Genomic DNA, 44,402 nt, shown 5'->3' on the forward strand with positions numbered 1-44,402 from the left:
GCTGGCCGCCCGCCGGACCCGAACTGACGGTCCGCCGGCTGCTCGCCGAGACCCCCGTCGTCCTGCTCGACGACCTCGCGCCCGCCGAACGCGCCCACCTGCTCGCCGCCGTCCCCGCCGAGACGGAACGATTCGCCGACGTGCTCGGCCTGACCGCCGAGATCCGCGCCGAGGGCATCGCCCTGCTCGACCCCGCCGACGAACTCACCGACCTCGCCCTGCCCGGCCCCGGCACCCTCGCCCAGGCCGCGCTGCTGCTCGCCGAACGCCTGGTCGAGGACCTCCGCCCGGTCGACACCGACACCGCCCCGCCCGCCGTGCTCATCCCCGACGCCCTGATCGACGGCACCCTCGGCGACATCACCGACGACTACGGCATGAGCGCCGGCTGGGACGCCGGCTACCTCGCCGACCTGGCCGCGTTCCGCCGCGACGCGCTCGACCTGCTGCACCGGATGGGCCTCGCCGCCCCCGCCGGCCGCAACTGGCTGCTCCGCGCACCCGCCGCGCGCTACGCCCCCCGCGCCGAACTCCAGCCCGCCCCGGCTCCGGCCGGCACTCCCGCCCCGCGACCGGCCCGGGCCAGCCCAGGGGCCGCGACCGGCAGGCGGCGCGAGGGCTCACGGGGTGAGCGGGCGGACCCGCTCGGCGACCGGCCGGAACTCCTGCACGGTGGCGTCGTACTGGACCCGCTGGCCCTGGTGCAGGAAGCGGTCGTCCTCCGGGGCGAGCACGGAGTCGTAGTAGACGGCGACATCGGGGCCGCCCGAGTCGGGGGCGATGTAGCCGTAGGCGTGATGGATGTCGAACCACCGCACGGTGCCGGTCTCCATGGCGGGACTCCCTTCCGGCCGGTCACCCTCAGTATCGGACGGCGCCCGGGGGCCCACCACTCGTTCGGAGCAGCGTCAGCGCTGCGCGGCGCTCACCGCCGGGCCCTGGTGGCGGACGGTCTCCACGGTCGCGCCCACGCCGAAGGAACCCAGGGCGACGGAGGCCGCGACGGCGGCGCAGGCGAGCAGTCGTCGGTGCCGCTTCGGCAGCGGGAAGCGCAGGTCCGGGACGACGACGGCGGCAGTGCGGGCGTTCATGACAGGGAGCCTGCCAGGGCGGCGTTACGCGGTCACGAAACGCGGGTGAAATCCCGACGGGATCTCGGCGTCGGAACCTCCACAGCCGCATCGCCGCAGGTCGGGGCGGTGGCCGCGGGCGGGCGGAGCAGGCCCGGGAGGAAGGACGCCAGCACCTGCTGGGCCGCGCCGTAGAAGAAGATCGGCAGCAGCACGGCGGGATGGCCGCCGAACTGGCTGCCGGCCAGCGCCGCCGCCGCGCTGGTGTTGTTCAGCCCCGAGGCGAGGGTGAGCGTGGTGCGGGCCGCCGGCGGGGCGGGGGAGCGGCGGGTGGCCAGCCAGCCGGCCAGGAACGGGCCCGCGCAGACCAGCCCCCCGCAGGCGGCGGCCACCGCGACCAGCCGCGGCTCCGGCCGCAGCTCGATCTCCCGGGCCACGCCCGCCGCGTTCAGCCAGGTCAGCGCGAGCGCGTTCAGCAGACCCGCCAGGCGCAGCCGGGGCAGCAGCGCCGCCCGCAGCCGGCCGTCGAACGGGCGGCGGGTGGCGCGGCGGGCCAGCAGGCCGGCCAGGCACGGCAGCACCACCCACAGCGCCATGAACCGGCAGGTGCCGTCGGAGCGGGCCAGCGCGTCCAGCGCCCGGCGCGGGCCGCCGCTCTCCGGCTCCTCGGCCAGGGCCAGGCCGAGCGGAGTGGTGAGCGGGCTGAGCAGCGTCGTGGTGAGCACCAGCCCCAGCCCGAGCGGGGCGTCGCCGCCCGCCCTGGCCCCCCAGGTCTGGGCGGCGCCCGCGACCGGCATCGCCGCCGTCAGCGCCAGCCCCACCACCAGCCAGGGCGCCTCCCGCCCGTCCGGCCAGCACCCGGCGGCCGCCCGCTCCGCGCCCAGCAGCACCACCGCCCGCAGCACCAGCGCGATGCCGAGCCCGGCCAGCAGCAGCCCGGGCCGCAGCAGCGCCCGCCCGACGTCCGCCGCGCGGGTCTCGAAGCCGCCGATGAACATCGCCGCCAGCAGCATCGCCACCGGCGCCGTCACCCCGCCCGCCCGGCAGTGCCGCACCACCCCCGCCAGCTCCGGCGACAGCGCGCCCAGCAGGCAGGCCGCCAGCGTGGCGGCGGCGAGACGACGGCGCAGCGCGCGGTCGACGGCGGTGCACAGCGGACGCATGAGGGGCGGGCCTTCGGGGCGGGGCGGCGGAGCTGACGGGGCGTCGGACCGGCCCCGGGGCGAGCGGCCGGCGGCGGGGCTCCCGGCGGCCGGGCGGATGACGGCCGCCCGGCCGCCGCTCGGCGTGGAGTCCGACGGGGGTCAGCCTGCCACCGCCCGGAGCAGATCCGGACCATTACGAACTCTTGGTAAAGGCAGGCGAGTTGCCGCCGGCCCAGACGCCGCACGGGCCCACGGGCAGGCACGCCCGGGACGGCGGCGGGGCCGGTTCACTCCTGCGGGCGAGACCGGCCGGGGTATTCCTCGCCGACGCTGGTGCCGACGGCGTCGCGCAGGCCGTGGGCGGGGTGCAGGCGCGGCGGGCCGGCCGCCGGGTCGGTGCGCAGTTCGCGCAGCAGCGACAGGCAGAGCGCGAGCATCACCACCACGAACGGCAGCGCCACCAGGATGGTCGCGTTCTGCAGGGCCGTCAGCCCGCCCGCGAGCAGCAGGGCCGCCGCCACCGCCGCCATCAGCGCGCCCCACAGCACCACCAGCCAGGTGCGCGGGTGCAGCGAGCCGCCCGAGGAGAGCGAACCGAGCACCAGCGAGGCCGAGTCGGCGGAGGTGATGAAGTACAGCATCACCAGCACCACCGCCACCACGCTGGTCACCGAGCCCAGCGGCAGCGCCTTGAGCATCTCGAACAGCCCGGCGTCCGCGCCCCGCGGGATGGTCGCCACCAGGTCGGCCGCGCCGGTGGACTGGAGCCGGATCGCCGAGGCGCCCATCACCACGAACCACACCGTGGTCGCGCCGCTCGGCACCAGCAGCACCCCGACCAGGAACTGACGCACCGTCCGGCCGCGGGAGATCCGGGCGATGAAGGTGCCGACGAACGGCGCCCAGGACAGCCACCACGCCCAGTAGAAGATCGTCCAGGAGCCCAGCCAGTCCTCGTTGGTGAACGCCCCGGTCTGGGTGGCCAGCACGGCCAGGTCCGACAGGTAGCCGCCGGCCGTGGACGGCAGCGCGTCCAGCACGAACACCGTCGGGCCGACCACGAACACGAACACCATCAGCGCCGCCGCCAGCAGCACGCTGGCGGTGGACAGCCATTTCACCCCCCGGTGCACGCCGGACATCGCGGACAGCACGAACGCCCCGCCGAGCGCCGCGATGACGACCAGTTCGACGCCCTGGGTGGCCCGGACGTCCGTCACGTAGCCCAGACCGCCGGCCACCTGGATCGCGCCCAGGCCCAGGCTGGTCGCCGAGCCGAACACGGTGGCGAACACCGCCAGCAGGTCGATCACCCGGCCCGCCCAGCCGTGCGCCCGGCGCTCGCCCAGCAGCGGCACGAACGCCTCCGACATCCGGTTGCCCCGGCCCTTGCGGAAGGTGGTGTACGCCAGCGCCAGGCCGCCGACCGCGTAGATCGCCCACGGGTGCAGCGTCCAGTGGAACAGCGAGAACTCCAGCGCCTGCTGCGCCGCCGCCGCGGTCTGCGGGGTCAGGTCCGAACCCGGCTGCGGCTGCGCGTACAGCTGCAGCGGCTCGCCGACGCCGTAGAACAGCAGGCCGATGCCCATGCCGGCGCTGAACATCATCGCCACCCAGGCCAGCGTGGAGAACTCCGGCTGCTCGCCGTCCCGGCCCAGCGGCACCCGGCCGAAGCGGCTCACCGCGATCACCACGGCCAGCACCAGGAACACGTCCGCCGCGACCACGAACAGCCAGCCGAAGGAGTGCAGCACCCAGGACAGCGCGGTGTCCGAGGTGCGGCTCAGCGAATCCTGGGCGAACACGCCCCAGGCGATCACCGCCAGCACCGCGGCCGCGCCGACCCCGAACACCACCCGGTCCAGCGGGTGGGCGCCCGGCGGCGAGGGCTGACGATCCGACAAAGGCTCCGTAGGTGTGGACATATCAGGCACTATGTCCACAAACGGCAGCCCCGAGGGGCGCGGCACGCCGAGAGCACCGCACCCCGGGGCCGCGACTCAGGCCGCCGGCACCGGCGGCGGCTCGTACGGGGCCAGCACCAGCCGGACCATCTCCTCCAGCCGGGTGCGGGCGTCGTCCAGCGTGGACCGGCCGGTCACCCAGGCCGTCAACTCGCCCTGCCAGGCGTGCCCCACCATGTGCCGCACCAGCTCCCCGGAGGCCGGCGCGACCTCCGGCAGCACCGCGCCCAGCGCCGCCCGGTCCGCCCGGGCCAGCCCCTGGAGCGCCTCACTGGCGAACGGGTCGGTGGACGTCGCCACCGCCACCCGCAGCCGGGCCAGTTCGGGCTGCCGCTGGTACGCCCGCATCCCCCGGCGCACGAACCGCACCGCCCGCTCGGTCGGCGAGGCGCTGCGCCCCGCCCCCACCTCGCCGACCAGGTCGGCGAGCAGCAGCCGGTGCCAGTCCGCCATCGCCGCGGCCAGCAGGTGGTCCTTGGAGGAGAAGTACCGGTAGGCGGTGCCGAGCGCCACGCCCGAACGCTCCGACACCTGTTTCATCTGGAGGCGTTCCACGCCGATCTCGGTCACCAGTGCCAGGGCGGCGGACAGGAGGGAGCCGCGGCGTTCGAGCTGACGGGGGGACATCGCCTCCACCGGACGAGGTGACAGGTCAACCTTGGTCACCCGATCCATGATACGGGGCGGCCCCTCGCCGCGGTATGACGCGACAGGTCACCGCTCAGTGACGGTGCCCGCCGGCCCGTGCCCTCAGGGCGAGTTCGGGGCCTTCGGCCGCAGCTCGCGCAGCAGCGTCTCCTGCACCGCGGACGCCACCAGCACCCCGTCCCGGTCGTAGAACTCGCCCATCGCCAGGCCCCGCCCGTCCGACGCCGAGGGGCTGCGCTGTGCGAACAGCAGCCACTCGTCGGCGCGGAACGGCCGGTGGAACCACATCGCGTGGTCCAGCGAGGCCAGCGCCACCCGCGGCTCCGCCACCCGGTGCACCCGGTGCGGCTGGAGGTGCAGCGCCGTGGTCGAGGCCAGCGTCAGGTCCGACAGGTAGGTGAGCGCGCACACCTGCAGCAGCGGATCGTCCCCCGGCAGCGGGGCGGCCGTCCGCAGCCAGACGAACTGCTGCGGCACGCCCGGCAGTTCGGGCGGCAGGCCGGGGGCGTCGGCCGGCACGAAACGCATCTCCAGGGCCCGGAAGATCGCCGAGCGCTCGTACTCCTCCGGCGCGTCCCGCTGCCACGCCCGGTACGGGTCCGGCAGCTCCTCCGGGCCGGGCACCGGCGGCATGGTGCGCTGGCGGTCGCCCGAGGACTCCGGGCGCTTGAACGAGGCCGACATGGTGAAGATCACCTCGCCGCGCTGAACGGCCGTCACCCGCCGGGTCGCGTACGAGGCCCCGTCCCGGGCCCGGTCCACCTGGTAGACGATCGGCCGGCGGGGATCGCCCGGCCGCAGGAAGTACCCGTGCAGGCTGTGCACCGCCCGCGCCGACTCCACCGTCCGGCCCGCCGCGGTCAGCGCCTGCGCCGCCACCTGCCCGCCGAACGCCCGCAGCGGCGCACCCGCGTGGCAGCACCCCCGGAACAGGTTCTCGTCCAGCTCCTCGATGCCGAGCAGTTCGGCGAAGGAGGGCACTCCAGGCACGGACGGCGAGGGGAGGGAGACAGCGGAATCGGTCACGCGGCTCATGCTAGAACACGTTCCAGCACGGCCCGGATGTGGAACCGGTCACGTGAGTCGACTGCTGCCGCCGGCGGGGGTCAGAACAGGGGGACCTCGCCGTCCGGGCCGGGGGACTGTTCGGGCTCGGCGGCCGGGGCGGGCTTCGCGGAACCGCGGCGGCCGGCGGCGGACCTGGTGGCCCGGGGCCTGCCCGTGGCGGCCGGGCCGGCGGCGGGCTCGGCGGGCGGGCCGGCCTGGCGGCGGCCAGCGGGGCGTCCGGGCGCGGGGCGCGGTGAGGGCGGCCGGGGAGTCGGGGACGCCGGGGGCGAGGCCGTCCGGGACGAGCAGGTCGGCGCCGGACGGGGCGGCGGCGACGGCGCGCCACCAGAGTTTGACCGGCGGCGGGTCGGCGGGCTCGAAGGGCTTGCCGGGGCGGGGCACGGCCACCGTGACGCCGGCCGCGTGCGCGGCGGCCACGGTGCGCTCGGCGGGCTCCTCCCACGGGTGCGGGGCGAGGTCGAAGGTGCCCCAGTGGATCGGCACCAGCAGCTTCCCGCCGAGGTCGCGGTGCGCCTGCACCGCCTCCTCCGGCGTCAGGTGGACCTCCGGCCAGTGCTCCGAGTACGCGCCGACCTGCATCAGGGTGGCGTCGAACGGCCCGAAGCGTTCGCCGATGTCGGCGAAGCCCGGGAACCAGCCGGTGTCGCCGCTGTGGAACAGCCGGTGCCGCTTGCCCTCCACCACCCACGAGGACCAGAGGAACTTGCCGCTGGGGCGCGGGCCGCGCGAGCAGTAGTGGCGGGCCGGGGTGGCCGTCAGCCGCAGGCCGTCCAGCTCGACCGACTCCCACCAGTCCAGGTCGACGATGCGGCGCGGCGAGACGCCCCAGTGCTCCAGGTGCGCGCCGATGCCGAGCGGCACCGCGAACACCGCGTCACCGGCGGCCAGCGCGCGGACGGTCGCCATGTCCAGGTGGTCGTAGTGGTCGTGCGAGATCACCACCACGTCCACCGGCCCGAGTTCGGACAGCGGCAGCGGCACCGGGTGCAGGCGCTTCGGGCCGATCCAGTCGAACGGCGAGACGCGCTCGCTCCACACCGGGTCGAACAGCACCCGCACGCCGTCCAGTTCGGCCAGCACGGTGGCGTGGCCCAGCCAGGTCAGCCGCAGCCCGGACGCGGGCGGCTCGGACAGGTCGGCCGGCAGCAGCCGGTGCACCGGCACCGCGGCGGAGGGGGAGCGGCGGCCCTGATCGGACGTCAGCCTGGTGCGCATCAGCGCCAGCGGGGTGTGCCCGTACGCCAGCCGGCGGGTCGGCACCGGGTTGCGGAACGAGCCGTCCACGAAGTGCGGCGAGTTGCGGACCCGGTGCAGGCGGCCGCCGCGCGGGTCGGCGCCGAACGCGTCGGTGCGCATCCGGTGCCAGCTCTCCCGCGGCAGCGTCCGGTACGAGCGCTTCGCGTCGCGCAGCGCGAGCCCGGCCTCGGCGGCCAGTTCACCGGCGCGGAACAGCCAGGAGACGGGGCGGGACAAGGCACCTCCACGGTAGAACACCCGAACGGCGGCGTGCCGCGGCGGCGGAACGCGGTTGCGCCCCGCACGGTCGGACGGCAGGCCGGACGGCGCCGCCCGGACGGCCGGGGGACCCCGGAGCGGACGACGCTTCTCGAACCAGGACATTACCTTTCCAAACGTGCGAAACCAGCCGATCGGGCCTTCGGCGCGCCGATCGGAGCAACGCGAACGGACCGCCCCGGGATGCGGGACGGTCCGTCGGAGGAGCGGAGGAAAGGCGCAGGTCACGCCGGGTAGAAGCGGGTGATGGTCTCCGCGACGCAGTGCGGCTTCGGGGAGGCCTCGCTGGAGATGGTGAACCGGACCACCGCCTGCACGCCGCCCGGCACCTCGTCCGCCGACACCAGTACCGCCGTCGCCCGGACCGCCGTGCCCACCGGCAGCGGGGCCGGGAAACGGACCTTGTCCGAGCCGTAGTTGAGGGCCATCGCGATGCCCTCCACGCCGTAGCACTCCTTCGCCAGCACCGGCAGCAGCGACAGCGTCAGGTAGCCGTGCGCGATCGTCCCGCCGAACGGCGAGTCCTTGGCGCGCTCCGGGTCGACGTGGATCCACTGGTGGTCGCCGGTCGCCTCCGCGAACAGGTTCACCCGCTCCTGGTCGACGGTGTGCCACTCGCTGGTGCCGAGTTCGGTGCCGACGGCGGCGGTCAGGTCGGCGAGCGAGGCGAAGGTCGTCACGGTGCGCTCCACGGGGTGCGACGGGGCAGGGACGGCCCGGGCGGGCCGCCCCGCAGAGTATGCCTACTCGCCGGTCACCTGTCAGTGGGGGAAGAGCGCGGTCAGAGCGCCGGGTCGGGCAGCAGCCGGCGGCCGGAGACCAGTTCCGGGGTGATCGCCACGTACTCCGGGCCCGGCTCGGGGATCCACGGGCGCAGGCCGTCCGACTCCAGCGAGGCGCGCTCGTCGGCGTCCCGCACCACCTCGGCGCGGCCGTGCACCAGCACGCTCCAGCCGCAGCGGCCCGCCGGGTCGAAGTCGTCCACCTGGAACGCCGCCACCGTCCCGTCCAGCGCCCGCGCCACCCGGGTGCCGGTGCGCAGCGCCAGGATCAGCCGGCCGTCCGCGGCCAGCCGGAAGGCCACCGGCAGCACCGCCGGCAGCGCGTGCTCGGTGTACACCACGCGCCCCAACGGCACGGCGCCGAGCAGGCGCAGGCACTCGGCCTCGCTGAGGGTCTCCACCCGGTCGTCACGGTCCATAGGGTCGATGCTGCCGCGCCCGCACCCCCGGGGAACAGGGCCCATGGTCCCTGAGCTGGGGCTCATCGGACCCAATTCGGCCCGCGCCGACACCGCTCGGCGATACCTTGGCCTCCGGCCGCCCCACGGGAGGCCGGACGCGGCACGGCAGGCGAGGGGGCGGTACAGGTGAGCGGTGGCATCGAACTGGTGGTGATCGGCGCGGACGGCGGCCCCGAACGCGGCCACGGCGGCTCGGCCCGCGCCGCCGACGGCGCCCGCACCCTGGCCGCCGCCCTCCCCGGCCGCACCTTCGACGCCGGCACCCGCGGCAGCAACGTCTCCGTGCCGCCCGCCGACGGCGACGCCAACACCCTGCTCACCGCGCTGCGCCAGGCCGCCCAGCGCCCGGCCCGCTGGCTGGTGGTGTGCCTGCTCGGCCAACTGGTCGCCGACCCGCGCGGCCGCCGGGTCGCGCTGGTCACCGCCGGCTCCACCCCGGAGAACGCCTACCGGCGCGGGCTCGCCTGGGACTGGATCACCAGCGCCATGGTGCACGGCGAGCAGGAGGAGACCCTGCTGATCGTCGACGCGGTCGCCGACCGCGACACCTGGGCGGCGCTGCTGCGCGAGGACGGCGCGGGCGAACTGCTCGGCCACTCCCGGGTGCCGCTGTGGGGCCGGATCGGCCGGTGGAGCGCCGGCCGGCGGGGGCGCGACGGCGTCCTGCCGGGCGCGGAGGGCTCGTTCAGCTGGGCGCTCGGCCGAGTGCTGGAGCACGGCGTGCCCGGCGCGCCCGCCGCGGTCGGCCCGCTCGACCTCCAGCCCGCCGTCGAGGCCCAACTCGGCTGGGGCGAACCGGCGTCGGCCGGCGAGGCCCGGTTGCTGGTGCCGCGTGACGGAGGACGACTCCTGATGCGCAATCGGGCGGCCGTGCGCGGGGCGCTCGCCGGACTGCCGCTTTCCGATGAACTTTTGGCTGTTCTGTGGCGAGAAAGCGCCCCAACGGATCCGCCTTCCGCGTAAGGTCAGGACGTCCCGGGTGTTGCCGTGCCGGGGCGGGCTGGCGAAGAATCGACCTTCGAACGACCCGGAATCACCACAGGGGACGGCAGACGAGATCCGCGGTCCGGACCCGCCACAGGTTCGGCCGCGACAAGGTGGGGCTATGCGGCAGCGCGGAATTCTGGTGCGCCCTGGGGCGGTTGGGATCAGCGGGCTGCTCCTGCCTTTCCTGCTCACGGTTCTGACGGCCTGTGGAAGCACCGAAAAGGGCTCCGCCGACCGCCTCGGCACCCCCGCCTCCGGCCTGCCCGGGCCACCTCCTCCGCCGGCCCGAGCACCGGCGCCGACCGCTCCGCCGTCCCCGACCAGGGTGCCCAGGGCATCGAGGCGCACAACGCGGTGACGGCCTATCAGTCCTGGTGGGACGTCCGCACCGAGGTGTTCGAGCGATCGAATTCGGACGGAACGGCGCTCGGCCAGTACGCCACCGGCCCGGCCCTCAGCGAGGCGCTGCTCTCGCTCGCGAAACTGCACGACGCCAAGCTCGTCATGACCGGCGCACCGAAGACCTCACCCGTCGTCAGAAACCTCGACCTGAAGGCGAACCCGCCCACCGCGACGATCGAGGACTGCCTCGACGTCACCGGCTGGCACCAGGCGGACGCCGCCACCAAGCAGGTCAAGGATCCGAAACCGCGGCTGTCGCGCTATCCGGCGACCGCCCAGCTGAAGAAATACGGAAACCGCTGGCTGATCGCCGACTTCACCCCCGAGGTGGCCAAGACATGCTGAACTCCGCCTGGCGCGCTGCCCTCTGTGTACTGACCGGAATCGGATTGACGGTCGCGGCCGTTCCCGCGGCGAGCGCCGACGACGTGACGGAGTGCGCCGACCACACCATCTGCACCGGCGTCCACGACCCCGGCAGCACCGGCGCGCCGACCGGCGGCGGCTCCGGCGGCGGCGACTCCGGCTCCGACACCTGCGCCTGGAACGGCGAGCAGGTGCCGTGCTGGCGCGACGACCTCGGCTGGTTCTCCGAGGGCTGCTACTACCGGCTCGCCGACCCGCAGCCGCTGGAGTCCGAGGACGTCTGGGACGGGAAGACCGCCAAGGACGGCGCGATCTACGACCGGGCCTGCCTCGGCAACGAGGCGCCCGGCTCGGTGTTCCTCGCCAAAGCCCCCGGCAGCCCGCCGCCCAAGACCCCCCGGCGGCGCGCCTTCGACGCCCTCGGCAAGATCAAGATCGGCCTGCGCACCCTGCACGTCGCCCCGAGCACCGACGCGGTGGTCGGCTCCCCGGTGTGGCTCTGGTTCGACCCCGCCGACTTCACCGGCCCGCTCAGCGGCCAGGTCAAGGCCCCCGACTACGACGTCACCACCACCGTGACGCTGAAGCAGGTCATCTGGCACCTCGACGACGGCCCGGCCGGCGGGAACCGCACCCGCGACGTGGTCTGCGAGGACGCCGGCACCCCGTTCACCCCCGGCGGCACGCCCAGTTGCAGCCACACCTTCACCGCCACCTCCGCGCAGATGGCCGACCACGCCTTCACCGTGCGGGTCAGCCTGCTGTGGCGGGTGACCGCCAGGACCTCGACCAACGTCGACATCGACATGGCGGACTTCACCTGGCGCACCGACCTCGCCGACCCGGTGCTGCGCATCCCGGTCAACGAGGTGCAGGTGCTGAACTGACCGGCGCCTTGGCGCCGAACCAGCATTGACGTCCCATCACGAGTGAGAGGCCGCGAAGCGGTGGAGAACCGAAGCATGCCGACCCCGCCGCGCCGCCTCGGCGTCCGCCGGCGCCGGCCCGCCGTGCTGGCGATGGCCGCCGCCCTGATCGCCGCCGGCGGCCTCGGCGGCGCGGTGCTGTACAACAGCAGCGGCCAGCGGATCGCCGTCCTGGCGCTGGCCCGCGACGTGCCGATGGGCCAGGTGCTCAGCTCCGACGACCTGGTGGTGGCGCACATCGCCGGCGACCCCGCCCTGCACCCGCTGGACGCCCGCGACCTCGAACACACCGTCGGACTGCGCGCCACCACCGACCTCAAGCGCGGCGCGCTGCTGGTCAAGTCCGACCTCACCAGCGACCCGGCCACCCAGCCCGGCCAGCAGATCGTCGGCGTCGCCGCCAAGCGCTCCCAACTGCCCGCCACCCGGCTCCAGCCCGGCCTCCAGGTGCTGATCGTCTACACCCCCGACAGCACCAAGGCCGACGGCGCCACCCGCACCCCCGACACCATGGCCGCCACCGTCTCCGGCGTCGGCCGCGCCGACACCGACGGCACCACCGTCATCGACGTCGCCGTCGGCCCCAACGACGGCCCCCGGCTGGCCGCCTGGGTCGCCGGCGGCAAGTTCCAGGTGATCCTCGCACCCCGAAACGCCGGGGGCTCCTGATGACCGTGGTGGCCGTGCTCGGCGGGCCGGGGCGCCCGGGGCCACCAGCAGTGCCCTCGCACTGCTGCTGTCCTGGCCGCTGCGCCCGGGCCGCCGCGTGCTGCTCGCCGAGTGCGACCCGGACGGCGGCGCGATCCTGGCCGGCGCCCTCGAAGGCCGCGTCGACGCGGTGTACGGACTGCGCAACCTGGCCGTCGCCGACCGGCGCGGACTGCTCGCCCAGACCCTCTGGGAGCAACTCCTCGACGTCTCCCCGCAGGGCACCGGCGAACGCCTGCTGCTGCCCGGCCTCACCGATCCCTCCCAGGCCCCCGGGCTCGCCTACACCTGGGAGCCGCTGGTGGAGGCGCTGCGCGCGCTCGAACCCGAGGGCTACGACGTGATCCTCGACCTCGGCCGCTCCGGCGCCAACGGCCCGATGGCCGTGCTCGCCCGGCGCGCCGACGTGGTCGCCGCGACCGTCCGCACCACGCTGCGCGGACTCTCCGCCGCCCGGCCCCGGCTGGCCGCGCTGCGCGAGGACCTCGACACCCACGGCACCGGCTCCGACAGCCTGCACCTGCTGCTGGTCGCCGAAGGCCCCTACCCCGACCACGAGGTGTCCCGGCAGTTCCAGCTGCCGCTGGTCGGCACCCTCGCGCACGCGCCGCGCACCGCCCGGGTGCTGTCCGACGGCGGCGACACCACCGACCGGCGGTTCATCCGCTCCGAACTGATGCGCACCGCCCGCACCACCGCCGACCGCATCCAGCACGTCGCCGAGGCCCGCCGCCGGCGGCTCGGCCCGCAGCCCCAGCAGGCGCCGCACCCCCAGCCGCAGCCGCTGCCGTACCAGGCGCCGGCCGCGCAGCCGCCCCTCCAGCCGCAGTACCCGCAGCCCCAGCCCCAGCCGCAGCCGTTGGCCCAGCCCCGGCCCGTCCAGCCGCAGCCGCTCCAGCCGCAGCCGTTCGGCCAGCCGCCCGCGGCCCCGCACCAGCCCGTCCAGCCCCAGCAGATGACGCACCCCCGGATGACGCACCCCCAGAACCCGCCGCCCGCCGCCCCGTTCGCCCCGCCGCCGCTCGTCCAGCCGCCGTTCGCGGCCGGACCGGTGCAGGGCGGCCGGCCCGCCCCGCCGCACCAGCAGCCCCGCAGGCCCACCAGCCGCCGCAGCCGGCCGGGCAGTTCACCGGCGAGTGGCCGATCCGGGTGGAGCCGCCGCAGATCTCGTACACCGCGCCGTACATCGCGCCGCCCGTGGTGCCGCAGCAGCCCGCGCCCGCGCCGTTCCCCGGCCAGGACGGCGGACCCGAGGACGGCCAGGGGGAGGTGCACCGTGCGCGCTAACCCCTACCAGGGGCCGCCGCCCCAGCACCCCGGACAGACCGTCAACGGACCCGCCGGGTACGGAGGTTCGGCCGACGCCGCCGGCCTGCCGTGGGCCCGGCCCGCGGTGCCCGCGCCGATGCCCGCCGGGCCCGTCCCGCCCCCCGGGCCGGTGGCCGGCGTGCCCGCGCTCGCCGCCGCCGGGGCGGTGCCCGCCGTCGACCCGCAGGTCGCCCGCGAGCTGAAGCGGCAGGTCGCCGCCGAACTGCACCAGCAGCTGTCCCGGCTGAACGAGGCCTCCGGCACCGAGGCCGACCGGGCCACCCGCCGCCAGCGCGGCCGCGCCCTGATCGAGGAGGCGGTCGCCCGCTGGTCCGACGCCTACGCGCAGACCCACGGCATCCCGCCCACCCGCGACCAGGACCGGGCGCTCTCCGAAGCCGTCTACGACCTGCTGTTCCGGGCCGGCCGGCTCCAGCCCTACCTGGACGACCCGGAGATCGAGAACATCCTGATCAACGGCTGCGACGACGTCTGGATCTCCCGCGTCCACCAGCCTCTGCGCCAGGTCCCGCCGGTCGCCGACACCGACGAGGAGCTGATCGAACTCCTCCAGGACCTGGCCCGCCAGCACGGCGGCGGCGAACGCAGCCTGTCCACCGCCAGCCCGATGCTCGCGCTGCGCCTGGAGGGCGGCATGCGCCTGCAGGCGATGACCGAGGTCACCCCGCGCCCCTACGTGGCGATCCGCCGCCACCGGGTGGCCAGCGCGACCCTGCGCGACCTGGTCCAGCTCGGCACCGTGGACACCACCCTGGCCGCGTTCCTGGCCGCCGCGATCCGGGCCCGGAAGAACGTGATGATCACCGGCACCCAGGGCGTCGGCAAGACCAGCCTGCTGCGCGCGATGGCCGCCGAGATCCCCCCGGACGAGCGGATCGGCACCCTGGAGTCCGAGTTCGAACTGTGGCTGCACACCCTCGGCCACCTCCGCCAGGTCGTCCCGATGGAGGCCCGCGAGGGCAACGGCGAACGCGTCGACGGCCGCCCCGCCGGCGAACTGACGATCGGTGAACTCATCCCCGCCGCCCTGCGCATGACGCTGTCCCGGATCATCGTCGGCGAGGTCCGCTCCGGCGAGGTGGTGCCGATGCTGCGCGTCATGACCAACGGCGAGGGCGGCTCCATGTGCACCCTGCACGCCCGCGGCCCGCACATGGTGGTCGACCGGATCGCCGAACTCTGCCTGGAGTACGGCTCCCACATGACCGACTCGCTGGCGTACCGGCTCACCGCCAACGCCATCGACTTCGTCGTGCACGTCACCATGGTCGACGAGACCGCCGTCGGCGGCCGCCGCCACCGGTTCGTCTCGCACGTGCTCGAAGTGGCCGGCCTCGGCGAGTCCGGGCGCCCCGCCATGAACACCGTCTTCGGGCCCCGCCCGGAACTCGGCGAGGTGCGGGCCGTCCCCGTCACCCCGCCGCACTGCCTGGACGACCTGCGCCGGGCCGGCTTCGACGCGGGCCTGCTCGCCTCCCCGTACGGGACCTGGGGCGCGCCGCTGAACCTGCGGATCGGGGGGATGCGCTGATGCTCCTTTACGTCCTGTGCGGACTCGCCACCGCCGCCGGACTGGTGGCCCTCGCCGCCGGCCTGCGCGGCCGGGCCGCCGACCCCGAGGAGCGGGCCAACCCGCTCGAAGGGCGGCTGCACACCCTCTGGTACGGCTCGCCCGGCACCGCCTCGCCCGGCATCGCCCGGCTGCGCCGCGTCCAGCTCGCCCTGGCGCTGCTCGGCGGCCCGGCCGGCTGGCTGTTCACCGGCATCCCGCTGGTCGCCCTGCTGGTGCCCGCCGCCGTGTTCGGCCTGCCCTGGCTGTTCGACGCCACCCGCTCCGACACCCGCCGGATCGAACGCCTGGAGGCACTCGCCGAGTGGACCCAGCGCCTCGCCGACGTGCTGCTGCTCGGCGTCGGCCTCAACCAGGCCATCGTCACCAGCCGCCGCACCGCGCCCGCCGCCCTGGAGACCGAGATCGCCGACCTCGCCGCCCGCCTGCAGGCCCGCTGGCGGCCCGAGGACGCGCTGCGCGCCTTCGCCGACCAACTCGCCGACTCCACCGCCGACAAGGTGCTCGCCGCGCTGCTGCTGCGGGCCGGCGACAGCGGCCCCGGCCTGGCCCGGGCGCTCGCCGACATGGCCGAGTCGGTCCGCGAGGAGGTCCGCCAGCGCCGCACCATCGAGGCCGACCGCGCCAAGCACCGCACCACGATCCGCTGGATGGTCGGCATCATCCTGCTGGTCGTCGTGGCCGGCTCCTTCAACTCCCGCTACACCGAGCCCTACACCACCGGCATCGGCCAACTCGTGCTCGGCGTCGTCGCGGTGGCGTTCGTCCTGGTGATCGCGTGGATGCGCTCGCTGGCCTCGTACACCCCGCTGCCCCGGATCCTCGAACAGGACCGGCGCTCCAAGGCCGGCCGGATGCCCGGACAGCGCACCGGCGACGCCGCCGAGACCGCCGGCGACGACACCGACCCGCTGGTCAAGGAGGCCCGATGATCTCCCCCTGGGCCGTGCTCGCGGGCGCCGCCGCGGCCGGCGGCCTCGCCCTGCTGCTCGCCGAACTCCGGCCCGCCCACCGGACCTGGGCCAGGCCCTGGACCGGCTGCACCGCACCCCGGAACCGCACCGGGGCGCCGACGACGACCCCGCCCACCCCTGGTACGACCGGGTCGGCGAACGCTCGCTGCGGCTGCCCGGCGTGCGCATCCCGCACCAGGAACTCGCCCTGATCGGCCGCAGCCCCGCCCGGTTCATGGCCCACAAGGTGCTGTTCGCCGTCCTCGGCCTCGCCCTGCCCGGCTACTTCGCCGCGCTCGCCGCCCTGTTCGGCGACGGCCTGCCGGTGGCCGTCCCGGTCCTGGTCGGGCCGCTGCTCGGCGCGCTGCTCTGGTTCGTCCCCGACGGCATCGTCGGCGGCGAGGCCAAGGAGGCGCGCACCGAGTACCTGCACGGCATCGCCGCCTACCTGGAACTCGTCGCCCTGGAACGCGCCGCCGACTGCGGGCCCGCCGAAGCGCTCCGCCGCGCCGCCTCGGCCGGCCGCGGCACCGTCTTCCGGCGGATCCGCGACGCCCTGGAGCGCGCCGCCACCGACCGGCTCCCGCCCTGGGACGGACTCGACGCCCTCGCCCAGGAGTTGGGCCTCACCCCGCTCCAGGACGTCGCCGACATCATGCGGATCTCCGGCGTCGACGGCGCCGCCGTGTACGACACGCTGCGGGCCCGCGCCAAGAGCCTGCGCGGCGAACTGCTCTCCGAGGAACTCGCCAAGGCCAACACCGACAGCGAACGGATGGTCGCCCCCGGCTCCGCCCTCACCCTGCTGATGACGGTGCTGATCGTCTTCCCCGCGCTGTACCAGATGCTGACCGTCCAATGACTCCACCGCAGGCACCCCGTCCCCCGCACACCACGCACCGGAGAGCACACCATGACCCGAATCCGCGCCCTGGCGACGGCAGTCCTGCTGCCGCTCCTGTTCCCCGTCCACCTGCTGCGCCCGGTCCTCGAGTTCCGCCTCGTCAAGCTGCGCGCGGCCCGCGCCTCCGGCGACCGCGGCGCGATCAGCATCGAACTGGCGCTCGCCGTCATCGTGCTGGTCGCCATCGCCGGCGCCGTGGTCTACGCGATCACCCAGCTCGGCACCAACGTCAAGAACAAGATCCCGCAGAACGTCCCGGACGGGGGCCAGGCGCCGTGACCGCCGCCCGCCCCGGCCGTCGCCCGGCCGCTCCTGACGCCCCGTCGGTTCCGCGGACGCACGCTCGACGCGGGAGCGATGGCGATCAGCCTCGCCATCGTCTTCCCCGCCGTGCTGTTCGTCATCCTCCTGGTCGTCCAGGCCGGCCTCTGGTGGTACGCCGACCAGGCCGCCCTGACCGCCGCACGGGAGGGCGTGGACGCCGGACGGGTCAACGGGGCGCGCGCGGACGACGGGCCGGGGCGGGCCCGGGACTTCACCGACCGGCTCGGCAACCTGGCCCGGCTGGAACGGATCGACGCCGACGGCGGCGACCCCGAGCTGTACCGGTTGTCCGTCACCGTCCACCCGGCGTCGGTGCTGCCGTTCTTCGACCGGCTGACGCTCACCAAGACCGCCAGCGCGCCCCGGGAGAAGTTCGTCCCGCAGGGGCAGCCGTGAACCTGCACGAGGACCGCGGGTCGTTCGCCATCGAGGCCGCCATCCTGGTGCCGGTGGTGCTGGCCTTCGCGCTGCTGGCGGTCGCCGCCGGGCGCGTCCAGACCACCGGCGCGGTCGTCGACTCCGCCGCCCGCTCCGGCGCGCGCGCCGCCTCGCTGGCGCGCACCCCGGAGGGCGCCCGGCAGGCGGCGGCGGACGCCGTGAGCCAAGCCCTCGACGACCGCGGCGTGCAATGCGCGACCGAGCCCGTCGGGGAGCCCGAATACGGCATCCTGAACACCGGCGACGGACAGCTCACCACGATCACCGTCCGGGTGTCCTGCACCGTCGCGTTCGGCGACCTGATGGAACTGGACGGACTGCCCGGCCACAAGACGCTGACCGGTACATTCACCTCCGTGGTGGACCGCTACCGGGGAAACTGACCCGACGTCACCACCGCGTGGGGGGAGGGAACGTGCACGAAGAACGCGTGAACCGCCGTGACCGGGGCAGCATTTCGGTCATGGTCGCCGTCACCGCCGTCAGCCTGGTGGCCGTGGTCGGACTGGTCCTCGACTGCGGCGGCCGGCTGCGTGCCGTCGAGCGCGCCGACGCGCTCGCCCAGGAAGCCGCCCGGGCCGGCGGCCAGCAACTCGACATCGACGCGCTCCGGGCCGGCCAGGGCTACCGCTTCGACCGGGCCGCCGCCGAACGCACCGCCACCGCCTACCTGCGCGGCCACGGCATCAAGGGCGCCATCGGTTTCCCCCGGCCGGAGGACCTGCAGACCTTCAGCGTCACCGTCGAAACGGACTACCCGACCGCGCTGCTCGGCCTGGTCGGCATCACCACACTCCCCGTGCAGGGCCACGGCAAGGCCACCCTGGTGCACGGCATCACGGAAGGGAAGACCGGCTGATGGCCGCGCGCGGAGCCGACGACCAGCACCGCAAGGGCCGCCAGGGGCGGCGACCGCACCACGGCGGCAAGCCGCCGGCCCACCTCGCCGGGGCCCGACGACGCGGCGCCGGCGGCTCGGTGCTCGCCGCCCTCGGCTCACTGCTGGCCCTCGCCCTGCTGCTGGCCGGCGTGCCCGCCCTGCTCGGCTACGGCACCGCCACCGTCGCCGCCATGGGCAACCCCTTCGGCCGCGGCCTGCTGGAGGCCCTCACCAGCCCCGACGACGGCAGCCTGTTCCTGTGGCTGCTGGTCGCCGTCGGCTGGCTCGGCTGGCTGTGCTTCCTGGTCTCCGTGCTGATCGAGATCCCCGCCCAGCTGCGCGGCCGGGTCGCCCGCCGGATCCCCGCCTTCGGCTGGAGCCAGCGGATCGCGGCCGGCCTGGTCGGCTCCGTCCTCGCCCTGCTCCCGGTGGCCGGCTCGGCCTTCGCCGCCACCCCCGAACTGCCCTCCCGCCCCGCCGCCGTCGCCCAGTTGACGGCCACTCCGGCGCTCGCCGCGCTGCCCGCCGCCGCCCCGGCCGCCGCCCCCGCCGCCGACCCGCAGCAGCCCGGCTACACGGTGCGCGACTCCCGGCCCGCCGACAGCCTGTGGTCCATCGCCGAACGCCAACTCGGCTCCGGCGAACGCTGGACCGAGATCGCCAAGCTCAACGCGGGCCGCCAGATGGACGACTCCGGCACCCGCTTCGACGCCGACCGGCCGATCCAGCCCGGCTGGCAACTGCTGATGCCCGCCGACGCCAAGCCCGACAGCGCCGCCGCCCCGGCCGCCGCCACCGGTGCCCAGGCGTCCGTCACCCCGCCCGGACTGCCCGCGGCCGCCCACGCCTCCGTCACCGTGCAGGCCGGCGACTCGCTGTCCGGCATCGCCCAGCGGGAGCTGGGCGACGGCGACCGCTGGCCCGAACTCTTCGACGCCAACAAGGGCGCCACCGCCCCCGACGGCGAACGGCTCACCGACCCGGACGTGCTCGCCCCCGGCACGGTGCTCACCGTCCCCGGCGCCCGGCCGCCCGCCGCGCAGCCGCCCGCCCCGCAGCAGACCGGCTTCCCGCCGCTCGCCGTCCCGCGCAGCCACGCGCCCGAACCGCCGGAGGTCGGCGAACAGCCCGCGCCCGCCCCGCAGCAGCCCGCGCCGGCGCAGCCGCCCGCCGCGCAGACCCCCGCACCGGAGCCGACGCCCAGTCAGCAGCCCACCGAGCAGCCGGTGCAGACCCCGGCCGCCGAGACGCCCGCCCCCGTCGGGCAGCCCCGGCGCCCTCGCAGGGCGCCGAGACGCCCGCCCCGGCCGGCCGGACCCCCGCGCCGCAGGGCAGCGCGCCCGCCGCCGACCTGCCCGCCCTCCGCGACCAGCAGGCCCACCACGGCGACGACTACACCGTGCCGCTGGCGGTCTCCACCGTCGGCGTGCTGATGGCCGCCACCCTGATCACCCTGGTCTCCCGCCGCCGCACCGACCAGCAGCGGGCCCGCCGCCCCCGGCACCGGATCGCCCTGCCGTCCGGCGACGCCGGGCGCTTCGAGGCCGAACTGAAGGCCCGTCAGAACGACGGCGGCCTGGAACTGCTCAACCGCGCGCTGCGCACCCTCGGCCGCAACACCGTCCGCGGCGAGAAGCGGCTGCCCGCCCTGGTCGCCGCCCGGATCACCACCGCCGGCACCGTCGAACTGCACCTGGCCGCACCCGCCGTGCCGATCGCCCCGTTCCGGGCCGCGCACGCCCCCAACGTGTGGTGGTGCCCCGACGACTCGAACGAGCTGCTGTCCGCCGGGCAGGCCGCCAAGTACAGCGCCCCCTACCCGGCGCTGGTCACCCTCGGCAACAGCCCCGACGGCTCCACCGTCCTCGCCGACCTGGAGACCGTCCGCCTGGTCCACCTCTCCGGGCACCCCGACGACGCCGACGACGTGCTGCGCACCCTCGCCGTCGAACTCGCCCACAGCCCGCTCGCCGACCGCCTCCACCTGCACCTGGTCGGCATCGCCGCCGACCTGCCCGCGGCCGGACCGGCCACCGACCGGGTGCACCACCACCCCACCCTGGAAGCCGCGTTGGCCGCGCTCGGCCCGCGCACCGCCAAGGCCCGCGCCACCCTGGTCGCCGCCGAGGCCGGCAGCCCGCGCGAGGCCCGCAGCCGGGGCAGCGCCGACGAGGCGTGGGTGCCGGAGATCGTGCTGTCCGCGCAGCCGCCCGCCGGCGGCGTCCCCGCCGAACTCGGCCGGCTGCTCGACGGCCGCCCCCGCACCTGCCTGGCCGTCCTCACCCGGGCCCCCGAACGCGGCGCCGGCCCGGTCGCCCGCTGGACGCTGCCCGCCACCGGTCAGGCCACCCTGCCCGGCCTGCACCTGAACGTCGAGCTCCAGCGCCTCAGCCGCGAACAGTACGACCAGCTCGGCGAACTCGTCCGCGTCTCCGGCGACCTCACCCAGCACCCGGCCCCCGACTGGACCCTCGACGGCCCGCACAACGGCCCCGAGGACGAGGCCGAGATCCCGCTGCCCGCCGTCCCCGCCCTCGCCACCGTCGGCGCCGCGATCGGCGCGCACCCCGCGCCGTTCGGCTTCGAACCCGACCCGGCCCCCGCCGGGCGCGCCGACACCGCGCTCGACGCCCGCCTGCTCGCCCTGCTCGGCGGCCCCGGCGGGGCGCAGCAGGCCGTTCCCGACGCCCCGTCACCGCTCTCGCTGGCCAAGCCGGTCGCCGCCTCCGCCGCCGCGGCGGACGGCGAGGAGGCCGGGCCGCGCCTGCTCGCCCGGGTGGTGCCCACCGGCAGCAGCCCGTTCGCCGGGCTGGTCCCGACCGCGCCCACCAACCCGTACGCGGTCACCCCGGTCACGCCCGTCCCGCCGTCCGCCCCCGCGCCCCCGTCCGCCGCGCTCCCGCCGGTGGTGCCGCCCGCGCCCGCCGAGCCGCGGCACGCCGCCAACGGCCGGGCCCGCAAGGCCACCACCCCGCCGCACGGCACCCCCGTCGACCCGCGCCTCGGCGCCTACCCCGCCCCGGCCGAGCAGACGCCGGACGACACCGACACCGCCGAACTCCCGCCGGTGGCCGCCGCACCCGAGCCGCCCGCACCGCCCGCGCAGACCGCGCCCGAGCCGGTCGCCGACGGGACGCAGTACTTCGAACTGGCCGCGCCCGCCGCGCCGGAGCAGACCGAGGCCCCGCCCTTCGTCGAGACCCCGCCCGCCGTCGAGCCCGCACCTTTCGTCGAGCCCGACCGGCTCCCGCCCGCCGCACCGGCGGTGCCCGAGCCCGTGCCGACCCACGACCAGGCCGAGGCCCCCGACCCGCACGCCGCGGTGGTCTCCGCCCGGCCGTCCGCCCGGCCCGGCAGCACCACCGCCCGGACCGACAGCGACGACCTGCTGGCGATCCTGCGCTCCCCGGAGGCGCACCACCTGCGCTCCGCGCCGCGGATCCGCCTGCTCGGCCCCGCCGACGTCCTCGGTGTGGCCGGCAGCACCGACCCGGCCGGCCGCCCCCGCCTCACCGAACTCGCCGCCTACCTCGCGCTGCGCCCCGGCTCCGAGCACGCGGTGATCGACCGGGACATCCACCCGGGCGCCGCGCACCTCGACCCGAAGGCCACCGCGGAACGGCTCGCCGAGCCGCTGCCCGTCAAACTCGCCGCCCTGGCCGCCTGGTTGGGCACTTCCCCGGAGGGCCGCGACTACCTGGACGCCGAACCCGCCGAGACGTACACGCTCGCGCCCACGGTCGGCTGCGACTGGGACGAGTTCCGCAGCCTGTACCGGCGCGGCATGCGCTCCACCTCCACCACCGCCGACGCCGCGCTCGCGCACGCCCTGGCCCTGGTCCGCGGCGCCCCGTTCGCCGAGGCCCCCGCCGGGACGTTCGGCTGGGCGGAGACCGAACGCCAGGACATGCTGGCCGCGATCGTCGACACCGCGCACGAACTCGCCGCCCGCCGCCTCCAGTACGGCGACCACCGCACCGCCGAGGCCGCCATCTTCCGCGCCCTCGCCGTCGCCCCGGACGTCGAACTCCTGCACCGCGACCTGTTCTACGCCTACGCCTCGGCCGGCGCCCGCGACCAGCTCGTCCGCGCCGTCAACCGCCTGGACGCGCTGAGCCGCCGCACCGGCCGCGACCTCGACCCCGACACCGTCGCGCTGCTCCGCGACCTGCTGACCGGAGGCTGACCCTCAGTCGGACGCCGACCGGCTGTCCAGGGCCTCGGCGACGGCGCCCGGCAGCCAGTCGGCGGTGCGGGAGAACGCGAAGCCCAGCTCCTTCGCCCGGGCGTTGCTCATCGCGTAGTGCCGGTCGAAGGAGAACGGCGACGCCGGCCCGCCCGCCGGCACCGTCCGGCAGACGGGATCCCGGCCGACCCGGGCGGCGACGGCCGCGGCCAGCCCGTGCACGTCCAACTCGCCGTCGGAGCAGGCGTTGAGCGGGCCGGTGAACGCGGCGCCGGCCGCCCACAGCAGCAGGTCCGCCAACTCCTCGTGGTGGATGAAGACGGTGGGCAGCGGCTCCGCGTGCACGGCGATCGCCCGGCCCTCGGCGATGCGCTCCGTGTAGTGCGCCAGCCGGCCGGTGAACTCCCGGGCCCCGCCGCCCAGGACGTGCGCGCTGCGGACGGACGCGAAGGCGAAGCCGCCCGCACGGGTGAGCACGGCCTCCGCCTGCCGCTTGCCCTCGGCGTACTGCGACTCCAGGAACGCGCCGTCGTCCCACGGCAGTTCCAGGTCCACCGGCCAGCCGGCCGGATCCACAACCCCCTCCGGTACCGGCACGCCCACCGGGACGGGCGGCAGCGCGGCGGTCGCCGGGTCGTAGACCTCGATCGTGGAGGTCATCACGTAGCGCCCCGTGCGGCCCGCGAACACCCGGGCGGCGACGGCGGCCTGCACCGGCGTGTAGCAGACCTGGTCCACCACCACGTCGAAGCTGCGGGCGCCCAGCGCGGCCGCCAGCGCGGCCTCGTCGTTCCGGTCCGCCACGACGTGGTCGACGCCGGCCGGCGGCGGCGCGGAGCCGCGATTGACCACCGTGACCAGGTGGCCCGCGGCCAGCAGCCGTTCCACCAGGAGCCTTCCGAAATACCGGCTGCCGCCGATGACGCAGATCCTTTGCATGCGCCCATCCTGGAAGCCCGTGGCAGCCAGCAGAAGTCACGACGTCGACGGTGGGTATGAAGCAGAACTGTCGACCGAATGGCCGTCACGGCCGGGACTTGAACCTCCCACCGGGGGAGAACCGAGGATGGCGGCATGGAAGGCGACCCGCTGCACTCGATCGGCGACCTGGCCCGGCACACCGGCCTCACGGTCAAGGCCGTCCGGTTCTACTCCGACCGGGGCCTGGTCCCGCCGGTCGGCCGCACCCCGGCGGGCCACCGCCGGTACGGCCCCGAGGCCGTCGCACGCCTGGAGCTGGTGCGGACGCTGCGCGAACTCGGCCTCGGCCTGCCCGCCGTCCGCCAGGTCGTGGACCGCGAACTCCCGCTCCCCGAGGTCGCCGCGGCTCACGCCGCCGCACTCGACGTACAGATCCGCACCCTGCGCCTGCGACGGGCCGTGCTGACCGCGGTCGCCGGGCGCGGAACCACCCCCGAGGAGACCGCACGCATGCACCGACTGGCCAGGCTGTCCGAGACCGAACGCCGCCGACTGGTCGAGGAGTTCCTCGACGCCGCCCTCGGCGACGACCCCGCCCTCGCGGGCGCCCGACGCTCCCTCACCCCGGAACTGCCCGAGGACCCGACCGGCGAACAGCTCGACGCCTGGGTCGAGCTGGCGCAACTCACCCAGGACCCCGACTTCCGGGCGAGCCTGCGCCGCCTCGCCGCCGCGCAGCGCCCCGGCCTGCGACCCGACCCCGTCGCCCTGGTCCGCGACCGCACCGCCCCGCCCTCGCCGCCGGGCTCGACCCCGCCGGCGCGCAGGCCGTCCCCGTGGTCGACGCCGTCACCGCCGAGTGCGCCGACCTGCTCGGCCGGCCCGACGACGCCGCGCTGCGCCGGGAGTTGCGGAGCCTGCTGGAGACCGCGAACGACCCGCGCCGCGAGCAGTACCTGCGCCTGCTCGCCGTCGTCAACGGCTGGCGGCCCCGCAGAGCCTCACCCCGGTCCTCACCTGGTTCACCCGCGCCCTGACCGCCCGTCAGCAGCCGTAGCCGTGCCACCTGGCAGGTGGGTGAGGCGGCGCGGACGGGGCGTCAGGAGGCGGCGAGGCTCAGGTCGTCCAGCACGAACGAGGTTTGCTTCTGGTAGTCCTCGGCGCCGGTGAAGGTCAGCGTGACGCTCTGGCCCGCGTAGGCGGAGAGGTCGACGGTGTGCTGGGTGTAGCCGGTGTTGTGGTCGAGGTTGGAGTGGGTGGCGACGGTGGCGCCGTTGGCGGTGACGGTGAGCTTGTCGTAGGCGGTGGTGGTGCTGGTCTCGGCGGTGTCGACGTGCAGCCAGTAGCTCAGGCTCGCGGCGCAGCCGGCCGGGACGGTGACGGTCTGGGTGAGCGTCTCGCTGTGCGTGGTGCCGTAGCCGTCCAGCCAGACGTCCCAACTGCCGGTCCGGGCGGGCTCGGAGGCGGAGCTGTTGAGGGTGCCCGAGGTACCGGTCCACGGGCTCGCGGTGCCGGTCTCGAAGCCCGGGTTGCCGAGCAGCTGGCCGGGCGCCGCGCAGGTGCCGGTGGGCGGCGGGGTGGTGCCGCCGCCGCTCGGGACGCGGTTGAAGTCGGCGGTGAAGGTCGACTCGATGCCGGAGAGCACCGCCGGGTCGGAGATGATCAGGCCGAGTTCGCGGTTGTGGTTCAGCGAGTTGTCGGAGAAGTTCTCCGACCCGGCGAAGACCTTCGCGCCCGCCGTGCCGTAGTCCGCGACGATGGCCTTGGCGTGGATGTAGAACCCGGTGCTGCTGGTGTAGGCGGTGACCTTGCCGCCGGCCGCCGTGACCTGGTCGAACTGCGCGGTGTACTTCGCCGAGGTGTCCTCGGCGACCACCCGGACCGTCACGCCGCGCTGCTCGGCCGCGACGATCGCGTTGACGAGCGCGGCGTCGCCGAACTCCTCCTGCTCGACGTCCAGGCTGTGCTGCGCGCCGTTGACCAGGGCCAGCAGCCGGCTCTGCGAGTCGGTGGGCGACCAGACCAGGTCGGTGCCGTCGGACGGGGTGATCGCGGTGTGCGCGTAGTCCGCGGCGAAGACCTGCTCGATCGCGGCGACGTCGGCCGGGTCGGTGTCCAGCACGCCGTAGTCGCGGGAGGTGGAGTAGTAGGTGGTGTCGAAGTTGCCGGTGGAGACGTACGACTTGGCGCCGTCCACCGTGATGGTCTTCTGGTGGGTGTAGGTGAACGAGGAGGACGAGTAGACCACGCTCACCCCGCCGGCGGTCAGCGCGGTGTAGGCGGCGCTGTTGACCGAGCTGTGGTTCGGGTCCATCACCACCCGGACCTTCACGCCCGCCTTCTGACGGTTCACCAGGGCGGCGGTGAGCGTGGTGTCGCGCAGCTCGTAGATCGTCACGTCGACGGACTTGGCGGCCGAGTTCACCAGGTCGTAGATCGCGTTCTCGCCCTGGTCCGGCAGGATCACCAGGGTGTAGGCGCTGCCGGCGGCGTGCGCCGCGGTGAGCGGGGCGAGCACGGTGGCGGCGACGGTCGCGCTGGCGGCGAGGGTGCGCAGCAGGCGGCGGGGGAGGCGCATGGCAGGGCTCCAGATGTCCGGTGTACGTACGGAGGTGACGCGCGTAGCGCCGCCCAGTAAGACACGCCCCGACGGCCGATCAGAAGAGGCTGGACATGACAGAACGCTGAACAGGAATACTTTTACCGGGACCCGGACAACCGTTGACCGGACGTCGCGCCGCCCGCCCTCCTGCCACCCGCCGCCTGCTGCCCGCTGCTCGCCGCCTGCTGCCCGCGGCCCGCTAATCGCCGTCCGCGGCGGCCTCCAGCGCGGCGACGTCGAGCTTGCCCATCTTCAGCATCGCCTCGGTCGCCCGGCGGGCCCGCGCCGGGTCGGAGTCCGCCAGCAGTTCGATCATCCGGCGCGGCACGATCTGCCAGGACAGGCCGAAACGGTCCTTCAGCCAGCCGCACGGCCCGGGCTCGCCGCCGTCCGCGGTCAGCTGCTCCCAGTACCGGTCCACCTCGGCCTGGTCCTCGCAGTCGACCTGGAGCGAGACCGCCTCGTTGAAGCGGAACATCGGGCCGCCGTTCAGCGCCCGGTACTCCTGCCCGAACAGCTCGAACGACACCAGCATCACGCTGCCCGCCTCGCCCGGCCCGGCCTCCGAGTACCGCTGCACGCCGGTGATCCGGCCGTCCCGGAACACCGAGACGTAGAACTCGGCCGCCTGCTCGGCCTGCTGGTCGAACCACAGGAACGTGGAGATCTTCTGGGACATCGGAGAACGCCTTCCGTCGCGGGGTCGGGAGCCATGCCGTCACCGACGCTAGCCGCGGCGGCCCGGCGAGCGGGGGCGGCGCTCCGGCGGCGGCCGACGGACCGTCAGTCAGGGTGAACCGGACGGCGACAGCACGGCCCGGGCATGGCAGAGTCGGGGCCATGCCGCTCCCCGAGCCCGCCGGCCGGCCCGCCGCCGCTCAGCCGGCCGCCGCTCAGCCCGCCGCCGCCGTCCTGCCCACCGCCGTTCTGCCCACCGCCGCCGAACAGGCCGCCGACGACCCGGCCCAACGTGCGCTCGCCGCCCCGCTGCTGACCGCGTTCACCGACCGCCTGCACGCCGCCACCCCGGTCATCGCGCTGTGGGTGCACGGCTCGCTGGCGCTCGGCGACTACCGGCACGGCCGCAGCGACCTCGACCTGATCGCCGTCCTGCCGGCCGCGCCGGACGCCCCGCTGCGCGCCGAACTGGCCGCCCTGCACCGGCAGTTGATCGCCGAGCAGCCGGGCGGGGAGAAGCTGCACTGCAGCTACCTGCCGCAGGGCGGCCTCGCCGACCCGGCCGCCGACCACTTCACCTTCGCCCAGGGCGAGCCGATGGACCGGCCGGTCACCCTGGTCACCCGGCGCGAACTCCTGGACGGCGGACTGCGGTTGGCCGGCGCCGAACCGGCGGGCCTGCTGCCCCCGGTCGGCGACCCGGAACTCCACGCCCACCTGCGGGCCGACCTGCGCACCTTCTGGTACCCCGTCACCGAGCGGCCCGACCCCTGGCAGCGCGACATCTGGGTCGACCTCGGCCCGATCACCGCCGCCCGCGCCACCGTCGCGCTGCGCGAGAACCGGCTGATCACCAAGCGGGAGGCGATCGCCCTGCTCCCGGCCCTGGGCGCGCCGACGGCGCTGGTCGCGGACCTCGCCGCCCGCCGCTACGGCACCCCCGCACCGCTCACCGCCGAACAGCGCGACCGACGCGCCGAGGACGCCCGGCTGTTCACCCGCGCGGCCATCGAACGGGCGCTGCGCTGAGGGGAGTTCAGCCGACCACCGAGACGGATTCGGGCAGCGGCCGGTAGGCGTCCCTCGGGTGGACGCGCCGGCCGGGCGAGCGCTCGCGCAGGCAGCGGTGCACGGCGGCGGTGAGTTCCAGCCGGGGGCCGATCCGGTGCCCGATCCGGGCCACGGCCAACTGCGGCAGCGTGGCGGGGGTGACGTCCAGGTTGGCGCGCAGCGGGAGCCAACGGGCGCCCCGGGCCCGGCAGACGGTCTCGCCGAGGTACCAGAGCGCGCAGTCGAAGACCGGGTCGTCGAACAGCCGGAGCGCGTCCGGCAGCACCGCCAGCCCGTGGGCCTCCACCGCCTCCAGCACGTCCAGCCGGTCGTCCAGGCCGATGGCCCGGACGCGCCCCCGCAGCACCTCCTCCAGCAGCTCCAACGAGCCCTCGGTGAAGTCGAGTTCGGTCTCGCGTCCGAGGGCCCGGGCCCACAGCGGGAATGCGTCCTGGCGCACCGCCAGCCAGTGCGCGAGATCCTGCCCGGGCCGGCCGGGATCGAGCGGGCCGGGCGCGTCGGGCCGGATCCGGCTCCCGGGGCTCTGCCCCGGCCGGGTGCGCGCCAGCGCCAGCGCCCGCTCCACGGCCGACTCCCAGTACGCGTAGCTCTCCACGCTCTCGGCGAGCCACCCGCCCTTCTCCCGGTCGGCGGCCCCCACCACCGCGTCGCCCGGAACGCAGAACGGGAAGTCGTCCTCGCACAGCTCCTCCGCCGCGGCGAGCTCCGCTTCCTCCTCCTCGTCCAGCACCTCGCGCGGCAGCACGAGCAGCGGCTCCACCCGCCCGCCGCCGTGCGGCGCCGGCTCCGGTGAACAGTGCCACAGCGCACCGTAGTTGCGGACGTGCACCTCACCCAGGTACCAGGCCGCCACGGTCAGGAAGGCCTCGTCCCGCGCCCGGTGGGCCCGGTCCCAGTCCGGATACCTGTCCCGGATCGCCTGCTCCAGCCGGGGCAGCGAGCCGGTGCTGAAGTCCCAGTCGCCGCCGACCAGTTCGGCCCAGGCCGGGAAGCCGTCGTGGCCGGCCGCCAGCCAGCCGTTCAGCCGGGGGTTGTCGCGCCAGCTCGGATCGTCGATGGAGGTCATGGCCGCCGAGAATAGGCGCCGGCACGGACAGCTGACGCGCCGTCAGGCCCGGTCGCGGCGGAACAGGGCGGTCCACAGGAACGGCACACCGAACAGGGCCGCACCGGCGGGCTGTTCACGCATCCGGCGCAGCTCGACCTCGGTCAGGTCGGCGAAGATCCGGCGCAGCGCGTCCGGGGTGTAGGCGAGGCCGCCTTGCAGCGAGCGCTCCCGGTAGAGGTCCGCGTCGGAGAGTTCCGCGCCCATGCCGTTCTCACCGGCCGCGAAGCAGGTCAGCGCGAGGTGTCCGCCGGGCGCCAGCACGCGGTCCAGCAGGGCCAGGTAGCTGATCCGCCGGTGCGGCGCCAGATGGTGGAAGCAGCCCGAGTCGACGACCAGGTCGTACGGGCCGCGCACCTGCTCCGCGCCGAGCGCGAAGGCGTCCCCGCAGGTGAAGCGGACCTCGACGCCGGCCTCGGCGGCCCGCTCCCGCGCCCAGGCGACGGCGGCCGGGGAGAGGTCCACGGCCTCCACCTCGAAGCCCCGCTGCGCCAGGAACACCGCGTTGCGCCCCGGCCCGCACCCCAGGTCCAGCACCCGGCCGGGCGCGATCAGGCCCGCGTCGAGCTGCGCGGCCAGGTTCTCGTCCGGCTTCGCCGCGAAGAACGGGACCTGCCGGTCCCGGTCCGCGTAGAACCGCTCCCAGTAGTCCCGGCCGTCGCCGGTCGCCAACTTCCCGCTCTCCGCCCCGCTGGTGAACAAGCCGTCCAGCAGCGCCAGAACGTCCTCCACGGTCCGCACGGTCCGGTCCATCCGGTCCCCCTTCCGACCGCCCGATCCTAGAGCGCACAGACAGGTGGGGCCCGCCCCGCCCCCGGTGGGCGGGCCTCGGTGGCAGGGGGTCAGGTGGCGTCGGCGAACAGGGCGGTGAGCCTCGGGAGGCGGGCGGCGACCTCGGCGCGGGTCCAGGTCGCGCCCTCGGGTTCGGCGGTGACCGGGCTGTCGTGGTCCCGGGCGAGCAGCGCCTCCTCCAGGCCCTCCTCCTCGCCGGTCTGCGCCTCCCAGGCGCGTTCGGCGCAGTAGTCGACGTCCTCCCAGTCGGGGAAGTCCGCGTCGGTCCACTCGCGGTACGGCAGGGCCGCCAGCCGCCGGAAGGCGGGATGGTCGGCGAGCGCGTCCGGGTCGTGGACCGCCAGCGCGTGGGCGGCCCGGCCGAGACCGATCAGCCAGGCGTGGAAGTACCACAGGCCGTCGTCGCTGACCCGGCCGCGCAGGACGAGCGCGGCGACCTCCAGGGTGGCCATGGTGTCCAGCGGGGCACGGACTTCGTCCAGTCGGAGCTGGAACTCCAGCACCTCGTCCAGTGGCAATTGCGCCAGGCGCTCGACCAGAGCGTCCGCGCGTTCGGCGGCGGAGTCGGTGGGGTCGGCGGACTCCACCAACTCCCAGAATCCATTCAGGTTCATGGCCCGCATCCTTGCACGCTGCGCGATCTTGCTCGAACCACGGTCCCCGCGAACAGATTTGACGATCCATCATCAACATCGGGGCGGGCCGCCGGGGGAGTTGACCTCAAGTGCGCTTGAGCTTGCAGGATGGGCCACCGAGCCGGGCGGTCCGGCTCCGGTGCGGGGCGGAGGCGTGATGCGAGCGGTGTGGCTGCGGGAGTTCGGCGGGCCGGAGGTACTGGTGCCGGGCGAGGCCCCCGACCCGGTGGCGGGGGAGGGGCAGGTGCTGATCGGCGTCGCACACGCCAACCTGACCTTCGTCGAGACCCAGTTCCGCGCCACCGGGCTGGGTCCGTTCACCGGCACCGTGCCGATGATCCCCGGCAACGGCGTCGGCGGCACCGTCACCGCCGTCGGCCCCGGCGCGGACCCGGCGCTGATCGGACGGCGCGTCATCTCCTCCACCGGCGGCAGCGGCGGCTACGCCGAACTCGCCGCCGTCCCGGCCGCCGGCCTGCACCTCGTCCCGGACGGGCTGGCCCTGGACGCCGCCACCGCGCTGCTCGCCGACGGCCGCACCGCCCGCCTGCTGCTGGAGACCGCCGCACCCGCACCCGGCGAACGCGTGCTGGTCCTCGCGGCGGCCGGCGGCGTCGGCACCCTCCTCGTTCAACTCGCCACCGCCGCCGGCCTGCACGTGGTCGCCGCGGCCGGCGGACCCGACAAGCTCGCCCTCGCCGCCGAACTCGGCGCCGCCGAGACCCTCGACTACCGGCACCCCGACTGGACGGCCGGCGCCACCCCCGTCGACCTGGTCCTCGACGGCGTCGGCGGCGCCGTCGGCCGCGCCGCCACCACCCTGCTCCGGAACGGCGGACGGCTGCTCAGCTACGGCCTCGCGGGCGGCAGTTGGACGGAGCTCCCGGAGGCCGAGATCCGCGCCCGCGGGCTCACCGTCCTCGGTCTGCGCCCCACCCCGGACGCCGTCCGCCGCGCCACCGCCCACGTCCTCGCCGAGGCCGCCGCGCACCGGCTCCGCCCCGTCATCGGCCGCCGCTTCCCGCTCGCCCGGGCCGCCGACGCGCACCGCGCCATCGAGGCCCGCGCCACCCTCGGCAAGACCCTGCTCGACGTCGAACCCGCCTGACCGCCCCGGCCGCGCCGGCGTGCACCCGCCGGCCGCACCCGCCGGCCATGCCCGCGCACGCCCGCCGTCCCGGTGCGCTTAGGCAGTCGCGGTGCGCGCCGGCCGCGCCGGGAAATCCGGTCGTCCGCAGGCGAACGCCCTCGCTAGCATCACGCCATGTCAGATCAGCCCACGTACCCGCCCAAGGCCAAGCCCGGCGACCGGGTCGCCGTCCTCTCGCCGTCGTTCGGCGGCCCGGGCATGTTCCCGGTGCCGTACGAGCTCGGACTGCGCCGCCTGCGCGAGCAGTTCGGCCTGGAGCCGGTCGAGTACCCGACCACCCGGAAGCCCGACGCCACCCCGCAGGAGCGGGCCGCCGACGTGCACGCCGCGTTCACCGACCCGAGCGTCACCGCGATCCTGGCCACCATCGGCGGCGACGACCAGATCACCGTCGTCCCGCACCTGGACGGCGAGCTGATCCGCGCCCACGCCAAGCCGTTCTTCGGGTTCAGCGACAACACCAACCTGCTCGACTTCCTGTGGCGGCACGGCGTCGTCTCGTACCAGGGCGGCTCGGTGATGACCGAGTTCGGCCGCCCCGGCGCCATGCACCCGCTCACCGAGGCCTCGCTGCGCGCCGCGCTGTTCGACGGCGGCGAGTTCGACCTGCGCGAGGCCGAGGACGTCAGCACCGAGGTCGGCCACTGGGGCGACCCGGCCACCTTCGAGGCCCTGCCCCCGAGCGAGCCCGCCACCCCCGCGTCCTGGCACCGCGCCGACCGGGTGGTCGAAGGCGTGAGCTGGGGCGGCAACCTGGAGATCCTGCACTGGATGGCCGCCGCCGACCGGCTGCTGCCCGCCGAACGGTACGCCGGCGGCGTGCTGGTGCTGGAGACCTCCGAGGAACTGCCGTCCGGCACCGAGGTGTTCCGCATGCTGCGCAACCTCGGCGAACGCGGACTGCTCCGGCAGTTCCCGGCCGTGCTGTTCGGCCGGGCCATGGCCTGGTCCTTCGAGCAGCCCAAGGACGCCGCGCAGCGCGCCGAGTACCGCGCCGAACAGCGCGCCGCCGCCCTGCGCGCCCTGGACGCCTACGCCCCGGACGCCATGGCCGTGTTCGACGTCGACCTCGGCCACACCGAGCCGCAGCAGGTGATCCCGTACGGCGGCCTGATCAAGGTCGACGGCCCGGCCCGCCGGATCACCGTCACCTACTGAACCACCCGCACCGGACCGGCGGCACCCGCCCGGCACCCGCGCCGACCAGCGCGTGCCGCCGCCGGGCGCGCCACCCGGCCTGGCCCGGCCACCCGCCGACCACGTATCGTGGCCGGGATCGGAATGTGGCGCCGGACACCACGGCGAACGGGCACGACGTCGCACGGGCGACGGACGGGGGCGGTGACCTGACGGTGGCTGACGTGGCATCGACGACCGGGGACGGGCCGGCGGCGGCGGACCAGGAGGAGCCGTACCAGCTCCCGACCCAGCCGCAAGGCCCCCCACCGGGCGCCGAACTGCCGCCCTCCGCCGACCCGTTCGCCACCTCCGTCAACCTCCGCGTCAACCCGGCGCCCGCGGACGCCACCCTCGGCGGCACCCGCAGCGTCGCCCGCCGGCCACCACCCCGCCCGGCGGCACGCCCGTCCCCCGCCGCCCGCGATGCCCCCGACGGCGCCCAGCACCGGCTGGACCAGCGTCATCCCGGTGATCACCGCCGAGATGCTGGCCGCCGGCTCCCCGGCCGGCCCGCCCCCGAACACCCCGGCACCCGGCGGAGCGTCAACTCCCGCACCCGCCCCGGCCCCCGCGCAGGCCCGTGGCATCGGCGGCGGCCTGCGCGGCCGCATCCTGGTGGTCGAGGGCGGCTACGGCGGCGGCCGCCGCTGGGGCCGCGGCGGCACCGCCCACGCCTCCGTGCTGTCCGCCGCGCTGGCCGGCGTCGCCCCGCAGATCCTGCTCTCCGCCGACCAGGTCGACGCCGTCCACCTGCCCGGCGCCAACGACCCGCAGACCGTGCTCGCCCACCTGCGCGCCGCCGCCCGCCACCCCGGACCGCTGCTGGTCCACCTCGGCGGCCACCTGGTCACCGACCGCCGCGGCGACCAGATGTACCTGTCGCTGCGCGAGAACAAGGCCTCCGAGAGCCTGCCCTGGTCCGCCCTCGCCACCGAACTGCGGCACCGCGGCACCGAACTCGACACCCTGGTGATCGCCGACCTGAGCGCCGACCAGGTGCTCTGGCCGCAACTCGCCGCCACCGCCGGCCAGCAGCTCTGCGAAGGCGTCCCGCTGTGGGCCGTGGTCAACCACGACCCCGACCAGCTCGGCACCTTCACCCGCGCGCTGATCGAGACCCTGCACCGCGGCCGCCCCGGCGCGGACCAGCTGCTCACCCCCGAACTCGTCCGCCAGCAGGTCAACTCGGTGCTGCGCCCCGACACCGTGGTGATCACCTCGCACCCCGGCGACCGGCCGTGGTTCCGCAACACCGCCCGGCAGATCGGCCCCGCGGGCCCCGCCGAACCCGCTGCTGCCCGCCCCGCCGCACCGCCCGCCCGCCGCGGCACGCCCGCCGAACCGGCCCGGCCCCGGCTCGCCCCCGGCTGGACGCCGCGCGTGCTGGTCTCGCTGCGCAAGGCCGGTGTCCCCGCCACGCCCGCCCGCCGCCCGATGATCGTCTCGCTGGTGCGCGGCGTGCCGATGGTCCCGGCCGACCTCGCGCCGGTCGAGCTCGGCAAGGACCTCCCCGCCGCGCCCGAGCCCACCGTCCGCCTCGGCAAGGACCTCCCCGCCGAGGCCGCCGCGCCGGTGGTCGAACTCGCCAAGTCCGCGCCCGCACCGGCCGATCCGCGCGCCGTGGACTTCGCCAAAGCCGCCCCCGCCGCTGCTCCCGCTGCTCCCGCGGAGGCGGCCGCGAAGGGCGACAGCGTGCCCGAACCGGCCGCCGAGCGGCCCTGGTTCGACCCGCTGGCCGCCACCGTCCCGCTGCCCGGGCCGGACGCGCTCGCCGCCGCCCGCCGCTGCCCGGCCCCGGGGCGACGGCCCCGACCGTCCCGCTCGCCAAGGCCGCGCCGCAGCACGACCCGCTGGCCGCGACCGTGCCGCTCGACAAGCCCCGGCCGCCGCGCGGCCGAACCGGCGGCCGCGGCCGCACCGTCGCAGCAGCGGGCCGACGGGCCGCCGGCTCCGCCCGCCGCCCAGCAGGCCCCGCCGACCGACTACCTGGAGGCGATCGGCGAGATCGTCCGCCACGCCGAGGCGGGCGACCACGGCGCCGCGGCGCGGCTCGCCCTCGCTCTGGAGGAGAAGGCCGTCGCCGCCCACGGCACCCTCGCCCCCGTGGTGCTCCAGGTCCGGCAGGTCCGCGCGCACGTCTCCCGGGTCGCCGGACTGCCCGTGCTGGCCGCCGAGTTGTACCGGCAGGTCGCCACCGCGCTGCTGCAGACCGAGGGCCCCGAGCACCCCGAGACCCAGCGCGCCGCCACCAACGCCGAGGCGTGCTGGCGCGCCGTCAAGGACCCGGCCGAGGCGATAAGGATCGCCCCCGACATCATCGAACTCCGGGCCCACCTGCCCGGCCCCGACAACCGCAAGCTCCGCGCCTCCGAGCGCTACCTTCAGCAACTTGCCACGAGGAAAGCGCAGTTGGCGGCCGGCTGACGCCCCTCGGCGGCCGTGGATCAGCGGTCCACGGACCACGGCGCGTCCGCCGGCGGGGCGCCGGTCTCCAGCAGGTGCCCGACCAGCTCCAGCGCCCGATCGAGCGGGACGGTGTCCGCGTCCGGATACTCGTCCTGCTGCCCGTCGGCCAGCAGGAAGCCGTCGCTCCAGCCGTCCGCGCCCGGATCGACGGCGTGCTCGCCCGGGTCGCCCGGCCCGGCCAGCAGCATCACCATCGCCCGCTCGCCGTTGGAGACCACCGCCAACTCCCGCCCGCGCGAGCTGCGCAGCCAGTTCTCGCCCCGGCCGCCGGCGATCCGCCGCCGCAACTCGCCGACGGCGTCGCCGCCCGGCCCGGCGGCGGCCCCGGAGCCGGGCGGTCGGTCGGTGAACTCCCAGCGCTCGGCGGGCTGTTCGGACATCCGGCAAGGTCCTCTCGGTGGCGGCGGCACACGCTTCGGCCGCCCACGCTACCCGCCCGGGCTCACCCGTCCCGGACGGGCAGCAGGCCGCGCTCCGCGAACACCCGCTTCGCGGCGAGGGTCGCGTTGATCGCCCGCGGGAACCCGCAGTACGCGGCGGCGTGCAGCAGGGCCTCGACGATCTGCTGCGGCGTCAGGCCGACGTTCAGCGCCGCGTTCACGTGCACCTCCAGCTCGGGCTCGCAGCCGCCGAGCGCGGTGAGCATGCCCAGGGTGACCAACTGCCGGTCACGCGGCACCAGTTGCGGGCGGGAGTAGATCTCGGCGAACCCCCAGGCGGCGATCTGGTGCGCGAGCTCGGGCGAGACGTCCGACAGCGCCGCCACCACCCGCTCGCCCGCCTCGCCGTCGATCCGGGCGAGCACCTCCATGCCCCGGTCGAAGCGCTCCCGGCGGTCGTCTGCGTCCATGCCGTGCTCCCTGCGGTCCCCGTCCGATGGCCCGGGCGCCACGCTAACCACCCGCACCCGCCCCGGCCGCTCCGCACCGCCGGGCCGCCCCGGCACAACCCCCGGCCGGCCCAGCGCCCGCGGCCGCCCCGCGCGACACCCCCGATAAATGGTGCGACTTCCGGCACGGCGAGGAGTTAGACTCGCGGCGACACCATTGGTACGCGAGGCGCGTGAGTACGGCGCCCGGCGAGAAGAGGGACGAAACGTGGCGGGTGACGACGACATCTCCGGGTGAGATCCGGATCTGACGGCCACCGGGCCGGCGCGCAGGAGCGCCGCGCGGAGTGGTCCGTTTCGTCGTCCCCTTTTCCCGCCCGTCCCTTCGGGGCAGTGGCCGTTCCCTGCCCCGACCGCGTTCTCGAGGTCCCATCACCATGTCCGACGCCTCCGTCGTCTGCTCCAACCTGTCCTTCTCCTGGCCGGACGACACCCCGGTCTTCCACGACCTCTCGTTCAGCGTGCCGCCCGGCCGCACCGGCCTGGTCGCGCCCAACGGCTCCGGCAAGTCCACCCTGCTCCGGCTGATCGCCGGCGAACTCAAGCCCACCGCGGGCTCGGTGACCGTCGGCGGCACCCTCGGCTACCTCCCGCAGACCCTGCCGCTCACCGCCGACCTCACGGTCGCCGAGGTGCTCGGCATCGCCGAAGTGATCCGCGCGCTGGACGCCGTCGAGTCCGGCGACGTCGCCGAGGAGCACTTCGCCACCATCGGCGACGACTGGGACGTCGAGGAGCGCACCCGCGCCCAGCTCGACCGCCTCGGCCTCGGCCACCTCGCCCTCGACCGCCGCCTGCACACCCTCAGCGGCGGCCAGGTGATCTCCCTCGGCCTGGCCGCCCAACTGCTGCGCCGCCCCGACGTGCTGCTCCTCGACGAGCCCACCAACAACCTCGACCTGACGGCCCGCCACCGCCTGTACGACGTGCTGTCGGAGTACAACGGCTGCCTCCTGCTGGTCAGCCACGACCGCGAGCTGCTCGACCGGATGGACCGCATCGCCGAACTCGGCAACGGCGAACTGCGCCTGTACGGCGGCGACTTCACCGCCTACGAGGAGGCCGTCCGGGCGGAGCGGGAGGTCGCCGAGCGGAACGTCCGCAACGCCGAGCAGAACCTCAAGCGGGAGAAGCGCGAACTCCAGCAGGCCCGCGAACGCGCCGACCGGCGGGCCAGCAACGCGCAGAAGAACCTGAAGAACGCCGGCCTGCCGAAGATCTTCGCCGGCACCATGAAGCGCGGCGCACAGGAGTCCGCCGGCCGCTCCGGGCAGGTGCACGCCGCCCGGGTCGACGAGGCCAGGGCCCGCCTCGACGAGGCCGGGCGCGCCGTCCGCGAGGAGCAGCGGCTCAGCGTGGAACTGCCCGACACCCAAGTCCCGGCCGGCCGCACCCTGTTCCTCGGCCAGGGGATGCAGGTCCGGCTCGACGGCGCCGAGGTGTTCGTGCCGGGCGGCGTCGACCTGACGGTCCGCGGCCCCGAACGGATCGCCCTGACCGGCCCCAACGGCGCCGGGAAGACCACCCTGATGCGGCTGATCACCGGCGCGCTCACCCCGGAGAGCGGTGAACTGCGGCGCGGCGACGGCCGGATCGCCTACCTGTCGCAGCGCCTCGACCTGCTCGACGAGGACGGCACCGTCGCCGAGAACTTCGCCCGGTTCGCGCCGGAGCGCCCGGAGGCGGAGCGGATGAACCTGCTCGCCCGCTTCCTGTTCCGCGGCGCCCGCGCCCACCTCCCGGTCCGGGTGCTGTCCGGCGGCGAGCGGCTGCGCGCCACCCTGGCCTGCGTGCTGTGCGCCGAACCCGCCCCGCAGCTGCTGCTGCTCGACGAGCCCACCAACAACCTCGACCTGGTCGGCGTCGGCCAGTTGGAGAGCGCCCTGAACGCCTACAAGGGCGCGTTCCTGGTGGTCAGCCACGACGAGCGGTTCCTCGCCGGGATCGGCGTCGAGCGCCGCCTGCTGCTCACCGGCGGCACCCTCACCGAGACGGCGGCCCCCACCGCGGTGTGACCGCACGCCGGCCCGCCCGCGCCCCCCGTGGCCCGGGCGGGCCGTCCTGCCGTTCCCGCGCCAGCCGTTCCCGCGCCAGCCGTTTCCCCGACCCGGCCGGCCCGCCGGGGCGTCCGGGGCCGCACGGTGACCGCTCCCGTCCGTGCCCGGACGACCCGGCGGGCCCGCGCCCTCCATCGCACCGGAGTTCCGCCATGCACCGACCCGCCCTGCTCGCCCACGACCTGGTCCGCGTCCTCGACGGCCGCCGGATCCTCGACGGCCTGTCACTGATCGCCGCCCCCGGCCGCCGGCTCGGCCTGATCGGCGAGAACGGCTGCGGCAAGTCCACCCTGCTGCGGGTGCTGGCCGGCGTCGACGAGCCCGACGCCGGACGCGTCACCCGGCCCGCCGACCTCGGCTTCCTGCACCAGGAGATGCCGTTCGACGCCACCGCCACCGTCGCCGCCGTGCTGGACGAGGCGCTCCGCGAAGCCCGCACCGACCTCGCCGAACTCGACCGCCTCGGGGAGGAGTTGGCCGCCCTCCCGGACGGCGGCCCGGGCCAGGCCGCGCTGCTCGCCGCCTACGGCGCCCGCCTCGAACAGGCGCAGCACCGCGAAGCCTGGGACGCCGACCGCCGCGCCGCCCTGCTGCTCGACGGCCTCGGCCTGGCCGCCGTCGGCCCCGACCGCGTCCTCGGCTCGCTCTCGGGCGGCCAGCGCGGGCGCCTCGCCCTCGCCGCGCTGCTGGTTCGGCGGCCCTCGGCGGTCCTGCTCGACGAGCCCACCAACCACCTCGACGACGGGGCCGCCGCGTTCCTGGAGGACCAACTCCGCGCCCTGCCCGGCACGGTGGTCGTCGCCAGCCACGACCGGGCGTTCCTCGACGCGGTCTGCACCGATCTGCTCGACCTCGACCCGGCGGTGGACGGCCCGGTCCGCTTCGGCGGCGGCTACCGCGCCTACCTGTCCGCCAAGCACGCCCGCCGCCACCAGTGGGAGCGCCAGTACGCCGAGGAACAGCGGGAGTTGACGGAGCTGCGGCGCTCCGTCGAGGTGACCGCGCACCGGGTCGCCCCGGACCGCGGCCCCACCGACAACGAGAAGATGGGCTACGGACACCGGGCCGGCCGGGTGCAGCAGCAGATCTCCCGCCGCGTCCGCGACGCCGCCGGCCGCCTCGCCGAATTGGAACGCCGCCAAGTCCCCCGGCCGCCCGCCCCGTTGCGCTTCGCCCCGCCCGCGCCCCTGGCCGCCGCACCGGGGGAGACGGGGGAGTCGGGCCCCGGCCCGCTGGTGGCGCTGCACCGGATCCGGGTGCCCGGCCGGCTCGCCCTGGACGAACTCGACGTCACCGCCGACGACCGGCTCCTGATCACCGGCGCGAACGGCACGGGCAAGTCCACCCTGCTCGCCGTGCTGGCCGGCCGCCTCGACGCCACCGGACAGGTCCGCCGGCGCCCCGGCCTGACGGTGGGTCTGCTCACCCAGGACACCGCCTTCGACCGCCCGGAACGCACCGCCCGCGCCACCTACGAACAGGCCCTCGGCGCCGACCGGGCCGAACGCGTCCCGCTCGCCGCCCTCGGCCTGCTGGCCGCCGCCGACCTGGACCGCCCCGTCGGCACCCTCTCCGTCGGCCAGCGCCGCCGCCTCGCCCTCGCCCTGCTGGTGGCCCGCCCGCCGCAGCTGCTGCTGCTCGACGAACCCACCAACCACCTCTCCCCGGTGCTCTGCGACGAACTCGAGGAGGCGATCGGCGGCAAGGGCCCCGGCGCGATCGTGGTCGCCGGCCACGACCGCTGGCTGCGCCGCCGCTGGCAGGGCCGCGAACTCGCCCTCCACCCGTGACAAGCCGGTCCGGCCCGTGGAGGTCGGGCCGGCCCCCGAACGTGCCGCGGGCCGGCCCGGACTCCCAGGAGTCCGCGCCGGCCCGCGCCGACACCGCTACCGCGCGCCGCCGTTGACGTACAGCGTCTGCCCGCTCACGTACGACGCGTCCTCGCTCGCCAGGAACGCCACCACCGAGGCGACCTCCTCCGGCAGGCCGACCCGGCGCAGCGGGGTGCGCTGCGCGACCTCCGCCTGGTGCTCCTCCGGCGTCGACCCGACCCGCTCGGCCGTCGCCGCCGTCATCGAGGTCGCGATGTACCCCGGCGCCACCGCGTTCACGTTCACGTTGAACGGGCCCAGCTCGATCGCCAGCGTCGCCGTCAGGCCCTGGATGCCGGCCTTCGCCGCCGCGTAGTTCGCCTGCCCGCGGTTGCCCAGCGCCGACCGCGAGCTGAGCGACACGATCTTCCCGTACTTCTGCTTCACGAAGTACCGCTGCGCCACGTGCGAGCAGTTGTAGGCGCTGGTCAGGTTGACCGTCAGCACCGCGTCCCAGTCGCTCTTCGGCATCTTGAAGAACAGGTTGTCGCGGGTGATCCCGGCGTTGTTCACCAGGATGTGCACCCCGCCCAACTCCTCGGCCACGGCGGCGAACACCGCCTCCACCGCCTCGTAGTCGGCCACGTCGCAGCCGTACCCGCGGGCGGTGCCGCCCGCCGCGGTGATCTCCTTCACCGTCCCCTCGGCGCGCTCCGCCGTGAGGTCGACCACGGCCACCGCCGCGCCCTCCTCGGCCAGCCGCCGCGCCGTCGCCGCCCCGATGCCCTGCGCGGCGCCGGTCACCACCGCCACCTTGCCGTCGAACCTGCCCACAGCCGTGCCCTCCTGACGCTTCGTCATGTCTTGAGTGTTCAGTCCCGCTCGACCAGCACCGCGGAGCCCTGGCCGACGCCCACGCACATCGTGGCCAGGCCGCGGCGGGCGCCGGTGCGGCGCATCCGGTGCAGCAGCGTGGTGAGGATCCGCGCGCCCGAGCAGCCCAGCGGGTGGCCCAGCGCGATCGCCCCGCCGGACGGGTTCACCAGCTCCGGGTCGATGGCCAACTCGCCGACGGACGCCAGCGCCTGGGCCGCGAACGCCTCGTTGAACTCGGCGGTCTCCACGTCCTGCAGCTTCCAGCCGCCGCGCTCCAGCACCCGGCGGGTCGCCGGCACCGGGCCGATGCCCATCACGTCCGGGTGCACGCCCATCGACGCGCCCGCCACGTACCGGCCCAGCGGCTCCAACCCCAGCTCGCCGAGCGCCCGTTCGCTCACCAGCAGCAGCGCCGCCGCGCCGTCGTTCATCGGCGAGGCGTTGCCCGCGGTGACGGTGCCGCCCGCCCGGAACACCGGCTTCAGCGCGGCCAGCTTCTCCGCGGTGGTGTCGGGGCGGATCGACTCGTCGCGCTCCACCAGCACCCCGTCCGGGCGCTCGACGGCCAGCAGTTCGGCGTCGAAGTGGCCCTCCTCGCGGGCCCGCGCGGCCAGCCGGTGGCTGCGCAGCGCGAAGGCGTCCTGCGCCTCGCGGGAGACGCCGTGGCGGGCCGCGACCTCCTCGGCGGTCTCGCCCATCGACAGCACCCCGTGCAGCTCGCGCATCCGCGGGTTGGTCAGCCGCCAGCCGAGCCGGGTGTCGAAGGTCTCCATCCGGTGCGGCAGCGCCTCGTCCGGGCGGGGCAGCACGAACGGGGCGCGGCTCATCGACTCGCAGCCGCCCGCCACCACCACGTCCGCCTCGCCGGAGCCGATCGCCCGCGCCGCCGTGGTGACGGCCTCCATCCCGGACGCGCACAGCCGGTTGAGGGTCGCGCCCGGCACCGAGTCGGGCAGCCCGGCCAGCAGCACCGCCATCCGGGCCAGGTTGCGGTTGTCCTCGCCGGCCTGGTTGGCGGCGCCCCAGTACACGTCGTCGATCCGCGCCGGGTCCAGGCCGGGCACCTCGTCGAGCAGGCCGCGCAGCACGGCCGCCGACAGGTCGTCGGGCCGGACGGCGGACAGTGCGCCGCGCAGCCTGCCGATCGGGGTGCGGCGGGCGGCGGCGATGTAGACCGGAAGCACTTCGTCGAGCTCCTGTTCCGTGACGGTCGGTCGACCCGTGCGCTCGTGACGCACCGGCCGGCGATCAGAAGGCGTTGACCCCGGTGAGGGAACGCCCGATGAGCAGCTTGTGGATCTGGCTGGTGCCCTCGTACAGGGTCATCACGCGGGCGTCGCGCAGGTACTTGCCGACCGGGTACTCGTCGATGAAGCCGTACCCGCCGAAGACCTGCAGCGCGTTGTTCGCGGAGCGCACCGCGGCCTCGGAGGCGAACAGCTTCGCCACCGAGGACTCCGTGGCGAACGGCAGGTGACGGTCGATCAGGTCGGCCACCCGCCAGGTCAGCAGCCGGGCCGCGTCCACGTCCACCGCGATGTCGGCCAGCAGTTCCTGCACCAGCTGGTGGTGCGCGACGGGCTTCCCGAACTGCTCGCGCTCCCCGGCGTAGCGCACCGCCGCCTCCAGGCTGGCCCGGGCGATGCCGACGCAGCCCGCCGCGACCGACATCCGGCCCTTGGCGAGCGCCGCCATCGCCACCGTGAAGCCCCGGCCCTCCTCGCCGAGCAGGGCGCTGCCGGGCACCCGCACCGCGTCGAAGGACAGCTCGGCGGTCGCCTGGCCGCGCAGGCCGAGCTTGCCGTGCACGAGCGTGCGGGTGAGGCCGGGCGTGTCCGTGGGCACCAGGAAAGCGCTTACCCCCCGGTGTCCGGGCCCGCCGGTGCGGGCGAACACCAGCGCCACCTCGGCCCACGTCCCGTTGGTGATGAACATCTTCGCGCCGGAGATCAGCCAGTCGTCGCCGTCCCGCACCGCCCGGGTGGTCAGGTTCGCCGCGTCCGAACCCGTGCCCGGCTCGGTCAGCGCGAAGCAGGCCAGCGCCTCGCCGGAGCACAGCCGCGGCAGCCACTGCCGCTTCTGCTCCTCGGTGCCGAACGCGTTGATCGACTTGGCGACCAGGCCCAGCGAGACCGACACCACCCCGCGCACCGAGGAGTCGCCGCGCCCCAGTTCCTCCAGCACCAGGCAGTACGCCAGGTGGTCGCCGCCGCTGCCGCCGTACTCCTCCGGCAGCGTCAGACCCAGGAACCCGAGATCGCCGAGCTTCTTGACGATCCCCAGGTCGATCGACTCCGCCCGGTCCCAGCCGGCGGCGAACGGCACGATCTCCCGGTCCGTGAACCCCGCCGCCAACTCCCGGACGGCGGCCTGCTCCTCGGTCAGCTCCAGGTCCACGCGGCGACCCCTCGACTCGGCGATCCCAGTTAAACTAGCGGTGCAAGTTTTACGGCGACTGTAGCCCCACCCGGCCCCGCACGGAAGAGGGCACCTGCGACAATGGGCCGGTCCCACCGGCCCGCGACCCGAGGAGGCGGAGATCGCCCGACCGCGCACCCCCCTGCTCAGCCGGGACCGGATCGTCGCCGCCGCACTCGCCCTGGTCGACGCCGAGGGCCTGCCCGCCCTCTCCACCCGCCGCCTGGCCGCCGAACTCTCCGTCAGCGGCCCGTCCCTCTACAACCACTTCGCCACCAAGGACGAACTCCTGGACGCCGTGGTCGACAGTGTGATGGGCGAGGTCGACCTCACCATGTTCGACGCGCCGGACCACTGGCGGACCGCCCTGCGCGACTGGGCCCGCTCCTACCGCGCCGCCCTCGCCGCCCACCCCCACATCGTCCCCGTCCTCGCCCAGGGCCCCGGCCGCCGCCCCCACGCGCTGCGCCTCGCCGAGGCCGTGTTCGGCTGCCTGGTCGACGCCGGCTGGCCCCGCGGCCAGGCCACCCGCATCGGCGCCCTGATGCGCTACTTCATCACCGGCTCCGCCCTCGGCTCCTTCGCCGCCGGCTTCCCCGAGGACGCCGCGCTCTACACCGCCGACTACCCCCGCCTCGCCGACGCCCACCGCCTCGCCGAACACCGCCGCACCGTCGACGAGGGCGCCTTCGACACCGGCCTCGAAGCCCTCCTCGACGGCCTCGAACTCCGCTACCAGCGCCTCCGACCGGCCGACTGACCCCCCGTCAGCCACTCCCGGGCGGCCGCCGGAAAACCGGTTCGCGCCCCGCTCCGCGCGTGCTGTACTTGCCGCATGGGGGAGAACGACGGACGGATGCGCCTGCGACTGACCAGCCACCGGGTCGCCGACGACGGGCTGCGACTCGGCCGGGTGCTGAGCAGCGGCGCCATGCTCCGCAACACCTACCTCCTGCCGCCCAAGCAGCAGATCGGCTACCTCACCGGGCCCCGCGCCGACCTGCTCCGCCTCGGCGCACTGTTCCGGATCGCCGCGACCGGCCCGCACACCGCCGTGCACGTCCCGACCCCGGCAGACGCCCCCACCCGCACCTTCGGCTACGACGAGAACCCGCCGCTCCCGCTG

The 44,402-nt window shown here is 75.5% G+C and carries 41 protein-coding genes and 3 pseudogenes; 24 read left to right on the top strand and 20 right to left on the bottom strand.

The annotated features are described in order from the left end of the window. Positions 1-62: 62 nt before the first annotated feature. A pseudogene (locus KCH_RS47450) lies at positions 63-461 on the top strand (DUF2398 family protein); the annotation flags it as partial. Between the two features lie 159 nt (positions 462-620). Here the strand turns inward: KCH_RS47450 and KCH_RS30895 are convergent. The 9 genes from KCH_RS30895 to KCH_RS30935 all read right to left on the bottom strand — a co-directional run bounded on the left by KCH_RS30895 (position 621) and on the right by KCH_RS30935 (position 8,611). Then, positions 621-833 carry a cold-shock protein gene (locus tag KCH_RS30895; protein ID WP_035868414.1) on the bottom strand — a complete coding sequence of 71 codons (213 nt, stop codon included), beginning with the start codon at positions 831-833 and terminating at the stop codon, positions 621-623. A gap of 75 nt (positions 834-908) precedes the next feature. Next, positions 909-1,091 carry a hypothetical protein gene (locus KCH_RS30900; protein ID WP_035868417.1) on the bottom strand — a complete coding sequence of 61 codons (183 nt, stop codon included), beginning with the start codon at positions 1,089-1,091 and terminating at the stop codon, positions 909-911. A gap of 32 nt (positions 1,092-1,123) precedes the next feature. Next, positions 1,124-2,233: a bile acid:sodium symporter gene (locus KCH_RS30905; protein ID WP_035868420.1), complete on the bottom strand. Its 1,110-nt coding sequence runs from the start codon at positions 2,231-2,233 to the stop codon at positions 1,124-1,126. Between the two features lie 269 nt (positions 2,234-2,502). Next, positions 2,503-4,140: a BCCT family transporter gene (locus tag KCH_RS30910; RefSeq protein ID WP_035868423.1), complete on the bottom strand. Its 1,638-nt coding sequence runs from the start codon at positions 4,138-4,140 to the stop codon at positions 2,503-2,505. A gap of 75 nt (positions 4,141-4,215) precedes the next feature. Continuing rightward, positions 4,216-4,845 (bottom strand): TetR/AcrR family transcriptional regulator, encoded by a 630-nt coding sequence (locus KCH_RS30915; protein ID WP_035868426.1) that lies wholly within the window; start codon positions 4,843-4,845, stop codon positions 4,216-4,218. Positions 4,846-4,929: 84 nt separating this feature from the next. After that, a complete protein-coding gene (locus tag KCH_RS30920) occupies positions 4,930-5,862 on the bottom strand; it encodes an acyl-CoA thioesterase (protein ID WP_035868429.1) in 933 nt (310 codons plus the stop codon). A 39-nt stretch (positions 5,863-5,901) separates the two neighbouring features. Beyond that, the gene (locus KCH_RS30925) at positions 5,902-7,251 is read right to left on the bottom strand and encodes an MBL fold metallo-hydrolase (RefSeq protein WP_157032460.1); all 1,350 of its coding nucleotides are present in this window, start codon (positions 7,249-7,251) and stop codon (positions 5,902-5,904) included. Between the two features lie 383 nt (positions 7,252-7,634). After that, positions 7,635-8,090 carry a MaoC family dehydratase gene (locus KCH_RS30930; protein WP_035868432.1) on the bottom strand — a complete coding sequence of 152 codons (456 nt, stop codon included), beginning with the start codon at positions 8,088-8,090 and terminating at the stop codon, positions 7,635-7,637. A 101-nt stretch (positions 8,091-8,191) separates the two neighbouring features. Continuing rightward, positions 8,192-8,611: a pyridoxamine 5'-phosphate oxidase family protein gene (locus KCH_RS30935; protein ID WP_035868434.1), complete on the bottom strand. Its 420-nt coding sequence runs from the start codon at positions 8,609-8,611 to the stop codon at positions 8,192-8,194. Between the two features lie 168 nt (positions 8,612-8,779). Here KCH_RS30935 and KCH_RS30940 point away from each other — a divergent pair, with 168 nt between their 5' ends. The 14 genes from KCH_RS30940 to KCH_RS38105 all read left to right on the top strand — a co-directional run bounded on the left by KCH_RS30940 (position 8,780) and on the right by KCH_RS38105 (position 22,626). Beyond that, positions 8,780-9,616 (top strand): hypothetical protein, encoded by an 837-nt coding sequence (locus KCH_RS30940; RefSeq protein ID WP_035868437.1) that lies wholly within the window; start codon positions 8,780-8,782, stop codon positions 9,614-9,616. A gap of 378 nt (positions 9,617-9,994) precedes the next feature. Beyond that, the gene (locus KCH_RS38090; RefSeq protein WP_051653644.1) at positions 9,995-10,387 is read left to right on the top strand and encodes a hypothetical protein; all 393 of its coding nucleotides are present in this window, start codon (positions 9,995-9,997) and stop codon (positions 10,385-10,387) included. Then, positions 10,381-11,295, top strand: coding sequence for a hypothetical protein (locus KCH_RS30950; protein WP_157032266.1), 915 nt, complete (start codon positions 10,381-10,383; stop codon positions 11,293-11,295). The genes KCH_RS38090 and KCH_RS30950 overlap by 7 nt, the downstream gene beginning before the upstream one ends. A 75-nt stretch (positions 11,296-11,370) precedes the next feature. Further along, positions 11,371-12,003 carry an SAF domain-containing protein gene (locus tag KCH_RS30955; protein WP_035868444.1) on the top strand — a complete coding sequence of 211 codons (633 nt, stop codon included), beginning with the start codon at positions 11,371-11,373 and terminating at the stop codon, positions 12,001-12,003. A gap of 97 nt (positions 12,004-12,100) precedes the next feature. After that, on the top strand, positions 12,101-14,902 hold the full coding sequence (locus tag KCH_RS45265; protein ID WP_244305500.1) for a CpaF/VirB11 family protein: 2,802 nt from the start codon (positions 12,101-12,103) through the stop codon (positions 14,900-14,902). Continuing rightward, positions 14,902-15,873 carry a type II secretion system F family protein gene (locus tag KCH_RS30965; RefSeq protein WP_084224020.1) on the top strand — a complete coding sequence of 324 codons (972 nt, stop codon included), beginning with the start codon at positions 14,902-14,904 and terminating at the stop codon, positions 15,871-15,873. Before KCH_RS45265 ends, KCH_RS30965 begins: the two co-directional genes overlap by 1 nt. Then, entirely contained in the window at positions 15,870-16,106 is a 237-nt protein-coding gene (locus KCH_RS45270) for a hypothetical protein (RefSeq protein ID WP_244305501.1), read from the top strand. The genes KCH_RS30965 and KCH_RS45270 overlap by 4 nt, the downstream gene beginning before the upstream one ends. After that, positions 16,076-16,756 (top strand): hypothetical protein, encoded by a 681-nt coding sequence (locus KCH_RS30970; protein ID WP_244305502.1) that lies wholly within the window; start codon positions 16,076-16,078, stop codon positions 16,754-16,756. Before KCH_RS45270 ends, KCH_RS30970 begins: the two co-directional genes overlap by 31 nt. A gap of 51 nt (positions 16,757-16,807) precedes the next feature. After that, positions 16,808-17,077: a hypothetical protein gene (locus tag KCH_RS30975; protein WP_035868447.1), complete on the top strand. Its 270-nt coding sequence runs from the start codon at positions 16,808-16,810 to the stop codon at positions 17,075-17,077. Positions 17,078-17,155: 78 nt separating this feature from the next. Further along, positions 17,156-17,518 carry a TadE family protein gene (locus tag KCH_RS30980; RefSeq protein ID WP_035868449.1) on the top strand — a complete coding sequence of 121 codons (363 nt, stop codon included), beginning with the start codon at positions 17,156-17,158 and terminating at the stop codon, positions 17,516-17,518. Continuing rightward, positions 17,515-17,943 carry a TadE/TadG family type IV pilus assembly protein gene (locus KCH_RS30985; protein WP_035868452.1) on the top strand — a complete coding sequence of 143 codons (429 nt, stop codon included), beginning with the start codon at positions 17,515-17,517 and terminating at the stop codon, positions 17,941-17,943. Before KCH_RS30980 ends, KCH_RS30985 begins: the two co-directional genes overlap by 4 nt. A gap of 80 nt (positions 17,944-18,023) precedes the next feature. After that, positions 18,024-18,419 (top strand): hypothetical protein, encoded by a 396-nt coding sequence (locus KCH_RS30990; RefSeq protein ID WP_063750320.1) that lies wholly within the window; start codon positions 18,024-18,026, stop codon positions 18,417-18,419. Further along, positions 18,419-19,873: a LysM peptidoglycan-binding domain-containing protein gene (locus KCH_RS46285; protein ID WP_051653647.1), complete on the top strand. Its 1,455-nt coding sequence runs from the start codon at positions 18,419-18,421 to the stop codon at positions 19,871-19,873. Before KCH_RS30990 ends, KCH_RS46285 begins: the two co-directional genes overlap by 1 nt. Continuing rightward, positions 19,840-22,626 carry an AfsR/SARP family transcriptional regulator gene (locus KCH_RS38105; RefSeq protein WP_051653648.1) on the top strand — a complete coding sequence of 929 codons (2,787 nt, stop codon included), beginning with the start codon at positions 19,840-19,842 and terminating at the stop codon, positions 22,624-22,626. The genes KCH_RS46285 and KCH_RS38105 overlap by 34 nt, the downstream gene beginning before the upstream one ends. Before the next feature lie 3 nt (positions 22,627-22,629). Here the strand turns inward: KCH_RS38105 and KCH_RS31000 are convergent, their stop codons facing one another. Then, positions 22,630-23,565 carry an NAD-dependent epimerase/dehydratase family protein gene (locus KCH_RS31000; RefSeq protein WP_035868457.1) on the bottom strand — a complete coding sequence of 312 codons (936 nt, stop codon included), beginning with the start codon at positions 23,563-23,565 and terminating at the stop codon, positions 22,630-22,632. 135 nt (positions 23,566-23,700) lie between these two features. Here KCH_RS31000 and KCH_RS31005 point away from each other — a divergent pair. Further along, positions 23,701-24,604 (top strand): annotated as a pseudogene (locus KCH_RS31005) (MerR family transcriptional regulator). 42 nt (positions 24,605-24,646) lie between these two features. On the opposite strand, the gene KCH_RS31015 reads toward KCH_RS31005, so the two are convergent. Beyond that, positions 24,647-26,125 carry a phospholipase D-like domain-containing protein gene (locus tag KCH_RS31015; protein ID WP_244305503.1) on the bottom strand — a complete coding sequence of 493 codons (1,479 nt, stop codon included), beginning with the start codon at positions 26,123-26,125 and terminating at the stop codon, positions 24,647-24,649. Positions 26,126-26,348: 223 nt separating this feature from the next. Next, complete coding sequence (locus KCH_RS31020; protein WP_035868459.1) at positions 26,349-26,828, bottom strand: VOC family protein; 480 nt, start codon at positions 26,826-26,828, stop codon at positions 26,349-26,351. A gap of 161 nt (positions 26,829-26,989) precedes the next feature. On the opposite strand from KCH_RS31020, the gene KCH_RS31025 reads away from it, so the two are divergent. Next, on the top strand, positions 26,990-27,856 hold the full coding sequence (locus KCH_RS31025; protein WP_244305504.1) for a nucleotidyltransferase domain-containing protein: 867 nt from the start codon (positions 26,990-26,992) through the stop codon (positions 27,854-27,856). Between the two features lie 7 nt (positions 27,857-27,863). Here the strand turns inward: KCH_RS31025 and KCH_RS38110 are convergent, their stop codons facing one another. From KCH_RS38110 to KCH_RS31045, 3 genes are all read right to left on the bottom strand, one after another. Beyond that, positions 27,864-28,964: a hypothetical protein gene (locus tag KCH_RS38110; protein WP_051653649.1), complete on the bottom strand. Its 1,101-nt coding sequence runs from the start codon at positions 28,962-28,964 to the stop codon at positions 27,864-27,866. A 42-nt stretch (positions 28,965-29,006) separates the two neighbouring features. Continuing rightward, a complete protein-coding gene (locus KCH_RS31040) occupies positions 29,007-29,756 on the bottom strand; it encodes a class I SAM-dependent methyltransferase (RefSeq protein ID WP_035868462.1) in 750 nt (249 codons plus the stop codon). Positions 29,757-29,845: 89 nt separating this feature from the next. Beyond that, a complete protein-coding gene (locus tag KCH_RS31045) occupies positions 29,846-30,409 on the bottom strand; it encodes a DUF4240 domain-containing protein (protein ID WP_035868465.1) in 564 nt (187 codons plus the stop codon). A 178-nt stretch (positions 30,410-30,587) separates the two neighbouring features. On the opposite strand from KCH_RS31045, the gene KCH_RS31050 reads away from it, so the two are divergent. The 3 genes from KCH_RS31050 to KCH_RS31060 all read left to right on the top strand — a co-directional run bounded on the left by KCH_RS31050 (position 30,588) and on the right by KCH_RS31060 (position 35,183). Further along, entirely contained in the window at positions 30,588-31,538 is a 951-nt protein-coding gene (locus KCH_RS31050) for a zinc-binding dehydrogenase (RefSeq protein ID WP_035868468.1), read from the top strand. A 156-nt stretch (positions 31,539-31,694) separates the two neighbouring features. Beyond that, positions 31,695-32,738, top strand: coding sequence for a S66 family peptidase (locus KCH_RS31055; protein WP_035868471.1), 1,044 nt, complete (start codon positions 31,695-31,697; stop codon positions 32,736-32,738). Positions 32,739-33,182: 444 nt separating this feature from the next. Beyond that, positions 33,183-35,183: a hypothetical protein gene (locus KCH_RS31060; RefSeq protein ID WP_035868473.1), complete on the top strand. Its 2,001-nt coding sequence runs from the start codon at positions 33,183-33,185 to the stop codon at positions 35,181-35,183. 20 nt (positions 35,184-35,203) lie between these two features. Here the strand turns inward: KCH_RS31060 and KCH_RS31065 are convergent, their stop codons facing one another. Both KCH_RS31065 and KCH_RS31070 read right to left on the bottom strand, forming a co-directional pair. Then, a complete protein-coding gene (locus tag KCH_RS31065; protein WP_051653650.1) occupies positions 35,204-35,605 on the bottom strand; it encodes a hypothetical protein in 402 nt (133 codons plus the stop codon). Positions 35,606-35,667: 62 nt separating this feature from the next. Further along, positions 35,668-36,075, bottom strand: a complete 408-nt coding sequence (locus KCH_RS31070; protein ID WP_035868475.1) for a carboxymuconolactone decarboxylase family protein — start codon at positions 36,073-36,075, stop codon at positions 35,668-35,670. Positions 36,076-36,491: 416 nt separating this feature from the next. On the opposite strand from KCH_RS31070, the gene abc-f reads away from it, so the two are divergent. Together abc-f and KCH_RS31080 are read left to right on the top strand one after the other, a co-directional pair. After that, positions 36,492-38,129: a ribosomal protection-like ABC-F family protein gene (gene abc-f, locus KCH_RS31075; protein ID WP_035868478.1), complete on the top strand. Its 1,638-nt coding sequence runs from the start codon at positions 36,492-36,494 to the stop codon at positions 38,127-38,129. Between the two features lie 194 nt (positions 38,130-38,323). Then, entirely contained in the window at positions 38,324-39,961 is a 1,638-nt protein-coding gene (locus KCH_RS31080; RefSeq protein ID WP_035868481.1) for an ABC-F family ATP-binding cassette domain-containing protein, read from the top strand. A gap of 96 nt (positions 39,962-40,057) precedes the next feature. On the opposite strand, the gene fabG is transcribed toward KCH_RS31080, so the two are convergent. The 3 genes from fabG to KCH_RS31095 form a co-directional block, all read right to left on the bottom strand. After that, a complete protein-coding gene (gene fabG / locus KCH_RS31085) occupies positions 40,058-40,816 on the bottom strand; it encodes a 3-oxoacyl-ACP reductase FabG (protein ID WP_035868489.1) in 759 nt (252 codons plus the stop codon). A 38-nt stretch (positions 40,817-40,854) separates the two neighbouring features. Continuing rightward, the gene (locus KCH_RS31090; RefSeq protein ID WP_035868492.1) at positions 40,855-42,042 is read right to left on the bottom strand and encodes a thiolase family protein; all 1,188 of its coding nucleotides are present in this window, start codon (positions 42,040-42,042) and stop codon (positions 40,855-40,857) included. Positions 42,043-42,106: 64 nt separating this feature from the next. Then, positions 42,107-43,255 carry an acyl-CoA dehydrogenase family protein gene (locus KCH_RS31095; protein WP_035868495.1) on the bottom strand — a complete coding sequence of 383 codons (1,149 nt, stop codon included), beginning with the start codon at positions 43,253-43,255 and terminating at the stop codon, positions 42,107-42,109. Between the two features lie 142 nt (positions 43,256-43,397). Between KCH_RS31095 and KCH_RS31100 the strand changes: the two genes are divergently transcribed. Both KCH_RS31100 and KCH_RS42875 read left to right on the top strand, forming a co-directional pair. Further along, complete coding sequence (locus KCH_RS31100; RefSeq protein WP_035868497.1) at positions 43,398-44,036, top strand: TetR/AcrR family transcriptional regulator; 639 nt, start codon at positions 43,398-43,400, stop codon at positions 44,034-44,036. 75 nt (positions 44,037-44,111) lie between these two features. Continuing rightward, positions 44,112-44,402 (top strand): annotated as a pseudogene (locus tag KCH_RS42875) (hypothetical protein); the annotation flags it as partial.

This window comes from Kitasatospora cheerisanensis KCTC 2395, assembly GCF_000696185.1.
Lineage (GTDB): Bacteria > Actinomycetota > Actinomycetes > Streptomycetales > Streptomycetaceae > Kitasatospora > Kitasatospora cheerisanensis.

Excerpts from the sequence above, each read along its gene's own strand:
- KCH_RS31045 (WP_035868465.1), bottom strand. The coding sequence starts at position 30,409 with ATGAACCTGAATGGATTCTGGGAGTTGGTGGAGTCCGCCGACCCCACC.
- KCH_RS38110 (WP_051653649.1), bottom strand. The coding sequence starts at position 28,964 with ATGACCTCCATCGACGATCCGAGCTGGCGCGACAACCCCCGGCTGAAC.
- KCH_RS31020 (WP_035868459.1), bottom strand. The coding sequence starts at position 26,828 with ATGTCCCAGAAGATCTCCACGTTCCTGTGGTTCGACCAGCAGGCCGAG.
- KCH_RS31070 (WP_035868475.1), bottom strand. The coding sequence starts at position 36,075 with ATGGACGCAGACGACCGCCGGGAGCGCTTCGACCGGGGCATGGAGGTG.
- KCH_RS30895 (WP_035868414.1), bottom strand. The coding sequence starts at position 833 with ATGGAGACCGGCACCGTGCGGTGGTTCGACATCCATCACGCCTACGGC.
- KCH_RS30905 (WP_035868420.1), bottom strand. The coding sequence starts at position 2,233 with ATGCGTCCGCTGTGCACCGCCGTCGACCGCGCGCTGCGCCGTCGTCTC.
- KCH_RS30990 (WP_063750320.1), top strand. The coding sequence starts at position 18,024 with ATGGTCGCCGTCACCGCCGTCAGCCTGGTGGCCGTGGTCGGACTGGTC.
- abc-f (WP_035868478.1), top strand. The coding sequence starts at position 36,492 with ATGTCCGACGCCTCCGTCGTCTGCTCCAACCTGTCCTTCTCCTGGCCG.
- KCH_RS31055 (WP_035868471.1), top strand. The coding sequence starts at position 31,695 with ATGTCAGATCAGCCCACGTACCCGCCCAAGGCCAAGCCCGGCGACCGG.
- KCH_RS30950 (WP_157032266.1), top strand. The coding sequence starts at position 10,381 with ATGCTGAACTCCGCCTGGCGCGCTGCCCTCTGTGTACTGACCGGAATC.
- KCH_RS30925 (WP_157032460.1), bottom strand. The coding sequence starts at position 7,251 with ATGCGCACCGACGCGTTCGGCGCCGACCCGCGCGGCGGCCGCCTGCAC.
- KCH_RS30955 (WP_035868444.1), top strand. The coding sequence starts at position 11,371 with ATGCCGACCCCGCCGCGCCGCCTCGGCGTCCGCCGGCGCCGGCCCGCC.
- KCH_RS30920 (WP_035868429.1), bottom strand. The coding sequence starts at position 5,862 with ATGAGCCGCGTGACCGATTCCGCTGTCTCCCTCCCCTCGCCGTCCGTG.
- KCH_RS31025 (WP_244305504.1), top strand. The coding sequence starts at position 26,990 with ATGCCGCTCCCCGAGCCCGCCGGCCGGCCCGCCGCCGCTCAGCCGGCC.
- KCH_RS31080 (WP_035868481.1), top strand. The coding sequence starts at position 38,324 with ATGCACCGACCCGCCCTGCTCGCCCACGACCTGGTCCGCGTCCTCGAC.
- KCH_RS31050 (WP_035868468.1), top strand. The coding sequence starts at position 30,588 with ATGCGAGCGGTGTGGCTGCGGGAGTTCGGCGGGCCGGAGGTACTGGTG.
- KCH_RS30980 (WP_035868449.1), top strand. The coding sequence starts at position 17,156 with ATGGCGATCAGCCTCGCCATCGTCTTCCCCGCCGTGCTGTTCGTCATC.
- KCH_RS30935 (WP_035868434.1), bottom strand. The coding sequence starts at position 8,611 with ATGGACCGTGACGACCGGGTGGAGACCCTCAGCGAGGCCGAGTGCCTG.
- KCH_RS30975 (WP_035868447.1), top strand. The coding sequence starts at position 16,808 with ATGACCCGAATCCGCGCCCTGGCGACGGCAGTCCTGCTGCCGCTCCTG.
- KCH_RS31015 (WP_244305503.1), bottom strand. The coding sequence starts at position 26,125 with ATGCGCCTCCCCCGCCGCCTGCTGCGCACCCTCGCCGCCAGCGCGACC.
- KCH_RS31040 (WP_035868462.1), bottom strand. The coding sequence starts at position 29,756 with ATGGACCGGACCGTGCGGACCGTGGAGGACGTTCTGGCGCTGCTGGAC.
- KCH_RS45270 (WP_244305501.1), top strand. The coding sequence starts at position 15,870 with ATGATCTCCCCCTGGGCCGTGCTCGCGGGCGCCGCCGCGGCCGGCGGC.
- KCH_RS30900 (WP_035868417.1), bottom strand. The coding sequence starts at position 1,091 with ATGAACGCCCGCACTGCCGCCGTCGTCGTCCCGGACCTGCGCTTCCCG.
- KCH_RS31060 (WP_035868473.1), top strand. The coding sequence starts at position 33,183 with ATGCCCCCGACGGCGCCCAGCACCGGCTGGACCAGCGTCATCCCGGTG.
- KCH_RS31065 (WP_051653650.1), bottom strand. The coding sequence starts at position 35,605 with ATGTCCGAACAGCCCGCCGAGCGCTGGGAGTTCACCGACCGACCGCCC.
- KCH_RS30910 (WP_035868423.1), bottom strand. The coding sequence starts at position 4,140 with ATGTCCACACCTACGGAGCCTTTGTCGGATCGTCAGCCCTCGCCGCCG.
- KCH_RS31000 (WP_035868457.1), bottom strand. The coding sequence starts at position 23,565 with ATGCAAAGGATCTGCGTCATCGGCGGCAGCCGGTATTTCGGAAGGCTC.
- KCH_RS46285 (WP_051653647.1), top strand. The coding sequence starts at position 18,419 with ATGGCCGCGCGCGGAGCCGACGACCAGCACCGCAAGGGCCGCCAGGGG.
- KCH_RS30965 (WP_084224020.1), top strand. The coding sequence starts at position 14,902 with ATGCTCCTTTACGTCCTGTGCGGACTCGCCACCGCCGCCGGACTGGTG.